The 57,035-nt window shown below is 66.0% G+C and carries 50 protein-coding genes and 3 pseudogenes (2 of these 53 only partly in view); 27 read left to right on the top strand and 26 right to left on the bottom strand.

Features of this window, described 5'->3' with window-relative positions; translation table 11 throughout:
• The 5 genes from E3O45_RS11800 to E3O45_RS11780 form a co-directional block, all read left to right on the top strand.
• A protein-coding gene (locus E3O45_RS11800) for an ABC transporter substrate-binding protein (protein WP_134443569.1) crosses the window boundary here: on the top strand, positions 1–688 show its 3' portion. The gene continues 587 nt to the left of window position 1, outside the view; only the last 688 of its 1,275 coding nucleotides appear in the window; its start codon lies beyond the left edge, outside the window; its stop codon occupies positions 686–688.
• A 133-nt stretch (positions 689–821) separates the two neighbouring features.
• The gene (locus E3O45_RS11795; RefSeq protein ID WP_134443568.1) at positions 822–1,814 is read left to right on the top strand and encodes a carbohydrate ABC transporter permease; all 993 of its coding nucleotides are present in this window, start codon (positions 822–824) and stop codon (positions 1,812–1,814) included.
• Positions 1,811–2,650: a carbohydrate ABC transporter permease gene (locus E3O45_RS11790; protein WP_134443567.1), complete on the top strand. Its 840-nt coding sequence runs from the start codon at positions 1,811–1,813 to the stop codon at positions 2,648–2,650. The genes E3O45_RS11795 and E3O45_RS11790 overlap by 4 nt, the downstream gene beginning before the upstream one ends.
• 46 nt (positions 2,651–2,696) lie before the next feature.
• Positions 2,697–4,121: a GH1 family beta-glucosidase gene (locus E3O45_RS11785; RefSeq protein WP_134443566.1), complete on the top strand. Its 1,425-nt coding sequence runs from the start codon at positions 2,697–2,699 to the stop codon at positions 4,119–4,121.
• On the top strand, positions 4,118–5,143 hold the full coding sequence (locus E3O45_RS11780) for a LacI family DNA-binding transcriptional regulator (protein ID WP_134443565.1): 1,026 nt from the start codon (positions 4,118–4,120) through the stop codon (positions 5,141–5,143). The genes E3O45_RS11785 and E3O45_RS11780 overlap by 4 nt, the downstream gene beginning before the upstream one ends.
• Before the next feature lie 199 nt (positions 5,144–5,342).
• Here the strand turns inward: E3O45_RS11780 and E3O45_RS11775 are convergent, their stop codons facing one another.
• Positions 5,343–7,133, bottom strand: a complete 1,791-nt coding sequence (locus E3O45_RS11775; RefSeq protein ID WP_134443564.1) for an NAD(P)/FAD-dependent oxidoreductase — start codon at positions 7,131–7,133, stop codon at positions 5,343–5,345.
• Positions 7,134–7,350: 217 nt separating this feature from the next.
• Between E3O45_RS11775 and E3O45_RS11770 the strand changes: the two genes are divergently transcribed.
• Both E3O45_RS11770 and E3O45_RS11765 read left to right on the top strand, forming a co-directional pair.
• A complete protein-coding gene (locus tag E3O45_RS11770; RefSeq protein WP_241985335.1) occupies positions 7,351–8,595 on the top strand; it encodes a transcriptional regulator in 1,245 nt (414 codons plus the stop codon).
• A gap of 89 nt (positions 8,596–8,684) precedes the next feature.
• Complete coding sequence (locus E3O45_RS11765; protein WP_134443562.1) at positions 8,685–9,176, top strand: DNA alkylation repair protein; 492 nt, start codon at positions 8,685–8,687, stop codon at positions 9,174–9,176.
• 206 nt (positions 9,177–9,382) lie between these two features.
• Here the strand turns inward: E3O45_RS11765 and E3O45_RS11760 are convergent.
• The 5 genes and pseudogenes from E3O45_RS11760 to E3O45_RS11740 all read right to left on the bottom strand — a co-directional run.
• Positions 9,383–9,679, bottom strand: a pseudogene (locus E3O45_RS11760) (SDR family NAD(P)-dependent oxidoreductase); the annotation flags it as partial.
• A 187-nt stretch (positions 9,680–9,866) separates the two neighbouring features.
• On the bottom strand, positions 9,867–10,880 hold the full coding sequence (locus tag E3O45_RS18070) for a GntR family transcriptional regulator (RefSeq protein ID WP_134443561.1): 1,014 nt from the start codon (positions 10,878–10,880) through the stop codon (positions 9,867–9,869).
• Positions 10,856–11,881 carry a 4-hydroxythreonine-4-phosphate dehydrogenase PdxA gene (pdxA, locus tag E3O45_RS11750; protein ID WP_134443560.1) on the bottom strand — a complete coding sequence of 342 codons (1,026 nt, stop codon included), beginning with the start codon at positions 11,879–11,881 and terminating at the stop codon, positions 10,856–10,858. Before pdxA ends, E3O45_RS18070 begins: the two co-directional genes overlap by 25 nt.
• Entirely contained in the window at positions 11,878–13,242 is a 1,365-nt protein-coding gene (locus tag E3O45_RS11745; RefSeq protein WP_134443559.1) for a four-carbon acid sugar kinase family protein, read from the bottom strand. The genes pdxA and E3O45_RS11745 overlap by 4 nt, the downstream gene beginning before the upstream one ends.
• Positions 13,239–14,276 carry a 2-keto-3-deoxygluconate permease gene (locus E3O45_RS11740; RefSeq protein WP_134443558.1) on the bottom strand — a complete coding sequence of 346 codons (1,038 nt, stop codon included), beginning with the start codon at positions 14,274–14,276 and terminating at the stop codon, positions 13,239–13,241. Before E3O45_RS11740 ends, E3O45_RS11745 begins: the two co-directional genes overlap by 4 nt.
• Positions 14,277–14,680: 404 nt before the next feature.
• On the opposite strand from E3O45_RS11740, the gene E3O45_RS11735 reads away from it, so the two are divergent.
• Positions 14,681–14,944 (top strand): hypothetical protein, encoded by a 264-nt coding sequence (locus E3O45_RS11735; protein WP_134443557.1) that lies wholly within the window; start codon positions 14,681–14,683, stop codon positions 14,942–14,944.
• 61 nt (positions 14,945–15,005) lie between these two features.
• Here E3O45_RS11735 and E3O45_RS11730 read toward each other — a convergent pair whose 3' ends face one another.
• A complete protein-coding gene (locus E3O45_RS11730) occupies positions 15,006–16,214 on the bottom strand; it encodes a CdaR family transcriptional regulator (RefSeq protein ID WP_134443556.1) in 1,209 nt (402 codons plus the stop codon).
• Between the two features lie 292 nt (positions 16,215–16,506).
• On the opposite strand from E3O45_RS11730, the gene ald reads away from it, so the two are divergent.
• The 3 genes from ald (at position 16,507) to E3O45_RS11715 (ending at position 19,812) form a co-directional block, all read left to right on the top strand.
• Entirely contained in the window at positions 16,507–17,643 is a 1,137-nt protein-coding gene (gene ald / locus E3O45_RS11725) for an alanine dehydrogenase (RefSeq protein WP_134443555.1), read from the top strand.
• A gap of 111 nt (positions 17,644–17,754) precedes the next feature.
• Positions 17,755–19,221 (top strand): D-serine/D-alanine/glycine transporter, encoded by a 1,467-nt coding sequence (gene cycA / locus E3O45_RS11720; RefSeq protein WP_134443554.1) that lies wholly within the window; start codon positions 17,755–17,757, stop codon positions 19,219–19,221.
• Between the two features lie 78 nt (positions 19,222–19,299).
• On the top strand, positions 19,300–19,812 hold the full coding sequence (locus tag E3O45_RS11715) for a hypothetical protein (protein ID WP_134443553.1): 513 nt from the start codon (positions 19,300–19,302) through the stop codon (positions 19,810–19,812).
• A gap of 12 nt (positions 19,813–19,824) precedes the next feature.
• Here the strand turns inward: E3O45_RS11715 and E3O45_RS11710 are convergent, their stop codons facing one another.
• Positions 19,825–20,040 (bottom strand): hypothetical protein, encoded by a 216-nt coding sequence (locus tag E3O45_RS11710; RefSeq protein ID WP_134443552.1) that lies wholly within the window; start codon positions 20,038–20,040, stop codon positions 19,825–19,827.
• Between the two features lie 155 nt (positions 20,041–20,195).
• On the opposite strand from E3O45_RS11710, the gene E3O45_RS11705 reads away from it, so the two are divergent.
• Positions 20,196–21,173, top strand: coding sequence for an NAD(P)H-quinone oxidoreductase (locus E3O45_RS11705; RefSeq protein WP_134443551.1), 978 nt, complete (start codon positions 20,196–20,198; stop codon positions 21,171–21,173).
• A gap of 113 nt (positions 21,174–21,286) precedes the next feature.
• Here the strand turns inward: E3O45_RS11705 and E3O45_RS11700 are convergent.
• Positions 21,287–22,051: pseudogene (locus tag E3O45_RS11700) on the bottom strand (NAD(P)/FAD-dependent oxidoreductase); the annotation flags it as partial.
• Between the two features lie 191 nt (positions 22,052–22,242).
• On the opposite strand from E3O45_RS11700, the gene E3O45_RS11695 reads away from it, so the two are divergent.
• Complete coding sequence (locus E3O45_RS11695) at positions 22,243–23,208, top strand: transcriptional regulator (RefSeq protein ID WP_174843084.1); 966 nt, start codon at positions 22,243–22,245, stop codon at positions 23,206–23,208.
• Between the two features lie 173 nt (positions 23,209–23,381).
• On the opposite strand, the gene E3O45_RS11690 is transcribed toward E3O45_RS11695, so the two are convergent.
• Positions 23,382–24,143, bottom strand: coding sequence for an IclR family transcriptional regulator (locus E3O45_RS11690; RefSeq protein ID WP_134443550.1), 762 nt, complete (start codon positions 24,141–24,143; stop codon positions 23,382–23,384).
• Between the two features lie 195 nt (positions 24,144–24,338).
• On the opposite strand from E3O45_RS11690, the gene E3O45_RS11685 reads away from it, so the two are divergent.
• From E3O45_RS11685 to E3O45_RS11670, 4 genes and pseudogenes are all read left to right on the top strand, one after another.
• Entirely contained in the window at positions 24,339–25,127 is a 789-nt protein-coding gene (locus tag E3O45_RS11685; RefSeq protein WP_134443549.1) for a hydroxypyruvate isomerase family protein, read from the top strand.
• 44 nt (positions 25,128–25,171) lie between these two features.
• The gene (locus E3O45_RS11680; protein ID WP_134443548.1) at positions 25,172–26,056 is read left to right on the top strand and encodes a 2-hydroxy-3-oxopropionate reductase; all 885 of its coding nucleotides are present in this window, start codon (positions 25,172–25,174) and stop codon (positions 26,054–26,056) included.
• Positions 26,057–26,087: 31 nt separating this feature from the next.
• Positions 26,088–27,878, top strand: a complete 1,791-nt coding sequence (gene gcl, locus E3O45_RS11675) for a glyoxylate carboligase (protein ID WP_134443547.1) — start codon at positions 26,088–26,090, stop codon at positions 27,876–27,878.
• 77 nt (positions 27,879–27,955) lie between these two features.
• Positions 27,956–30,818: pseudogene (locus E3O45_RS11670) on the top strand (FAD-binding and (Fe-S)-binding domain-containing protein).
• 161 nt (positions 30,819–30,979) lie between these two features.
• On the opposite strand, the gene E3O45_RS11665 reads toward E3O45_RS11670, so the two are convergent.
• Positions 30,980–32,770 (bottom strand): L-lactate permease, encoded by a 1,791-nt coding sequence (locus E3O45_RS11665; RefSeq protein WP_134443546.1) that lies wholly within the window; start codon positions 32,768–32,770, stop codon positions 30,980–30,982.
• 735 nt (positions 32,771–33,505) lie between these two features.
• Between E3O45_RS11665 and E3O45_RS11660 the strand changes: the two genes are divergently transcribed.
• Entirely contained in the window at positions 33,506–34,159 is a 654-nt protein-coding gene (locus tag E3O45_RS11660; RefSeq protein ID WP_134443545.1) for a hypothetical protein, read from the top strand.
• 13 nt (positions 34,160–34,172) lie between these two features.
• Here E3O45_RS11660 and E3O45_RS11655 read toward each other — a convergent pair whose 3' ends face one another.
• Positions 34,173–35,837 (bottom strand): alkaline phosphatase D family protein, encoded by a 1,665-nt coding sequence (locus tag E3O45_RS11655; RefSeq protein WP_134443544.1) that lies wholly within the window; start codon positions 35,835–35,837, stop codon positions 34,173–34,175.
• Between the two features lie 247 nt (positions 35,838–36,084).
• Between E3O45_RS11655 and E3O45_RS11650 the strand changes: the two genes are divergently transcribed.
• Together E3O45_RS11650 and E3O45_RS11645 are read left to right on the top strand one after the other, a co-directional pair.
• Complete coding sequence (locus E3O45_RS11650; protein WP_134443543.1) at positions 36,085–36,564, top strand: 2'-5' RNA ligase family protein; 480 nt, start codon at positions 36,085–36,087, stop codon at positions 36,562–36,564.
• 48 nt (positions 36,565–36,612) lie between these two features.
• Positions 36,613–37,275, top strand: coding sequence for a hypothetical protein (locus E3O45_RS11645; RefSeq protein WP_134443542.1), 663 nt, complete (start codon positions 36,613–36,615; stop codon positions 37,273–37,275).
• Between the two features lie 273 nt (positions 37,276–37,548).
• Here E3O45_RS11645 and E3O45_RS11640 read toward each other — a convergent pair whose 3' ends face one another.
• On the bottom strand, positions 37,549–38,454 hold the full coding sequence (locus tag E3O45_RS11640; RefSeq protein ID WP_134443541.1) for a nuclease-related domain-containing protein: 906 nt from the start codon (positions 38,452–38,454) through the stop codon (positions 37,549–37,551).
• 257 nt (positions 38,455–38,711) lie between these two features.
• Here E3O45_RS11640 and E3O45_RS11635 point away from each other — a divergent pair, with 257 nt between their 5' ends.
• Complete coding sequence (locus E3O45_RS11635) at positions 38,712–38,921, top strand: hypothetical protein (RefSeq protein WP_104133285.1); 210 nt, start codon at positions 38,712–38,714, stop codon at positions 38,919–38,921.
• On the opposite strand, the gene E3O45_RS11630 is transcribed toward E3O45_RS11635, so the two are convergent.
• On the bottom strand, positions 38,918–39,622 hold the full coding sequence (locus E3O45_RS11630; protein ID WP_134443540.1) for a hypothetical protein: 705 nt from the start codon (positions 39,620–39,622) through the stop codon (positions 38,918–38,920). The two genes, E3O45_RS11635 and E3O45_RS11630, sit on opposite strands and share 4 nt — an antisense overlap.
• 161 nt (positions 39,623–39,783) lie before the next feature.
• Between E3O45_RS11630 and E3O45_RS11625 the strand changes: the two genes are divergently transcribed.
• Positions 39,784–40,695: a DUF1524 domain-containing protein gene (locus E3O45_RS11625; RefSeq protein ID WP_134443539.1), complete on the top strand. Its 912-nt coding sequence runs from the start codon at positions 39,784–39,786 to the stop codon at positions 40,693–40,695.
• Between the two features lie 7 nt (positions 40,696–40,702).
• Here the strand turns inward: E3O45_RS11625 and E3O45_RS11620 are convergent, their stop codons facing one another.
• Complete coding sequence (locus tag E3O45_RS11620; RefSeq protein WP_134443538.1) at positions 40,703–42,130, bottom strand: cell wall metabolism sensor histidine kinase WalK; 1,428 nt, start codon at positions 42,128–42,130, stop codon at positions 40,703–40,705.
• A 77-nt stretch (positions 42,131–42,207) separates the two neighbouring features.
• A complete protein-coding gene (locus E3O45_RS11615) occupies positions 42,208–42,882 on the bottom strand; it encodes a response regulator transcription factor (RefSeq protein WP_134443537.1) in 675 nt (224 codons plus the stop codon).
• Positions 42,883–43,027: 145 nt separating this feature from the next.
• On the opposite strand from E3O45_RS11615, the gene E3O45_RS11610 reads away from it, so the two are divergent.
• Positions 43,028–43,975, top strand: coding sequence for a hypothetical protein (locus E3O45_RS11610; RefSeq protein ID WP_134443536.1), 948 nt, complete (start codon positions 43,028–43,030; stop codon positions 43,973–43,975).
• 240 nt (positions 43,976–44,215) lie between these two features.
• Positions 44,216–44,803 (top strand): PepSY domain-containing protein, encoded by a 588-nt coding sequence (locus E3O45_RS11605; RefSeq protein ID WP_166789478.1) that lies wholly within the window; start codon positions 44,216–44,218, stop codon positions 44,801–44,803.
• A 59-nt stretch (positions 44,804–44,862) separates the two neighbouring features.
• Here E3O45_RS11605 and rraA read toward each other — a convergent pair whose 3' ends face one another.
• From rraA to E3O45_RS11575, 6 genes are all read right to left on the bottom strand, one after another.
• A complete protein-coding gene (gene rraA, locus E3O45_RS11600) occupies positions 44,863–45,330 on the bottom strand; it encodes a ribonuclease E activity regulator RraA (RefSeq protein WP_092448877.1) in 468 nt (155 codons plus the stop codon).
• Positions 45,331–45,392: 62 nt separating this feature from the next.
• A complete protein-coding gene (locus tag E3O45_RS11595) occupies positions 45,393–46,199 on the bottom strand; it encodes an amino acid ABC transporter ATP-binding protein (RefSeq protein ID WP_206750279.1) in 807 nt (268 codons plus the stop codon).
• Positions 46,196–47,197, bottom strand: a complete 1,002-nt coding sequence (locus E3O45_RS11590) for an amino acid ABC transporter permease (RefSeq protein ID WP_134443534.1) — start codon at positions 47,195–47,197, stop codon at positions 46,196–46,198. Before E3O45_RS11590 ends, E3O45_RS11595 begins: the two co-directional genes overlap by 4 nt.
• Before the next feature lie 4 nt (positions 47,198–47,201).
• Positions 47,202–48,137: an ABC transporter substrate-binding protein gene (locus E3O45_RS11585; protein ID WP_134443533.1), complete on the bottom strand. Its 936-nt coding sequence runs from the start codon at positions 48,135–48,137 to the stop codon at positions 47,202–47,204.
• Positions 48,138–48,162: 25 nt separating this feature from the next.
• A complete protein-coding gene (gene menC / locus E3O45_RS11580) occupies positions 48,163–49,272 on the bottom strand; it encodes an o-succinylbenzoate synthase (RefSeq protein WP_134443532.1) in 1,110 nt (369 codons plus the stop codon).
• Positions 49,269–50,135 carry a chorismate synthase gene (locus E3O45_RS11575; RefSeq protein ID WP_134443531.1) on the bottom strand — a complete coding sequence of 289 codons (867 nt, stop codon included), beginning with the start codon at positions 50,133–50,135 and terminating at the stop codon, positions 49,269–49,271. The genes menC and E3O45_RS11575 overlap by 4 nt, the downstream gene beginning before the upstream one ends.
• Before the next feature lie 104 nt (positions 50,136–50,239).
• On the opposite strand from E3O45_RS11575, the gene E3O45_RS11570 reads away from it, so the two are divergent.
• From E3O45_RS11570 to E3O45_RS11560, 3 genes are all read left to right on the top strand, one after another.
• Positions 50,240–51,469 carry a CdaR family transcriptional regulator gene (locus E3O45_RS11570; protein ID WP_134443530.1) on the top strand — a complete coding sequence of 410 codons (1,230 nt, stop codon included), beginning with the start codon at positions 50,240–50,242 and terminating at the stop codon, positions 51,467–51,469.
• Positions 51,470–51,491: 22 nt separating this feature from the next.
• Positions 51,492–51,761: an acylphosphatase gene (locus E3O45_RS11565; protein WP_092448884.1), complete on the top strand. Its 270-nt coding sequence runs from the start codon at positions 51,492–51,494 to the stop codon at positions 51,759–51,761.
• 72 nt (positions 51,762–51,833) lie between these two features.
• On the top strand, positions 51,834–52,493 hold the full coding sequence (locus E3O45_RS11560) for a Pr6Pr family membrane protein (protein ID WP_134443529.1): 660 nt from the start codon (positions 51,834–51,836) through the stop codon (positions 52,491–52,493).
• A gap of 9 nt (positions 52,494–52,502) precedes the next feature.
• Here E3O45_RS11560 and E3O45_RS11555 read toward each other — a convergent pair whose 3' ends face one another.
• The 4 genes from E3O45_RS11555 to E3O45_RS11540 form a co-directional block, all read right to left on the bottom strand.
• Positions 52,503–53,933, bottom strand: coding sequence for a flavin monoamine oxidase family protein (locus E3O45_RS11555; RefSeq protein ID WP_134443528.1), 1,431 nt, complete (start codon positions 53,931–53,933; stop codon positions 52,503–52,505).
• A 124-nt stretch (positions 53,934–54,057) separates the two neighbouring features.
• On the bottom strand, positions 54,058–54,855 hold the full coding sequence (locus E3O45_RS11550) for an SDR family NAD(P)-dependent oxidoreductase (RefSeq protein WP_134443527.1): 798 nt from the start codon (positions 54,853–54,855) through the stop codon (positions 54,058–54,060).
• A gap of 116 nt (positions 54,856–54,971) precedes the next feature.
• A complete protein-coding gene (locus E3O45_RS11545; protein WP_134443526.1) occupies positions 54,972–56,534 on the bottom strand; it encodes a methyltransferase in 1,563 nt (520 codons plus the stop codon).
• A 112-nt stretch (positions 56,535–56,646) separates the two neighbouring features.
• Positions 56,647–57,035, bottom strand: the end of a protein-coding gene (locus E3O45_RS11540) for an NAD(P)/FAD-dependent oxidoreductase (RefSeq protein WP_134443525.1). The gene runs 736 nt beyond the window's last position; the window shows 389 of its 1,125 coding nt (coding positions 737–1,125); its start codon lies beyond the right edge, outside the window — the gene reads right to left on this strand; its stop codon occupies positions 56,647–56,649.

Genomic DNA, 57,035 nt, shown 5'->3' with positions numbered 1-57,035 from the left:
GCCCTGGTTCGACTCCGCCGGGGCTACCTGGCAGGGCGTCGTGAACCAGATCGAAAATCCTTACGAAGACTCCGACGGCACCGTGATCGCCACGGAGAACCCCGAAATTAAGGCGGCCTACGCGAGCGTTCTCGGAGCCAGCACCGACCTGTCCGCGCACCTGGCGCAGTGGAGCAGCGACTGGACGTCCAGCTTCCAGGACAACGGCTTCGCCACCATGCTGTGCCCGGGCTGGATGCTCGGCGTGATCGAGGGCAACGCCGACGGCGTCACCGGCTGGGACATTGCCGATACCTTCCCCGGCGGCGGCGGCAACTGGGGCGGTTCCTACCTCACCGTGCCCACGCAGTCCGCGCACCCGCAGGAAGCCCAGAAGCTCGCCGCCTGGCTCACCGCGCCCGAGCAGCAGCTCTCCGCCTTCGCTTCCAAGGGCACCTTCCCGAGCCAGGTCGAGGCCCTCGACAGCCCTGCCTTGCTGGAGAGCACCGATGCCTTCTTCAACAACGCCCCCACGGGACAGATTCTCGCCAACCGCGCCGCCGCTGTCGAGGTGACGCCGTTCAAGGGCGAGAAGTACTTCGCCATCAACGACGCCATGCAGCAGGCGCTCACCCGCGTCGAAGACGGCCTGATGACGCCCGATGAGAGCTGGGACAAGTGGGTCTCCGACGTGAACGCACTGGGCTGATCGACCTGCGCTGATCGACCTGACAAGGGCTTAGCGGCCGGAAGTCCAACCGCGCCGTCCCGCCCTCCGCCGGGTGCAGCACCGCTGCACCCGGCACCCCTTTTCCATGCACCATCGGCCGCGAGGAACCCGAATGTCCATTGCGATCAGAGCGGATGCCCGCAGCATCCGTCGTATTGCCTTCAGCCACACCCTCAGCCGGTGGGACGTGCGCTTTTCGCCCTACCTCTACATCTCCCCCTTCTTCATCGTGTTCGCGCTGGTGGGCCTGTTTCCCCTCGGCTACACCGCATGGGTCTCCCTGCACGACTGGAACCTGATCGGCGGTCAGGGCGACTTCGTGGGTCTGGAGAACTACGGCACCGTGCTCTCCCAGCCGTACTTCTGGACCTCGCTGCGCAACACGTTCAGCATTTTTCTGCTCTCCGCCATCCCGCAGATGGTGCTCGCACTGGCCATCGCCGCGTTTCTTGACAGCAACCTGCGTGCCAAGACGTTCTGGCGCATGGGCGTGCTGCTGCCCTACGTGGTGGCTCCGGTGGCGGTCGCACTCATCTTCAGCGACCTGTTCGGCGACCGGTACGGACTGATCAACGACGTGATCATCGCCCTCGGGGGCGAGCCCGTGCGCTGGCACGTCGACGTGATTCCCAGCCACATCGCGATCGCGACCATGGTGAACTTTCGCTGGACCGGCTACACGGCCCTGATCTTCCTGGCTGCCATGCAGGCCGTTCCGCGCGACTACTACGAGGCCGCCACCCTCGACGGCGCCGGCCGGCTGCGCACCTTCTGGTCGATCACCGTTCCGCTGCTGCGCCCCGTCATCATCTTCGTGGTGATCACCTCCACCATCGGCGGACTGCAGATCTTCGACGAGCCGCGCATGTTCGACCAGGCCGGCCAGGGCGGCGCCAACCGACAATGGCAGACCCTCACCCTCTACATCTACGAGCTGGGCTGGGGCCAACGCGACTTCGGCCGCGCATCCGCTGTGGCCTGGCTGCTGTTCCTAATCATCGTGCTGATCGCCCTCATCAACTTTCTGGTGAGCCGGCGCATCGCCGCGACCACCGAACGCATCGCCAGGATCGCTCCTGTCACACCTACGAAGGGCACCCGATGAGCCGCAACGTCGGCGGCTATGACCGCCCACCCCGACTGTGGGTCTACGGGGCGCTTCTCGCCGTGCTCGGTGCCTCGTTCTTTCCCATCTGGTGGTCGTTCCTGATCGGCAGCCAGGACGCCTCCGCCCTCAACCAGCCCGGCTGGCTCTGGCTCCCCGGCGGCAACTTCGTGGCCAACGCTTTGCGCGTGATCGACACGATCCCGTTCTGGACGGCCCTGATGAACAGCATCATCGTCTCCTCGGCCGTGGCCGTGAGTGTGGTGATGTTCTCCACCCTCGCCGGGTACGCCTTCGCGAAACTCAAGTTCCGCGGCCGGGAGGGATTGCTCATCTTCGTGATCGCGACGATGGCCATCCCCACCCAGCTGGGCGTCGTGCCGCTGTTCATCGTGATGAGCCGGCTCGGCTGGACCGGCAGCCTGTGGGCCGTGATCGTGCCCGGCATGGTGACCGCCTTCGGGGTGTTCTGGATGACGCAGTACCTGCGCGATGCCCTGCCCGACGAACTCATCGAGGCCGTGCGCATGGACGGCGCCAGCATGCTCGGCAGCTTCTGGCATGTCGGCCTGCCTGCTGCCCGCCCGGCCGCCGCCATGCTCGCCCTGTTCACATTCGTGGGCACCTGGACGAACTTCTTCTGGCCGTTCATCGTGCTCGACCCGGGCAACCCCACCCTGCCGGTGGCCCTGCAACAACTGCAGGCGGCCTTCTTCGTGGACTACTCGCTCGTGCTGGCCGGCGTCGTGTTGTCGATCATTCCGCTGATCCTCGTCTTCATCTTCCTGGGCAAGCAACTCGTCACCGGCATCATGCAGGGCGCCGTCAAAGGCTGATCCGCTACCTCGTTCCCGCCGCATTCCTTTCACGTTTAGGACCCCCATGACCTCTGCACGTCCCTTCCCCCGCGACTTTCTTTTCGGAGCCGCCACCGCCGCTTACCAGATCGAAGGCGCCGCCCACGAGGACGGCCGCACCGACTCGATCTGGGATACCTTCAGCCGAGTACCCGGCGCCGTGATCAACGGCGACAACGGTGATGTCGCCTGCGATCACTACCACCGCTACCGCGACGACGTTGCCCTCATGGGTGAACTCGGCCTGCAGACCTACCGCTTCTCCACTTCTTGGGCGCGCGTGCAACCCGACGGCGGCGCGTTCAACCCGCTCGGCCTCGACTTCTACTCCCGGCTCGTCGACGAGCTCGTCGCGGCGAACATCAAGCCGTGGCTCACGCTCTACCACTGGGACCTGCCGCAGACCCTCGAAGACCAGGGCGGCTGGACTAACCGCGACACCGCCGAACGCTTCCGCGACTACGCCCTCGCCGTGCACGACGCCCTCGGCGACCGCGTAGACATCTGGACCACCCTCAACGAACCGTGGTGCTCCTCGTTCCTCAGCTACACGGCCGGGGCGCACGCTCCCGGCCGCCAGAGCAAAGAGGCCGGCCTCGCCGCCGGCCACCACCTCTTGCTGGGGCACGGGCTCGCCGTTCAGGCGCTGCGGGAGCGCGACCCGAACCTCAATCTGGGCATCACCCTGAACCTCACCGTGGCCAAGCCGGTCGACCCGACCCGCCCCGGGGATGTCGACGCCGCCCGTCGCATCGACGGTCAATTCAACCGGTTCTTCCTCGACCCGATCTTTCGCGGCGAGTACCCGGCCGACGTTCTCCACGACGTGGCCGGGCTGGGACTCGACTCGGTGATTCACGACGGCGACCTGGCTCAGATCAGGCAGCCGATCGACGCCCTGGGCGTGAACTATTACCACGGTGAGCTGGTGAGCGATCGGGCGGCGCAGCATCCGCTACCCGGCGAAGCGCCCACCACGCGGGTCGTTCATTCCCCGTTCCCCGCCGCTGACGGTGTCTTTCACCACCCGCAGGGGCTAAACCTCACCGCGATGAACTGGGAGGTACAGCCGGCCGGGCTCACCGAGCTGCTGCAGCGAGTCGACCGGGAGTACACCGGCGCGTCGACAACCAGCCTGTACGTCACCGAAAACGGCGCGGCGTACGACGACGTGGTCAGCGATGACGGCCGGGTAGCGGATGCCGACCGGGCCGATTTTCTCACCGCCCACCTCGGCGCCGTGCTCGACGCCATCGACTCCGGAGTCGACGTGAAGGGCTACTTCTACTGGTCGTTGCTCGACAACTATGAGTGGGCGTGGGGCTACGCTAAGCGGTTTGGGATCGTGCGCGTGGACTACGGAACCCAGCAGCGCACGGTGAAAGACAGCGGGCACGCCTACGCGGCAATCATTCGGAATCGATCGCTTGTACCTATGCTGACAGAATGACGACCGATCTCGCTTCCGCCTCACGACTGCCCACCCTGGAAATGGTGGCCGCAGCGGCGGGGGTCTCGCGGGCGACCGTGAGCCGGGTGGTCAACGGCTCAACCAAGGTGCGTCCCGACGTGCAGGCGGTGGTGCAATCCGCCATCGATCAGCTGCACTACGTGCCCAATCGGGCAGCTCGATCCCTCGTCAACCGCAAAACGCAGGTCATCGCGCTCGTGGTGCCCGAAAATTTGGCCATGTTTTTCGGGGATCCCTATTTCGCCGCCATCGTTCAGGGCATCACTCGGCGCCTGGACGCGAGCGACTACACGCTGAATCTGCTCGTCGCCGCGAGCGACCCCGGCAACAAGACCATGAGGTATCTGCGCTCGGGCAACGTCGACGGGGCCCTGATCGTGTCGCACCACACCGGCGATGCCTTCCTTGCCGGCATCGTGGGCGCACTGCCGCTGGTCTTCGGCGGACGACCTTCGATCGAGGCCGCCGCCGACGTCTACTTCGTTGACGTGGACAACACGGCAGGGGCCGCCGATGCGACCAGATATCTCGTCGACGCCGGCCACCACCGGATCGGCACCATCACCGGGCCGCTGGACATGCCCGCCGGGCTTGACCGCTTCGCCGGCTTCACGAGCGTGATGGCCGAGGCCGGTCGTGAAGCGGATGCCGTGGAACACGCGGACTTCACGGCCGCCGGGGCCGCCGCGGCCACGAATCGGCTGCTCGATCGCGTCCCCGACATCGACGCCCTGTTCGTGGCGAGCGACCTGATGGCCACGGGAGCGCTCGAGGTGCTGCGCGCTCGGGGACGCGCCGTCCCCGAGGATGTGGCCGTGGTCGGCTTCGACGATAGCCCCTCTGCCGTGTCGGCGAGCGTTCCCCTCACGACCGTTCGCCAGCCATCCGAGGAGGCGGGCTACCTGATGGCCGACGGCCTGTTGCGCCTGCTCAACGGTGATTCCACCGTCACCCGGCGCACCATCCTGCCGACAACCTTCGTGCGACGCGCCTCCGCATAGGAGCCAGCACGTCAACTTGCGCCGCAGTGACGGCTGGCACGACGGCCGCCGAGGCGCAGCACCCGGAGAAGAACCTTCCCATGGCAATCAACCCTTCCGGCGCTGAGCGACGCGCGGCGGAAAACTGCTGGTGCTGTCACGGGCTGCCCGCGCGACCGGCAGACCGGGCACGCGGGCAGTTGTGGGGCGCGCGAGCAACTCAGCGGGTGTAGTGCGACTCCTGCAGCTCGTACACCGGAGTGTCGAGTCCCTCCATGCGGGCTTTGATCTGCAGCGCGAGGTAGTTCGAGTAATGCCGGCTCTGGTGCAGGTTGCCGCCGTGAATCCACAGCTGCGGAACGTTCGTGGGCTTCCACATGTTGCGCAGTTCACCCTCCCAGGGCCCCGGATCCTTCGGGGTGTCGGACCCGTACCCCCAACAGCGACCCACCTGATCGGCAACTTCCGGCGAGACCAGGTCGGCCAGCCATCCGTTCATGGAGCCATATCCGGTGGCGTACACGATCAGGTCCGCGTCAAGCTCGGTACCGTCGGCGAGCACGACGGAGTGGGGAGTGATGCGGTCGAGCTGACCGGATTTCACGGCGACCCGACCGTCAATGAGCAACTGTGAGGCGCCCACGTCAATGTAGTAGCCCGATCCGCGGCGCAGATATTTCAGGAACAGACCCGAGCCATCCGTTCCAAAATCCAGATCGAAGCCGACATCGCTGAGCTTGGAGTAGAAGTCGGCATCACGCTCGGCCATCTGCTGGAAGACCGGAATCTGCGCGGAAGGCAGAATTCGGTATGGCAACGATGCGAAGAGCAGGTCGGCCTTCTCGGTGGTCACCCCGTTCGCCAGCGCCTGCTCGGAATAGAGCCCGCCAAGCGCGAGGTCCATGAGCGAGTCGCTGCGCGAGATGTGCGTCGAGGAGCGCTGCACCATGGTGACGTCGGCACCGTGCTCCCATAAGTCGGCGCAGATGTCGTGGGCCGAGTTGTTCGACCCGATCACGACTGCTTTCTTGCCGGTGTAGTCACCCCCGCCTGGGTGCTTCGAGGAATGGTGTTGCTCACCTTCGAAAGACTCAGCGCCGGCAAAGACCGGAGTATTCGGGTAACCCGAGACGCCAAGCGCAAAAACCAACTGCTTGGGTCGCAGGGTGACCGGAGTGCCGTTTCGCACAACCTGCACGACCCACTCCTGGGCGTCCTCGTCGAACGCCGCCTTCGTGCATTCGGTGCTCGACCAATAGTTGAGCTCCATGATGCTCGTGTAGTGCTCGAGCCAGTCGCCGATCTTGTCTTTCGAGGCGAACACCGGCCAGTCCTCGGGAAACTTCAGGTACGGCAGGTGGTCGTACCATACCGGATCGTGCAGGTGCAGCGACTTGTAGCGGTTGCGCCACGAATCCCCGGCCCTGGCATTTTTCTCGATCACAATCGTGGGAACGCCGAGGCGGCGCATGCGGGCAGCCAGGCCAATGCCGCCCTGCCCACCACCCACGATGACGCAGTAGGGCTGCTCTTCGTAGCCGAGGCGCGCCTCCTGCGCGGTCTTATTCTCGAGCCAGGATGTGCGGCCCTTTGTGATTTTGTGGGAGACGCCCTGGTCGCGGTTTCGGCCTTTCTTCTCTTCAAAGCCCTTGAGCTCCTGCATCGTGGTGAGCAGGGTGTAGCACAGGCCTTCGTTGAGGCGCAGGTGTGCGTAGCCGCGGGCCTGGCCGGTTTCAAAGGTCACCCACGCTTCGACGGCGCCCGCCGCATCGGTCGCCGGTTCGGCGAGCGCCCAGCTGTGCGGGTGCACCTCGTCGAGGGTGGCGGCGAGCATCCGTTCTATGTCGGCCTTGCCCTCGAAAGTTTTCAGATTCCAGGTGAACGACACGAAATCGCGCCAGTAGCAGTCATCGGCGAACAGTGCCAGGGCACCGTCGATATCGCGGTCTTGCAAAGCCGTGTCGAACCGGGCGAGCCAGTTTTCGACCACGGCGGTCGGTGAGTCGGGCATGTCACTCCTTTGTGAGCCAGCGGAAAGCCTGCCCGTTGTCGGACGCGACCTGTATGTTCAAGTACACGGCCGCAGGGGTTACACAGGCGTTACACCCGGTGTTTCTGCTCGGCGTCATGGTCGCATCCAACGGAGGAGAAGGCGCATGCTCGACCGGCCGAACGCTAGCGTTCCCGTTGCTGACCTGCGATTTTCCTCTCCACAAGACTATGAGCGGATGCTGCGGACCGCCCACGACCTCACCCTCGCCGGCGCGCACCCGCTCGCGGTCACCACCCAGGTGTGGGAATCCTGGCAGCGCTCCCTGGCTGCTGGCATCAATCCCGACCAGCACCTTCCCCGGCATTTACACGAGGTGTCCGACGTTGTGGCGCTGCGCCGCGGGCATGTCCTAAAGATTGTGATGCCCGCGCTCAGCGAGCTTCTGGCCGATGAGAGCTCGGATGGACGGCACCTGCTCGTACTCGCCGAAGCGAATGGCGAGGTGCTGTGGCGGGTGGGCAGCCGCACGACGTTGCGACAGGCCGACGGATTGGAGTTCGTGGAGGGCGCCGATTGGTCCGAGGGCGGGGTTGGTACGAACGCGATCAGCGAGGTGGTGCTGAGCGGGCGCGCATCACAGTTGTTCTCAGCCGAACACCTCGTGCGCACGCACCACACCTGGGCATGCACGGCATCGCCCATTCGGGACCCGGATAGTGGCGCGGTGATCGGAATTCTGAACGTATCGGGGCCGCTCAACACAGTCACGGCCGACAGTCTACGCATGGTCAAGTGCGGCGTTCGGCTTGCCGAAGAATTGCTGCGAGCAGCCCGACGAGAACCGGCACGGAAGGCCGGTTCGGCGACTGGCGAACGCTCATTCGCGGATTCGTCTCCCGTGGCGATAGAGCTACTCGGTGAACGCCCCGCGGTGCTTGGCGCCGACGGTCGTCGAACACCGCTGTCACTGCGCCGCGCGGAGATTCTGGCTCTGCTGGAGTCGCGGGATCGGGGTTGGAGCGCCGATGAACTCGCCTACGCCGTGCATGGGGAAACCGGCTCTGCCGCGGCTATCCGCATTGAGATGCACCGTATTCGCCAGGTGCTTGGGAATGCGCTGGAGTCCGCGCCGTATCGCCTCGCGCCCTCTCTGCGCGGCTCGACCGACGTGGCGCGGGTGTTGCGCTTGGTACGCGAAGGGCAGGTGACTGCAGCCCTCGCGGCATACACCGCCCCGTTGCTGGATCGGTCGACCTGTCCGGCAGTCGAACCGCTGCGCGCCGAGCTGACGAGCGCGGTGGGGGCATCCGTTCGCGCCAGTTCGAACGTTGCGCTGCTACGCCGCTGGTGCGCGACCGAGATGGGGTGCGATGACCGCGAGGCTGTGCGACACCTCGGGCGCCTGGCCGGTTTCGACGATGCCGGGTACCTGGCATCGTCGGCCCGCCTCAGCCGCATCGACCAGGAGCTTGGCTGTTAGGGCTTCGAGATAGCACCTGGCTGCGTCGCGCCGCCGAGCGCAGCCTGCGGCATCCGCTTAAGGGGGCGCGGGCGGGGCAGAATAGACGGATGAGCGACGCCGGCGACTTCGTGGATCGCACGCTGCAGTACGAGGCCACCTGGGAACGGGCTGCCGAGGCGCAGGCTCGGTTCGGAAACGAGCTCGAGTTCTACGGCGCCTCAGTCGGTGCCGTGCGCGGCACCATCCGCGATCTGGCCCGCCGGTACAAGAACATGACGCACGACGACGTAACGGCGCTGAGCTCTGAACTTTGGAAGGTTCCGGTCTTCGAGCGCCGCCTCGCCGCGATCGTGCTGCTGCAAGCCAACGTGACCCGGCTCGACAACACCGACCTCACCCGCATCGAGGGGTTTCTACGCGGCGCGGTCCTGCGGGAGCTGGTCGATCCGCTCACCAACGACGTCGTGCTCCCGCTCGTGCAGGGGCTGAGCGGGACGAGTCGTTTGAGAGCGGATGCCGCCCTCGCGCGTTGGGCGCACGACGGCGACCCCTGGCTCCGCCGCGCCGCCGACGGCGTTGCCGCGAGAATCACACCATAGGTGCAAGCCGGGTGCACGGAGTCCCAAGGCATCGAGGGCGATGGAACAGCGCACTTCGGCATCCACCGGCGTCGATTTCATGATTTAGGGGCGAGAATCATAATCTGCCTCGGGCATTCCATGCTTCCCCGAAGTCTTCTCGTGAAGTGCAGCAGGCTAACAACGGATGCCGCGACTTACTGACGGCATCCGGCTGATGAATGCGCTTAGTGCGCGGAGTACCCGCCGTCGACCAGGTGGTAGCTGCCGGTGATGAACGACGCGGCGTCGCTCAGCAGGAACAGAAGAAGCGCGGCAACCTGGGCGCTGGTGCCGAGGCGGCCCGTCGCGTGCTGGGCTTAGAGAGCCGTGATCGCCTCGGCGTTGAGCGAGGAACGCACCAAAGGAGTGTCGATGAAACCAGGGCCGACGGCGTTAGCGCGCACGTTTCGGGCCGAATATTTGAGGGCCGCCACCTTGGTCAGGCCGACGAGCGCGTGCTTGCTGGCCACATAGGCCGCATTGTCTCACGCCGAAGCGTGGTGCGTGCGCGTGAACCACGCGGCGGTGGGAAACTATCTCGCCATCAAGAGAGTCCACGCGTGTTCTATGCGTTTGTATGCATTCGAGCGACTTCTCCGACGCCGCTGTCACCTACACGCTTCCAGAGCGGGAGGCAGCAGGCGTTAGCGTCGCGTGCAACACCCCTGATCAATCGTTCAGAGCCAGTTCCGCAGCAAGTTCGCCGAGTTCGCGGGCCAGTTGAGCGGCCCTCGCAACGAGCTGGGCGTGGGTGCGCTGGTTGCCAGTTACCTCCGACATCGGCGCCGAGTCCGGCGAGGCATCCCGTTCCAGGTCGGGGTTCTGCAGCTCGGTACCGACGACGTCGAGGTCGAAAACCACGCGGTCGGCACGGTGCCACGTCGAGAACATCTCGATCGGAAGCCCGTTCTCGTCCAGGCTCGTGCCTTCGAGCAGCAACAACGGCTCCCCCACGCTGATCTCCAACAGCCGCGCTAGACCTGTGGTGGCAGCCACAGCGCGCACCTGACGGCGCCCGGAGACGATCGACACGCCCAGGCGAGAGCGAAGGACCGCGTGCAACGAGGCATCCGTCAGCTCGGAGATAGTGAGGTCGGCACCGATCGAAAGCGGCAGCCAGGTGTGAATGACAGCGAGGGGGCCGGTGCCGGCGGATCTCAGGCGCCGTATACCGACAACGGTCGACCCGCCGAGCGCCGCCGATGCTGCGGCGTTCTGCTCGGGGCCGAGCGCGAGCACGGCGGTGAACACGTCGGCACCCTCGGCCGAAATCTGGGTCGACAATCCCGACATGCGCTGTACGAGCCGATGGTGTTCGCCGCGCGGCGACACCACGCTGCCACGCCCGCGACCGCGTTGCACGAGACCTTCGGCGCTGAGGGCGGCCAGCGCTTGGCGCACGACCGAACGGGAAACGGAGAATCGCTCCTGAAGTTCCGCCTCGGTCGGCAGCTGCGACCCGGGCGGCAATGCGCCATCCACGATGTGGGAACGAATGACCGCCCCCACCTGGCTGTGCAGCGGTGTTCCGTTCGCGGAATCGACCGCGCTGGCGGGCACCTCATCTAGCCACATCACCCCATCGTAGGCCGGGGCGCGCCGGGCCCCGGCCAGCGCGACGGGCGAAGCAGCAGCAGCCGCTTGCCCGAGCACGACACTCAGGCCGCTTGCGCGGTCCGCCATACGTGGTCCCACCCGGGTGCGAGTGTCGCGGCACGCTCGAGCGAGAGTACGAGGCTGGCTTCGCGGGCGATTCCTTGCCCGGCGATGTCGAAGGCGGTACCGTGGTCGACCGAGACGCGCACGACCGGCAGCCCCACCGTGATGTTCACGCCGTCATCGCCGTAGACGGCTTTGAATGGTGCGTGACCTTGGTCGTGGTAGCAGACCACGGCGAGATTATACTTGCCGCGCACGGCCGCCGGGATCAGCGCATCGCCGGGCAGCGGGCCCACGACGTTCAGTCCACGGGCTCGGGCCGCAGCCACGGCCGGGGCCAGGATATCGGCGTCTTCATCTCCGAAGAGGCGATTTTCGCCCGCATGCGGGTTGAGACCGGCAAGTCCGATCAGTTCATCGGGCTTACCCATGGACTTAGCGAAGGCGCCGGCCAGTTCGAGTACGTTCAGGGTGCGCTCGACCGTAATGTTCTCGATCGCCTGGCGCATGGATACGTGCGTCGTGAGGTGAAAGAAATAGAGGTCGCCAGCCGAGAGCACCAGGGAGAAGTTCTTCACACCGAACTCGTGGGCGAGCAACTCGGTGTGGCCGGGCCAGTTGTGCCCGCCGGCGTGCATCGCGGCCTTGTTCAGCGGCGCCGTCACGATTCCCTGCACCTCGCCGGCGCGAGCGAGCCGGCAGGCCTCCACCACGAAGCGGTAGGACGCGTCGCCGGCCGCCGCGCTCAGCACGCCCTGCTCTACGTGGTCAAGTGACGGGCCGGTCTGCAGCAGCTCGATCGTTCCGGGCTCGTTGCGGGCGTCGGCCACACTCGTGATCACGCGAATCGCCGCCGGGTCGCCGCCCACGTCGAGCACACCCCGGCGCATCGCCGCCTCGTCACCGATTACGACGGGCACGCAACGGGTGCGTACGTCATCGTGACCGAGCAGCGACTTCGCCGTGATCTCGGGGCCAATTCCGGCCACGTCTCCAATGGTGACGGCAAGGATGGGAAGGGTCATAGGTCTACTCCTGTGTTCGGGTTGGCTGAGCGGCGGAGCGCCTGGTCCGCCAAGAGTTCGGGAAGAATGTCGGATATCGACGAGGTGACTCCGAAGCCGCCGGCCTTCGTGACAACAGTGAGACCGTCGGCGGAGCCGCCTTCGATCAGGCCCACCGGGATACCCTCGCGAATCGCATCCGTCACCAGGATGGCGCTGGCGCCGAATCGATTCAGCACGGCACGCGCCCCCTCGCCGCCCATGAGCACCAGGGCGCCCACGGAACGGTGCGCAAATAGAGCGGCAGTGATGGTCGCCAACCCGTCGGCGATTGTCTCGGCCGCGGTCTCGGTCTGCGGTCCTGTATGGGCAGCGGATGCGGGTGGTCGCTCCGACGGAGTCGCAACGATAACGACAGCGGGAAGGTCCGGTTGCGCAGCGATCTGCTCGGCGATCCAGCCACCGATCGCGCCGGGCTCCATCAGCATGTCAAGGCTCGGAGCGAACGTGCGCACGTGCGTGGACAAGGTGCCGTCGACGAGGTGGTCGTATTGGGACCGGGACATATCGTGCAAAGAACTGACCACGACGATCACGCGTTCAGCTCGCACCAGGTTTAATTCGGTGGAGATGTCCTGGTCGCTGCGCCAGACGTGGGACAGCGCGACAGCGAGGCCAGCGCTCCCGGCAGGGACGGCCTCGGCTCCGAGTTGAGCCACAGCTTGGGCGAGTGCCAGCAAATCGGCATCCGTGGAGGCATCGACGGTGACCACGCGGGTTGAGTTTTGGGCGGCGCTGCGCAACTGTTCTACGTGCTCAGCAGTACTCCCATTTCTAAGCGTGACGTGCCTACTTCCGGGCACGAGCTCAGCAAGCAGATTCGTCGTGATGGGCGTAACCGGGTCGATACCCACGGCCGTTGTCTCGACTCCCTGCCCATTGACGAGCACGCGCCCGCTCTGTACCGTGCGCCCCATCGCCGGATAGGCGGGACAAACCACGGCGAAGGCCGAGGGATGCCAGCGCCTCCAGGCCTCGAGCGCGCCGAGAATCTGCGCGTGGGCTGAGCCGCGCATCGTCGAGTCGATCTTGAGCAGCAACCGGTTCACGCCGGCGTCGCCGAGCGCGGCGACGGCCTGGGCCGTGCTCGTGCGGGCCAGCGAATCGGGCTGGGCGCGGGCGTCGGAGACCACGGCGAGAACGGATGCGTGGCTGAGGGTTTCGTTGTCGGGCGCTGTCAGCGTAAGCCGGGTGCGCCATCCGTCGCGCGCGAATTGCACAGCGGAGTCACCGCCACCGGTGAGATCATCTGCCACGATACCGACGGCGATGTGGCCCTCGGATGTGGCCGTGGCCTGCTGGTGCGGCACAATGACGGTCACGAGTGCTCGACCGCGCGCACCGGAACATTATCGTTGGCCGACTCGGTATCCGGCTCCTTGGCGACCAGGCCGCCTTCCCGCTTGAGCACCCAGGTGGCCAGCAGTGGCGCAAACACTGCCGTCACCAGAACGGCCGAGGCAATCTGGGCGGTGGCAACCTCGACGTAGGGCGCGAAGGTGGGGTCGGCGAGGGCGATGATGGCGGGGGTGGCGATGGCATTTCCGGCGGTAGTTGCCGAGGCGATGCCGATGCCGGACTTGTTGCCGCGGCGCAAAATAAAGCGGTAGCCGAGGTAGGCGAGCGTGCCGGTGAAGAGTGTGGCGACGATCCCCACAATGATGCCGGACAGTCCGCCAGAGAGCACATTCTGCAGGTTGATACCGGTGCCGAGCGCGAAGGCGAAGAAGGGGATGATCATGTTGGGGATCGGGCGCATGACCTCGGTCCACTTTTGGTCGAGGTTACCCACTAAAATACCGATCAACAGCGGGATGATGGCGGCAAGAAGCAGCTGGAAGGGAATGTTGGCCAGGCCAGCGACGCCGAGAAAGAGCATTGAGAAGAAGGGGCCATCGTTGATAGCGGAGGCCATGTACGCGCCACGGTCGCGGGCGTCACCATAGCGACCGGTGAATGCAAGCCAGAGTCCGCCGTTGCTGTTGTCCATGGTTACCAGCAGGGCCAGGATCGAGACTCCGAGAATTCCGTCGAGGCCCACGATCTGGGCCAGGATCACGACAACCGTGGCCGGGAGGATTGATTTGCACAGCAGCAGTACGCCGGCTGTGGCCAGCACCGGACCGGAAGTCTTAAGGGTGATCTGCATGCCCGTCGCGAAGATGAGCAGGCCGATCAGCGGAAGCGCGCTGGCCTGGAAGAGTGCTGTGGTGAAGTTGCCCAGCCCGAGGAAGCCGGGGAAGAAAGTGCCCACGACGGAGCCAAGAATGAGGGGAATGAGCATCAGCCCACCGGGAATGCGGTTCATGCCGTCGAACAGGGGCACTCGGCTGACAATTTTGAATTCGGCTACCATGGCGAATTTCCTTAGCTAGGGGCGACGATGCCCGCGGATAATGTGTACGTACACAATGTACCTACTCTATCCCGCGAGGATGCGATGTCAAGGCTCCATCTCCGCCAGCCGGCAGCCGCTCTGGCCCGCGGACGGATCATCGGTACGTTTGAACCATGGGCTACACCCAGAAGAGCCAACCGTGCCGCGCCGGCGTGGCTGCAGCTGCGGGTTTCGCGGCCGTGGCGTTTTACGCGATCATCGGGGCGCTGTAGATTCTGGTGCAGAACCCGCTGGCGGCTGTGCCGGGCGCAACGCTCGCGCAGATCCGGGCGGATATGGCCCGCGCCGATGAATCGCTCTCCGCAGACTGTGTTCTCACTTAGGGTGCGATTGGGATACTGCTGGCCGTCGTGGTTCTGCTCGTGGCTATCGTTCGGCAGACCAGTCAGGTCGGTCCGGTGGTCGCGACCGACCTCGCACTGCTGGTATTCGCGGCTCCCGGACACCTGGTCGTGGCCTTCGAACCCGGCATGTCAATCGCAGACACGTTCATGGTTTCGGGCGGAGATCACGCCCTGTGGGGCGTCGCCCTCTACCTGGTCAGTGCCGCAGCCCTGGTCGCCCTGATCGTGCTGATCATTCGGGCCGCGCGTGGCGCTGCCGCCCGCACGGTAAAGACCGGTTGATTCGGGCCAGCCTTCAAGCGGATGCCGGCTGCGGCCGATTGCTGCGACGGCATCCCCATCGTTACAGGCGGGGTCGGCCAGCCCAGCGGGCGGCTTTGAGAGCCAGGTGCAGCTCGAGACGAGCATGCCCACCCAGTGGGTCGACACCCAGCAGAGAACGGATGCGCCCCAGCCTGTTGTACACACTGGTTCGATGCAGGTGCAGGTGCTCGGCGACCTCGGCCACGGAACCGTCCTTGTCGTAGAGCAGCTCGAGCACGGGCAGCAGTTCCCCGTTCCGGTCGAGGTCCCGCAACTCGGAGAACAGCGATGACTCGAACGCCGACACCTCTCGACCCACAACGGCCAGAAATTGGTAGACCCCCAGAGCGCGAAACGAGACGACCCTGCCGAGTTGGGCATCCACCCGAGCCGCCTGCACGGCGCTCCGCGCCTCGGCGTAGGCGCCCGGCAGCCCGCGCAGGTCGGTGAAGGGTTCGCTCAGCCCAAGCAGAGCGGGCGCCGCCACCTGGCCCCCACGGCGCGCGACTTCGAGCTCGAACCGTCTCAGAACCTCGGACTGGTCGAAGCCGTCGATCTCGTCGTGCAGCAGCAGCACGGCATGCGTTTCGGTGCCGGCTGAGAACAGCACGGTGTCAATGCCGAGAGTGGAGTGAAGTGCGGAGAGCCGGTGCAGCAGACCACTCTCGGCAGGGTTGCGCTGAACGTTGTCACCGCGCTCCAGCAGCGTGGCGAGACGCCAGGGTCCTCGCCCGTGCAAGAATGGCCAACCGCCCACCGCCACCACGGCGTCGCGGTCGCCCAAACAGGCGGCGAGAAATTGCCCTTCGCTGGCGAGACGCCCGTTAGAATCCGCGCTCGAGCGGTTGAGAAGCATCTCCGCGAGGGCATCCAGCTCCGGGCGAATGATGCCCAACTCACGCAGAATGGACTCCGGCGTCTGCTCGTCGTCGAGCTGGAGGACCCACAGATAGCCCACCCGGAATCCACGCGCCAGCAGCGGCACGCACACGCGGCCCAACATTCCGAGATCGGCATTGGCCGGAACGGGAACCGGTTTTACCGCCGTTGCGATACCGTGGCTCAGCTGCCAGGCGCTGACGTCGGGCGGAACCAGCTTGCTCAGCAGAAAATTCGTGCGCACGCGGTCAGCCGTAGGCCGATGCGCACTATACGCAAGCAGCCCGCCGTCGAGGTCTTCGAGCGAGAGAGCACGGCCCAGATGGGCAGCGATAATAACTACCGCCTGGTCGATATCGGCCGCTGTCATAGCTTCAATCCTACGGAGCCGTGTGGACGCCTGGCGACAATCAACGAGCCGTGACGCTACAAATGTCGAGTCGGCCGCGGGGCGTCTGCCGAGTGGGACACATCGGACCCCGGCGTCGACAGCGAAGAACCCCTGTAAAGGCGGCAAATTTGGAGTGGTGAGGCGTGCGTGGGCCAGCCCACGGCATCCGCTGCCCGGCCGCCCCGCCGGGAGAGCCGCGAAAACCCGGGCTTATCGTTCTTACGCCGACCAAAGTCGATCGGCCTGCGTCTACCAGGAACAGGAGTTCCCCATGATCATTGGTGTTCCCACCGAAGTTAAGAACAACGAATTCCGTGTGGCCATCACCGCCGCCGGAGTGCACGAAGCCAAGCTCCACGGCCACACCGTGCTGGTGCAGGCTGGCGCCGGTATCGCCTCCGGCTTCGCCGACGCCGACTACATGGCTGCCGGTGCCGTGATCGCCCCGAGCGCCTTCGAGGTGTGGGCAAGCGCCGACATGATCCTCAAGGTGAAAGAGCCGGTCACCGCCGAGTACGCGTATTTTCGTGAGGGCCTGATCCTCTTCACTTACCTGCACCTCGCCGCCGAGCCCGCCCTCGCCGCCGCCCTGCTCGAGGCGGGCGTCACCGCCATCGCCTACGAGACCGTGCAGAAGGCCGACCGCACGCTGCCCCTGCTCGCCCCGATGAGCGAGGTCGCCGGACGCCTGGCCGTTCAGGTCGGCGCCGCATCGATGACCCGCCCCGGCGGCGGCCCCGGCATGCTGATGGGCGGCGTACCCGGAGTGCGCTCCGCCAAGGTGACCGTCATCGGCGCCGGAGTCGCAGGCTCCAACGCCGCTGCCATGGCCCTCGGCATGGGCGCGGACGTCACCATCCTCGACATCAACATCGACCGCCTGCGCGAACTCGACGCCCTGTACGCCGGACGTCTCAAGACCATCGCCTCCAACGCCTACGAGATCGACCGCTCGCTGACCGAGGCCGACCTCGTAATCGGCTCCGTGCTGATCCCGGGCGCCAAGGCCCCAAAGCTCGTCACCAACGAGCTCGTGTCGCGCATGAAGCGGGGCTCGGTGCTCGTCGACATTGCGGTGGACCAGGGCGGCTGCTTCGAAGGCACCCACGCCACCACCCACGAGGACCCCACGTTCCCCGTGCACGGCTCGATCTTCTATTGCGTCGCCAACATGCCCGGCGCCGTTCCGCAGACCTCGACCCTTGCACTCACGAACGTCACCCTGCCCTACGCTCTGTCAATCGCCGACCGGGGCGTGCGCGCCGCGTTCGAGCGGGACGCCGCCCTCGCCGGCGGTCTGAACATCGCCGCCGGAAAGATCACGAACCGCTCGGTGAGCGTCGCCCTCGACCTGCCGCTCGCGGACTGGACCGACCTCATCGTCGAGACCGACCTCGCCCTCGTCTAGTAACGCCGGGTAACGGATGCCGAGGGCCAGCTGACTACGCCAGCTCCCGGCATCAGTTTCCCGCGTTCTACTACGTCGCCAATCGCTCTGGACTACAAGGAAGTAACTCCGATGTCGCAATTGAAAACCAGCACCCGCCCAGCGCCGAACGCGCAGCCACACCTGGCCCGATCGCTCTCGAACCGTCATATCCAGCTGATCGCCATCGGCGGCGCGATCGGAACGGGCCTGTTCATGGGCTCCGGCAAGACCATCTCCCTCGCGGGGCCGTCCGTGATCTTCGTCTATATGATCATCGGCTTCATGCTGTTCTTCGTCATGCGGGCCATGGGCGAGTTGTTGCTCTCCAACCTCGATTACAAGTCATTCAGCGACTTCGCTGGTGACCTGCTCGGGCCGTGGGCTGGCTTCTTCACGAGCTGGACGTACTGGCTTTGCTGGATCGTGACCGCCATCGCCGAGCTGATCGCGATCGCGTTGTATACGAGCTTCTGGTGGCCCGATCTGCCGCTGTGGATTCCGGCGCTCGCAGCGGTTTTGGTCCTGCTGGGCTTCAACCTCACGAGTGTCAAGGCGTTCGGCGAGACCGAGTTCTGGTTCGCGCTGATCAAGATCGTCGCGATCGTCACGCTCATCATCGTGGGGCTCGTGATGGTGTTCACGAAGTTCCAGTCCCCCGGCGGCTCCCCGGCAAGCCTCACGAATCTGTGGAACGACGGCGGGATGTTTCCGACCGGCCCGATGGGGTTCATCGCCGGCTTCCAGCTCTCCGTGTTTGCGTTCCTTGGGGTCGAGCTCGTGGGCACGACGGCCGCCGAAGCGCAGCACCCGGAGAAGAACCTTCCCAAGGCCATCAACTCGATCCCCATTCGCATCATGCTGTTCTACGTGCTGGCCCTGATCGTAATCATGGCGGTCACTCCGTGGCGTGAGGTCACCGCCGATGTGAGCCCGTTCGTGGCGATGTTCGCCCTCGCGGGGCTCGGCGCGGCCGCAGCCGTGATCAATTTCGTCGTGCTCACGAGCGCGACATCCTCCGCGAATTCCGGGCTGTATTCCACATCGAGAATGCTCTTCGGGCTGTCGGTCGAGGGTACGGCACCGGGGCGTTTTCAACGCCTGAGCCGCCACCGGGTGCCAGCCAACGCGCTGTTGTTCTCCTGCATGTTTTTGCTCGTATCCGCTGTTCTGCTGTATGCGAGCTCGTCGATCATCGCCGTGTTCACCGTGGTGACGACCATGGCATCGGTACTGTTCATCTTCGTGTGGTCCATCATCGTGGTGAGCTACATCGTGTTCCGCAAGCGTCGCCCGGCACTGCACGCGGCCTCCAAGTTCAAAATGCCCGGCGGCGTCTACATGTGTTATGTCCTGCTCGCGTTCTTCGTCTTCCTGATCTGGGCGCTCACCCAGAAGGCCGATACCCTGCAGGCGCTGCTCGTGACGCCGGTGTGGTTCATCGGGCTCGGCGTCGTCTGGCTGATTATTCGCCGTCGCCCCGAACTGGCCGGCCATCAGGAACTTCACCGGGCAAATGTGCAGGCCGATCGGGCCGCGGCACTCGCCTTCCGGCGCTGATCCGGCCAAAGCAGCGTCACCGTTCGTCACCGACTTCGGAGGGTCGGGCCGCGCCCGAATGATCGGTACGCTGGCGGCATGGAGAACACCGAGAAACCGCAACCGCGCCGCGCCGTCGTGGCGGCTGCCGCGGGCTTCGCGGCCGTGGCCGCCTACGCGATTGTGGGCGCCCTGCAGATTCTGGTGTGGAATCCGTTGGCGGCAGTTCCGGGCGCCACGCTCGGGCAGATCCGCGCTGAGATGGCGCGCGCGGATGAGTCGCTCACCGCGAACTGGGTTCTCGCCTGGGGCGGGATCGGAATCGTGCTCGCCACCGTCGTTCTGCTGGTGACGATCGTACGGATGAACAGCCGGGTCGAGCCGGTGGTCGCGGCCTACCTCGTGCTGCTGATCTTCGCGGCTCCCGGACACTTTTTCGCGGGCTTCGGGCCTGGCATGTCGCTCGCTGACACCTTTTTAGTCTCGGGCGCGGACCACGCGCCCTGGGGCATGCTCCTCTACGTCGTCAGCGCCGCCAGCCTGCTCGCTTTGATCGTGCTGATCATTCGGGCTGGGCGCGCCGCCACCGCTCGCGCAGCGAGGCACGGGTAGTTCGAGTCTTCGTCAGTCGACGACTTCGATCTGGGTGCGAATGTATTCCTTCTCACGATCGGAGAGGGCGGCCGGGCCTGGCTCGATAGTCGCGTCACACAAGCGGGCCACTTCGGCCAACGCCTCCGTGCTCAAGGGGGCATCCAGGTTCGCCAGGATCTCGTGCTTGAAGTCGATGTCAAGGTGCGGCCACCAGCGGTCAATGGGGGGCAGAACGGTCGCACTCATGAGGATCTCCTGTTCAGCGGTCAGAGTCGTGAGCCGCAATTCCATGATGCGCCGAGTTCTGCCGTCCCGATAGGGGCGAAGCATCGGTGAAGCGGATGCCCGCCCGACACCTCTGCGCCGTTGGTCGTGTCGTACCCCACGCGTAGGCTGCGAGCATGCGCGCAATTATCGTGAACTCTCCCGGTGGTCCTGAAGCTCTCACCCTGACGACGGTGCCCGATCTCGTTGTCGGGGCCCACGACATCCGTTTGGCTGTGGCTGCGGCAGGTGTGAACCGTGCGGATATCGTGCAACGGCAGGGCCACTACCCCTCGCCGGCCGACGCGCCGCAGTGGCCGGGGCTGGAGGTGTCTGGTCTGGTCATCGAGGTGGGCGAGGACGTGACCCGGTTCGGCGTCGGCGACCGGGTGTGCGCGCTTCTCGCCGGCGGCGGGTATGCCACCGAAGCCGTGGTGCACGAAGATCTGGCACTGCTGGTTCCACTGTCGATGGACCTCATCGACGCCGCGGCCCTGCCGGAAGCCCTCGCCACGGTCTGGTCGAACGTGTTCATGAGCGCTGAACTCGCGCCCGGCGAGACGCTGCTCGTGCACGGCGGCGGGAGCGGAATCGGCACGACCGCCATCCAGCTCGCCCGCCTCATGGACGCCCGTGTGGCCGTGACGGCCGGATCCGCCGAGAAACTCGCCGCGTGCGCGAGCCTCGGCGCACAGATTCTGATCAACTACCACGAGCAGGATTTCGTCGCCGAGATCAACACCGCCACCGACGGGCACGGCGCCGACGTGATCCTCGACATCATGGGCGGTGCCTATGCGGCGCGCAATATTGAGGCGGTCGCGGTGAACGGGCGCATCATGGTGCTCGCCAACCAGAGCGGCCAACCGGCCACGTTCGACCCGTTTCGCCTCATGCAGAAGCGCGCCCGCTATTGGGGCACCACCTTGCGGTCGCGGCCGCTGGCCGAAAAAGTCGCCATTCTGCGTTCCCTGGAGTCGGCGGTCTGGCCGTGGATCGCATCGGGCGAGTTCCGACCGGTGATCGACGGCCGGTTTTCGTTTGCGAGTGCAGCGGATGCGCACCGTCGGCTGGAAGCATCCACTCACGTCGGCAAGATCGTGCTGGTGCCGTAGCCTGCGCTTACCGGCCGGCTGGCGGCATCCGTTATTGGGATCAGTCGTGCGGTCGAAAGCTGCTCGCGCAGCCGGCCTGCCGGGGGCGCGAGCAGCTTTCGGGCACAGCCCGTTCAGCGGATGTAGTGCAACTCCTGCAGCTCGTACACCGGAGTGTCGAGCCCCTCCATGCGCGCCTTGATCTGCAGCGCGGGGTAGTTCGAGTAGTGCCGACTCTGGTGCAGGTTTCCGCCGTGAATCCACAGCTGAGGAACGTTTGTGGGCTTCCACATGTTGCGCAGCTCACCCTCCCCGGGCCCCGGATCCTTCGGCGTATCGGACCCGTAACCCCAGCAGCGGCCCACCTGATCGGCAACCTCTGTCGAGACCAGATCGGCTAGCCATCCGTTCATGGAGCCATACCCGGTGGCATACACGATCAGGTCAGCATCCAGCTCGGTGCCGTCCGCGAGCACCACGGACTTGGGCGTAATGTGGTCGAGTTAGTCCGATTTCACAGCGACGCGACCGTCAATGAGCAACTGCGATGCCCCCACATTGATGTAGTAGCCCGACCCACGGCGCAGGTATTTCAGGAACAGGCCCGAGCCATCCGTTCCAAAATCCAAATCGAACCCGACTTCGCTGAGCTGGGCATAGAAGTCGGCATCGCGCTCGGCCATCTGCGCGAAGACCGGAATCTGCGCGGACGGCAATATTCGGTAGGGCAGTGACGCGAAAAGCAGGTCGGCTTTTTCCGTGGTCACCGCGTTCGCCAGCACCTGCTCGGAGTGCAGGCCGCCGAGCGCAAGGTCCATGAGCGAGTCGCTGCGGGAGATGTGCGTCGACGAGCGCTGCACTATGGTGACGTCGGCACCGTGCTTCCAGAGGTCGGCACACGAACGGATGCTGCGCGCGGCCCATGAGGTGACTGGCCGGTTCGCCCCCGCTCGGGATCAGCACCGAGGTTTGGGAATCCTGGCAGCGTTCGCTGGCCGCGGGCATCGACCCCGACCGGCACCTGCCCCGGCATCTGCACGAGGTTGCCGACGTCGTTGCGCTGCGCCGCGGCCATGCGCTAGAGGCCGTGATGCCAGCCCTCAGCGAGCTTCTCTCTGATGAGAGCGCTAATGGGCAGCATCTGCTCGTACTCGCCGACGCGAGTGGAGAGGTGCTGTGGCGGGTCGGCAGCCGCGCGGCGTTGCGGCAGGCCGACGGGCTCGAGTTCGTCGAGGGCGCTGACTGGTCCGAGGCCGGGGTAGGACCGAACGCGATCAGCGAAGTCGTCCTGAGCGGGCGCGCCGCACAGATATTCTCGGCCGAACACCTCGTGCGCACTCACCACGACTGGGCGTGCACAGCTTCACCGATTCGGGACGCGGACAGCGGCGCGGTCATCGGCGTCTTGAATGTATCCGGGCCACTCAACACGGTTACGGCCGACAGCATGCGCATGGTCAAGTGCGGGGTGCAGCTCGCCGAGGAGTTGTTGCGGGCGGCGCGACGAGAACTCGGGCGCGGGTCGCAGTTGATGACTGCTGGGCGCTCAGCGGCGGTCTTGTCGGTGGCCTCGTCTGCGCTCACCTCCGTGGCATCGCTCGCTCTGCTCGGTGACAGCCCAGGGGCGGTCGGCGGCGATGGACGCCGAGTGCCGCTCTCGCTGCGCCGCGCGGAGATTCTGGCCTTGCTCGACTCACGGGATCGCGGCTGGAGCGCCGACGAACTCGCCTACGCCATTCACGGGGAAACAGGCTTAGCCGCCACCATCCGCATCGAGATGCACCGTATTCGCCACGTGCTCGGCGAGGCACTGGAGTCCACGCCGTATCGCCTCGGCCCCACGCTGCGAGGCTCGTCCGACGTGGGGCGGGTACTGCGGCTCGTGCGCGAGGGCCAGGTTGTCGCGGCCCTCGCGGCGCACTCTGCCCCACTGTTGGTGAGGTCGACCGCCGGGGCCATCGAACCGCTGCGCGCCGAACTCACAAGCGCGGTCGGAGCATCCGTTCGTGCAAGCGGAGACGCCGAGCTGGTGCGCGACCGAGATGGGGAGCAATGATCGCGAGGCGGTGCAGGCCCTTGGCAGCTTGGCTGGCATCGACGATGCCGGCTGCCTGGCATCGCTCGCGCGCCTCAGCTGCATCGACCGCGAACTCGGCTGTCAGTTCTGTGGAGGTGACCAACGCTGTCTCAACTCAGGACCCATGTCCGAACCCTGACCCACAAATAAATCTAGGCAACCAGGTTTAGGTCCTGGGAAATGGACTCCACTGCGGCGCGCAGCGCGGGAATGGCGAGTTCTGCAAACGCATCATCGACCCGGGACACCGGCCCGGAGACGCTGACGGCGGTCGGCGTCGGCGCATCCGGAACCGCCATCGCGAAGCAGCGCACACCAATTTCCTGCTCACCATCGTCGACGGAGTAGCCGCGTTCCCGGATTCGGGCCAGGTCAGCCAGGAGATCGTTCACGCTGCCGATGCTCATCGTCGTGGGAGTGGGCATGCCAGCCCTGGCCACAATGGCGCGAACGGCGTCATCGCTCAGCTGCGCCAGAATCGCTTTGCCGACTCCGGTGGCATGAGTATGCGCGCGTCGGCCGACCTCCGTGAACATGCGCATGGAGTGTTTGGATGGAGCCTGGGCGATGTAAAGCGCCATGTCGGCATCGAGAACGGCCATGTTCGCCGTCTCCCCCAGTTGGTCGACAAGGGCCTGGAGTTGGGCCCCAGCCAGGGCGCCGAGCTGCTTACTGGCTGCCGTTCCGAGGCGAATGAGACCTGGGCCCAGCGCGTAACGCCGATTGGCGAGCTGACGAATGTATCCCTTCGCCACCAGCGTGCGCAGCAGCCGATGAATGGTCGGCAGGGGCAGCTCGGTGGAGGCCGCGAGCTCGCTCAGCATCACCTGCCCGCCAGCGGCCGTGATCAGCTCGAGGAGTTCAAAAACCCGCTCCACGGATTGCACACCGCTGCCAGCCGTGCGTTCTGCCATCTTTATGCCTCCAGGCCGTACGTGGCAACGGATATCCGCATTGTGGAAATATCGCCAGGTTACCCAGATTACACAGAAGTTGACGCCGGGCCGCACTGACCGTAGTCTTTCCATAGAACAGAAACTAACTTCCACAATACGAAACTTGGTGGAATCAAGTCGCATAATCATCAATTCGAGGAGCAAGGACGCCCCATGCTGTACACCGTAAACTGCTCCATCCTGCTGACCGAACTGCCGTTGCTCCAGCGCCCAGCCGCGGCCAAAGCCGCCGGATTCGACGCGGTCGAGTTCTGGTGGCCCTTTGCCGCCGCCGTTCCCACCGAAACGCAGATTGCCGACTTTGAGAACGCAATCACGGATGCCGACGTTCGACTGACCGGTTTGAACTTTGCGGCCGGCGACATGCCGGCCGGGGATCGAGGTCTGGTGTCCTGGCCAGCCCGATCCGACGAGTTTCGCGACAATCTGGCCGTCGCCGCTGGCATCGGCGGGCACCTCGGCTGCACGTCCTTCAACGCCCTCTACGGAAACCGTATCGACGGCGTTGCCCCAGAGGAACAAGATGAGCTCGCTATCGAAAATCTCTCCCTCGCCGCACGATCCGTCGCCCCGATCGGTGGCACCGTGTTGCTGGAGCCGGTGAGCGGGGCACCGAAGTATCCCCTGCGCACGGCGGCCGACGTGCTGGCCGTGATCGAACGGGTGAGCATCCAGAGCGGCGACACGAACATCAAACTACTCGCCGATTTTTACCACCTGGCCGTCAACGGCGACGATGTCGAGGCCGTGATCTCCGAGCACGCGCACCGATTCGGACACATCCAGATTGCCGACGCACCCGGGCGCGGCGAACCAGGAACGGGCACGCTACCCATTCACGAGTGGCTCGCGCACAGTCACGGTCTCGGCTATGACGGCCCCATCGGGCTGGAATACAAGACGGTCGCAACAAATCCGTTTGCCTGGCTTGAAACCGCCTAACCGACCGCTGCGCTTCCAACACCCTTGAGAAAAGGACAAATAAAATGAATAATGTCGCCGTCATCGGCCTGGGAATAATGGGCTTGCCCATGGCAATCAATCTCGTGAAGGCCGGCCACAACGTCGTCGGTTTCAACCGCAGTTCGGCACGAATTGACGAGCTGGTCGCCGCGGGCGGTCGAGGCGCGGCGAGTATCCCCGACGCCGTGCGGGATGCCAACGTCGTGATCACGATGCTGCCAGACTCGCCCGATGTCGAAGACGTCGTCGGCGGCCCGGACGGTGTCTTCGCCCATACGCCGGCCGGCGCCTACTGGATTGACGCCAGCACCATCCGGCCCGACGTTGCCGTTCGCCTGGCCGGAGCCGCGAGGGACGCCGGGCTCAAGCCCGTCGACGCCCCGGTCTCCGGCGGCGAAGCCGGCGCAATCGAGGGCACCCTGTCGATCATGGTCGGCGGGGAGGTCGCCGACGTCGAGGCCATCCGTGGCGTACTCGACGCTATGGGCAGCACCGTGGTCCACGTCGGTCCGGCTGGATCCGGCCAAACGGTCAAGGCCGCCAACCAGCTCATCGTCGCCGGCACCATCCAGCTCGTCGCCGAGGCGCTCGTGTTTCTGGAGGCGCACTCGGTCGATACCGAAGCATCCGTCAAGGTTCTGGCTGGCGGGCTGGCCGGCAATCGCATCCTGGACCGCAAGGCCGCAGGTATGGTGGCGCGCACGTTCGAACCAGGTTTCCGGGTCGACCTGCACCACAAGGACCTCGGCATAGTCACCGCAGCGGCCCGCGCGGCCGGCGTCGCCATTCCGCTTGGTTCGATGGTGGCCCAGCTAATGGGCACCCTGCGCGCCGAAGGCCACGGCTCGCTCGACCACTCCGCATTGCTGCTGTTGGTCGAGCAGATGTCCGGCCGCTCGCACGCCTGAACACCAACTTTTCAGATTCAAGGAGAATCACATGTCTAAAATGCGCGCAGTAGACGTTGCCGTCGCCATCCTCGAAAAGGAGGGGGCCACCCAGACCTTCGGTGTACCGGGGGCTGCCATCAACCCGTTCTACTCGGCCATGCGCGCCCACGGCGGCATCGACCACATCCTCGCCCGCCACGTCGAGGGTGCCTCGCACATGGCCGAGGGATTCACGCGCACGAAGGCCGGAAACATCGGCGTGTGTATCGGTACCTCCGGACCGGCCGGCACCGATATGCTGACCGGCCTCTACTCCGCGTGGGCCGATTCCACGCCCATTCTCTGTATCACCGGCCAGGCTCCGGTGAGCAAGCTGCACAAGGAAGATTTTCAGGGCGTCGACATCGCCTCCATCGCGGCCCCCGTCACGAAGATGGCCGTTACAGTGCTCGAGGCCGGGCAGGTTCCCGGCGTCTTCCAGAAGGCGTTTTATCTGATGCGCTCCGGCCGCCCTGGCCCGGTGTTGATCGATCTGCCGATCGATGTGCAACTTACCGAGATCGAATTCGACATCGACACTTATGAGCCGCTTTCGGTAGCCAAGCCCGCAGCATCCGTTGCCCAGCTCGAAAAGGCGCTCGACATGCTGCTGCTCGCGAAGCGCCCGGTGATCATCGCCGGCGGCGGCGTAATAAACGCGGACGCCTCGGCGGAGCTGGTCGAGCTGGCCGAGGTGCTGAACATCCCGGTGATTCCCACGCTGATGGGCTGGGGCAGCATTCCCGACGACCACCGGCTCGCGGCCGGCATGGTGGGGCTGATGACGTCGCACCGCTACGGCAATGCAACCATGCTCGAATCGGATTTCGTACTCGGCATCGGTAACCGTTGGGCCAACCGGCACACCGGCGGCCTCGACACATACACGAAGGGCCGCACATTCGTCCACATCGACATTGAACCCACCCAGATTGGGCGGATTTTCTCGCCGGACTTTGGCATCGTCTCCGACGCCGGTGCAGCACTGCGCGGTCTGGTTGAGCTCGCACGCGAACGCAAGGCCGCCAACGCCCTCCCCGATTGGGAGAGCTGGGTTAAGGACTGCGCGCACCGCAAGGCCACGCTTCAGCGCAAGACGCACTTCGAGAACGTGCCGATGAAACCGCAGCGCGTGTATGAGGAGATGAATCGGGCATTCGGCACCGAAACCCGCTACGTGACCACGATCGGGCTGTCGCAGATTGCGGGAGCACAATTTCTGAACGTCTTCCACCCGCGGCACTGGATCAATTGCGGCCAGGCCGGGCCACTCGGCTGGACGCTTCCCGCCGCCCTCGGCGTGGCCGTGGCCGACCCGTCGAAAACGGTCGTGGGGCTCAGCGGCGACTACGACTTTCAGTTCATGATCGAAGAACTCGCGGTGGGTGCCCAGTTCCACATCCCGTATATACATGTCGTCGTGAACAATTCCTATCTCGGCCTGATCCGTCAGGCGCAGCGCCGCTTCGATATGGATTACCAGGTGTCGCTCGCGTTCGAGAACATCAATTCGCCCGAACTTGAGGGCTATGGCGTCGACCACCTCAAGGTGGCCGAGGGCCTCGGCTGCAAGGCCATCCGGGTGCGCGAAGCCGACGATTTGCAGGCAGCGTTCGCGCAGGCCCAGGCGTGGATGGTCGAGTTCAGGGTTCCCGTTGTCGTCGAAATTATCCTCGAGCGGGTCACAAATATCTCGATGGCCGCCGCCGAGATCGACGCCGTAACCGAGTTCGAAGACCTGGCCGTGACAGCGGCCGATGCGCCCACCTCGCTCTCGATCATTGTCAGCGCCACCGAATAGTCTGTTTGCACGTGCACGTCGAAAACAAGGGAGTTTTTGTGAGTACAACAACCGTTAGCTCCGAGGCTGGCACCGCGATGTTCGGCGCGCTGCGTGCCGCCGTTGGCGACCCGGCTCGGGTGAAAACTCGGGCACTCGACCTCCACGCGAACGCCCACGATGCCTCACACTTTCTGCTTATTCCCCAGGCCGTGGTGGTGGCCACGGATGCCGCGGAGGTCGGCGCCTTGTTGCGCGCCGGCGCCGCGCAGGGCGTGCACCTCACGTTTCGCTCGGGCGGAACCAGCCTGAGCGGCCAGGCCATCACCGACGGTGTGCTGGTCGACGTGCGCCGGAACTTCAAGAACATCGACGTACTCGACGACGGCCTGCGCGTGCGCGTGCAGCCGGGCGTCACGGTGCGGGCGCTCAACACCCGCCTCGCCAAGTACGGGCGCAAGTTCGGACCCGACCCGGCGAGCGAATCCGCCGCCACCATCGGCGGCGTCGTGGCGAATAATTCCTCCGGTATGGCCTGCGGCACCGTGGACAACACCTACCAGACGCTCGAATCGGTCACCGTGGTGCTGCCAAGCGGCACGGTCATCGACACCGGGGCAGCGGATGCCGATGAGCAGTTGCTGAAGCACGAGCCGGTTTTATACAACGGCCTGCTCGAACTCGCGCGGCGCACCCGCGATAACGAGGCATCCGTCGCCACCATTCGTCAGCAATTCTCCATGAAGAACACCATGGGTTACGGCGTGAACTCGCTGCTCGACTTCGACCGTGCCGTGGACATGCTCGCGCACCTGATCGTGGGCAGCGAGGGCACGTTGGGATTCGTGGCCGAGGCGATATTTCGGACGGTTCCCAAACTGCCGCACGTCACCACCGCCCTGCTCGTGTTTCCCGGGCTCGAGGCAGCCACCGCCGCTCTGCCCGCCTTGGTAGCGACCGGTGCGGCCACCCTGGAACTCATGGACGCGCTCTCGCTCATTGTGGGGCAGAAGATGCCGGGGGCGCCCGCGATCGTGGTCGATCTCATGGTGGACCAGCACGCCGCCCTGCTCGTGGAGTACCACGCCGAGTCACCAGAGAAACTGGCGCAGATGCTCGCGACCGGCATGCAGACCGTCAACACGCTCGGTCTCACCCTGCCAGCCGATTTTACGACCGATGCCGGCATCCGCGGCCAGCTGTGGTACCTGCGCAAGGGGATTATTCCGGCTGTGGGCGGTACCCGGCCGCAGGGCACGAACGCCCTGCTCGAAGACATCGTGGTTCCGGTGCCAGCGCTCGCCCGCACCTGCATGGAGCTCATTCGGCTGTTCGCCAAGTACGAGTATGAGAACTCTATGATTTTCGGTCATGCCAAAGACGGCAACGTGCACTTCATGCTCACCGACGATTTCGGCAGTGCCGTGGGTCTCGAGCGGTTCAGCCGGTTCACCGAAGATCTCGTCGACCTCGTGCTCGCCGAAGGCGGTTCGCTCAAGGCCGAGCATGGCACCGGGCGCGTAATGGCGCCGTATGTGCAGCGCCAGTTCGGCGACGAGCTCTATGACGTGATGCGCCGCATCAAGGTGCTCTTCGACCCGGCTGGCATGCTCAACCCCGGCGTACTCATCAACGACGACCCGAACGCCCACTTGAAAGATCTCAAGGCCATCCCGGCCGTGGCGAAAGAGGTCGACCGCTGCACCGAGTGCGGCTGGTGCGAGCCGGTGTGCCCGAGCCGCAACGTGACGCTCACGCCGCGGCAGCGCATCGTATCGTTGCGTGCAATCGAACAGGCCAGGCTCGACGGCAATCTCGCTCTCGTGGCCGAGATGGAGAAAGACTACGAGTACGACGCCGTGCAGACCTGCGCCGCCGACGGCATGTGTCAAACGGCCTGCCCGGTCAACATCAACACCGGCGACCTCATGAAGAGGCTGCGCCACGACGAGGCGAATCCACTGGAAAGCGCGCTGTGGAATGTGGCCGCCAACAACTGGGGCACGGTCACTCGGGGCGCGGGGCTCGCTCTCAAGGCGATCGCCTCGGTTCCGGTGCCGCTCGTACTCGGCCCCAACCGCCTCGCGCGCACCGTGCTCGGCACCGACACCGTGCCCCTCTACTCGCCCGACCTGCCCGGCGGGGGCCGACCCCGCCACGCCCACTCCGGTCAATCCCAGAAGGAGAATCACCATGGTTGATGCAGTAGTTGCCACCGAGCGGATGCGCCCTGCCCCGCGCCAGGCGCCGGCTGCCGTCTACTTTCCCGCCTGCGTGCAAACGATGTTCGGTCCGGCCGTTGCCGGAACTCCCGGCACGCAATACAGTTTCGAGCAGCTCTGCGAGCGCGCCGGCGTGACCCTACTCGTGCCCGACGGCATCGACGCGCTCTGTTGCGGTACCCCGTGGGCCTCCAAGGGTATGACCCGCGGACTCGCCACGATCGCGGCGAAGACCCTGGCCGCCCTGCGCACCGCGACCCGCGACGGCGAGCTGCCGGTGATCTGTGATGCTTCCTCGTGCACCGAGGGGCTGCGGCACATCATCGAGGGTGACCGGAGCGAGCATCCGCTGACGGTCATAGACGCGGTCGAGTTCGCCGCCACGAGCATTCTGCCCGGCCTGCCCGAATATGTGAAGATCGAGTCACTCGCGCTGCACCCCACGTGCTCGTCAACACGGATGGGCGCCAACGCTGCCCTACAGACTGTGGCTTCCAGCGTGGCCGAGCACGTTGAGATACCCGAGAACTGGGGCTGCTGTGCCTTTGCCGGCGACCGCGGCATGCTGCACCCGGAGCTCACCAAATCGGCTACGAAGGCTCAGGCCACTGACGTGCTCGCCATGGACGCCGTGGCGCACGCTTCGTGCAATCGCACCTGCGAGCTCGGCATGACCCGTGCCACCGGCAAGCCGTACCGGCACGTGCTCGAACTGCTCGAAGAGGTCACTCGACCGTAACTTCCAGGGCGCACAACCGGAGTAGCTGCACGCAGCTACTCCGGTTTTTCGTGTGCTGGGGTCTGCCGCGCGCGGGTCCACAAGCCGTCGTCTGTTTCACCTGGCACGACAAAGCGGGCGACAACGGTGTCTCCGCTGCCGCCCGCTCTCGCGTGACTGACTTAGACGCGCTCAGGTTCGGGCGCCAGCACGGCCGCCTTCTGGCGCAGCATCCACCGCACGATGAATCCGAGCGTGCTCATCAGCAGCACGAGCATGATCGTGCCGAGGTTGAAGCCGAGCCCGTAGATAAAGATGAATGAGATCGCTCCCCCGGCGATGCAGTAGTACAGCGTGACGAGAATTGTCTTGCGCAGCAGGTCGCCCTCGCGCCCGAGCAGCCCCACCGTGGCTGACGCGGCCACAATGTTGTGGATGGCGATCGGATTACCGCCAGCGCCGCCGACGGCCTGGGCAGCCACCACCTGCTCCGGGTTCACCCCGATGGCATTGCCCGTGGAGAACTGGAACTGCGAGAACGTAAGGTTGGACACCGTGTTGGAACCGGCGACGAAGGCTCCGAGCGCACCGATAAATGGGGCGATGAACGGCCACGAGCTGCCCGAGATGGCGGCAGCGCCCTCAGCGAGCGTCACCGGCATGCTCGAGAGACCGGATGCGTTGAGCTCCGGCCCCGACTGGATCAGCACGCGCACGAGCGGCACGGCAAAAAGCAGGGCCACGGCCGTTCCAGCGAGTTGCCTGCCCGAAACCTTCCACGTCTCGCGAATCTGTTGGCCATTCATGCGATGAAGTCCATACGCGAACAGCGATGCCAGAATGAGCAGGAAGGCTGGCGAGTAGAACGGCTGCACGGCGGTGGAGATGTCGGTGCCGAGAATGTTGTTGAACGGGATGGCGATACCGGTGAGGAATTCCGTGACCGGTGTAATTACCCGGCTGCCGACCAGCAATACGGCCATCAGCACGTAGGGTGACCAGGCGCTCACGATGCCGATGCGGCGAACGGATGCGGCGGGTTCCGCCGGTTCTATTGTGCCCATCCAACGCGGGCTCCAACTGGCTCGTGGGCCGAAATCGAAGGTTTTCTTCGGCATCAGGAAGCCCCTGCTTGACGTGAACATCACGACGATCAGTCCGAAGAGGCCGCCGAACAACGAGGGAAATTCCGGGCCGAGAAAGCGGGCCACGAGCACGGAGGGAATCGTCATAGCGACCGAGGCGTAGAGCGCGAATGGCCAGATGGCCAGTCCGTCGCGGAAGCGCCGCTCTGGACCGAAGAACCCGGTGAGCATGCACACCAGAATCAACGGGATGAGCAGGCCAACGATCGCGTGGATCGAGGCCACCTGAAAGCCGATCGACGCTACGAACTCGGGCATCGTCACTCCCAGCAGGGAGATGCGCTCGGCGACGGCCGGATCACCGCCGAGCCCACCGCCGACACCCACGATGATCGGCGTGCCCACCGCTCCAAAGCTCACCGGTGTGCTCTGGATAATGAGGCCCACCATCACGGCGGCCATCGCTGGAAAGCCCATCGCCAGCAGCAGTGGGGCGACGACCGCGGCTGGCGTGCCGAAGCCAGATGCTCCCTCGATGAAGCTTCCGAATAGCCAGCCGATGATGACCGCCTGAATGCGCCGGTCGGGCGAGATATTGTTGAATCCGCCGCGGATGGTGGCCATTGCTCCACCGACGGTCAACGTTGACAGCAGCAGAAGCGCCCCGAACACGATGTACAGCAGGGTTGCGGCCGTGATGACACCTTCGAGGGAGGCCGCGATGACTCCCCGAAAGTCCATCTTCCACACCGCGAGGGCCACGATTACCGCGGCGATATAGCCCAGTGGCATGGCGTATTTGGCAGGCCACCGGAATCCGGCGAGCAGTACGCCCACCACAAGAATTGGTGCCAACGCCAGAAGGCTGAGCACAGCAAGATTATCCACGATTAGGTCCTCTCTGACCAATTTTCGCATGGTGAAATTTTATTATTGTGTGGTGGATATCATCGTAGGCGTAACCGCTCTCGGGGTCAACGAATGTGCTCGCTTCGCCACTCCTACCGATTCGCCCCAGCGCATCACGATGTTCCCAATGCGCCCGGACGCATGGAGTCCAACCGCCTGCTGCACCTGACCGTGGATGCGGCCAATTCGTCGATTTGTGCCCCAGGTCGTCATCGATGTGTAAGTTGCTTTCCGTGACCATAATTCGTCGCCCAGGGAGTTCTGGGCGCATTCGACCGCAGCCGGAGCCGCGTTTCAGAACGAGCGGTGCCGCCGTTCACGGGCACGGCACACGTTCCCTGGCGGGCTCCCGCCGAGTTCCTCGTCGGCGGCCTGCGGAATTGATGATTCCCAGCTGAGCCTTGCTGCCGGGGATCTCGCAGCGCCGGCGCCCACAGCCACCCTTGAGCTGGGCCCGCACTCTTGCTAGCCCTCGTCGTGGGCATGCTCGCGCTGGTTTGGGCCACCGTGGAGAACGTGGTGGCCGCGGCGCGGCGGGCGGTCGCGCGCAGCATCCGCTTGTAGACGCGGCCGGATCTGCGCGGCCGAAATTTGCTAGCGCACGCGGCTGGCCTGCCGCGCGCTCGAGCAGCTTTCGAGCGCACGCGCTCTCGGAGGCCACCAGAAAAGGGCTTAGCTGGTGCGGGTTGCGCCACGACCCCTACGATCGAAGCTATGGCACTTCTCTACGACGCCGTCCTGCGGCCCTCCAAGTCTGAGCTCATCGCCGCGTGGGCTCCGACGCAAACGTGGTTTGTGGGCGACGTTGGGGCCGAGGTGGAGCGCGTCGCATCCTTCCGCTTCGACGATCCTGATGGAGGGGTCGGTATCGAAACCATCCTGGTGCGCTTTGGTACCGGGCCGCTGCTGCAGATTCCGCTGACCTATCGCGGCGCGCCACTCGAGGGCGGCGAGAATGAGCTCGTCGGCACCATGTCCCACTCCGTGCTCGGTGACCGCTGGGTCTACGACGCCACCGGCGACCCGGTCTATCTGGCGGCGGTCGCTGCCGCAGCCCTGACCGGCGGGCAGCAGGCCGACCAATTCACGCAAGGGAACGGTGAACTCATTCCGGTCGCACCGACCGCTACCGTGCGCGGCAGCGGCACCCCCGGAACCCCCGTTCCGGAGCGTGCTCCGACCATCGACACCGTCTCGACAGCGGGCACCACGATCGCAACGGCAGGCGCCCTGCGCGTGACCGTCGTGCGGGTACTCGACGGCACATCTGCGAGGGCCCTCGCAACGGATGCCGCCACGGTATTGGGTACTTGGGTCGAGCAGTCCCAGCCCCAGTTGCTCCTGACAGTCGGGGTATCGCCGGACTAAGACGCGGGCCGTCTCACTGCATCCGGGGTTCCAGGACGATTGTTGCCACGTTCTCCACCAGCGGATGCCAATGGTCGCCGGCCCGGATGACTCCCTTCTCCCACCGAATGGTGAGGCCGGCGGAGGTGTCGTCGAGGCTCGCCAGACAGTTGTCGAACCAGGGCCCCTTGATACCCGCCCAGCGGAACGGCGGCGACGCGACTCCAGCGGAACGAGCCAGCCGGGCACTCAGTCGCGTGGCGATGCCGTAGGCGAGTACGGCGGAGAACGATCGCATGGCCATGGGGAGCGGATTACGAATCGGCGAGCAGACGGCCTGCACGATGCGGCTCCCCGAGGTTCGCCCGACCTCGGAGACGGTGGAGTAGTGCACATCGCCCGATAGAAACGTCACCGTATCGGGCGCCATCCCGCGTTGGCCGTCGGCCACCTCGGTGGCCATCCGTGCCACCTCGCGGAAGCTGCGCTGGAAGGCGCCCCAATGCTCCAGGTCGACCAGCTGACGCAGCCGTTCGCCGACCCGCGCGGCCGGCTTGCCCCAGGCTCCTTCGGAAATGGCTTCGTCCCAGGATTCCAGGTGGTGGAGGCCGGGCGGAAGCAGAAACGGCAGCGAGGTGCCGATCAAAAGGTGGCGGAAGCCGCCTCGCATCCGCTCATCGAGCCAGGCGATCTCGTCTTCGTCCAGAAGCGCCCGCCGGGCCGGGTCGAGTTCGCGGGCTGCGCGGGAGTCCACCACGATCAGCCGAACATCGCTGATGTCTCGGCAATAACTCCATCGGTAGCTGGTGGGCTGCTGGTCACACCGTTCGGCAAATGCGTCGAGCGCGACGCTCAGGTCGAGTTCATCCGGGCCATCGTGGGCAGCGATCAGGCGCCAGATGTCATCGTCGGCTCGTTCGGCGGGTGACATATTGCCGAGATGCTGATACACCCAGTAGGAGGCCAGCCCCGCGATGATCCTGCCCCGCCACCACGACGTCGCCTCCATCTGGCGCTTCCAGCTCTGCGAGGTATTCCAGTCGTCGCGAATGTCGTGGTCGTCGAAAATCATCGCGGTCGGCACTGTGGAGAGCAGCCAGCGGTTGGCTTCGTCCGACCAGGCCAGGCGATAGAGGTGCGCGTATTCCTCATAATCGGCCAGCTCTTTGCCGGGAGGCTTCGTGATATCACGCCGCGCCCTGATGAACTTTTGCATCTCCTCGGTGGTCAGGTCGGCATAAACCTGATCGCCCAGAAAGAGGATCAGATCTGGGCGCGGCACGTCGTTGTCGGGCGAGGCAAGGCGCAGAGCACAGGCCCGCAGAGCGTCAACGCCGTGCGTTCGGTTGCCGTCCTCGTCATGGGGAACACTGGTGCGGCAGGATCCAAACGACATCCGAAGCGGATGCCCGCCGCCGAGCGTCGCGATGACCGCCGCCGGAAACGAGGACTTCGAATCGGGCCAGACCGGACGTCCGTCGAACTCCACCGTGTACGGCAGAGTCGTATTGGGGTGCAGGCCGTCGACGTGCACGAGGGCGTAGTGGTGTGCATGCACGGCGAAGGTACGCGCCGCCCAGGAACGACCAGCCGCGGTGACCACGATCCGACCGGCATCCCGAGTCTCGAACCAGATGCTCGCCGAGACATTATCGACGTAGCGCATCATCGGTCCCAGAATCAGAGGTGAACTCGTCATGATTCAGTTGTACCGCTCCAGGAGCGGGTCGGCTACGCCCTGCGGCGGGTCGCGCGATATTGCCGACTCGTCGGGGCCGGTGATACGCGGATTCGTGGGGCGTCGCGGCGGTTGTACATGGGGCCTGCACGGCTGCGGAGAATATTGGCCTCAGTGCCGACAGCTGGCATCTTAAGTCGATTCTGACGAAATTCTCCGCTGTGCTGCACAGCAGGTCGGGCAGTCCGGCGCCGTCTAGACTCGGCGCATGCCCCGCCTCGTTGTCGTTCTGCCGCTGACGCCGCTGCAGACCGGCGAGAGCTTCACCGTCGAGAGTTGGCCGCTGCACATTACCGTGCTCGCTCCCTTCAAAACGGATGCTGCGCCCAGCGCGATTGCGCAGATCATTGCCGCGACGATGGCCGGGTTCCCGGCGCTGACGGTGTCCGTCGGGCCGGACGCCCTGTTTGGCCGCCGACACGATATTCCGGTGACACTCATTGACGACAACGCTTCGCTGACGAGACTGCACGACCGGCTGGTCGAAGCGCTGCTCCCGTTGGCCACAGCCCCGAACGAGCTGGCCTTCTCAGGACCGGAGTTTCGGGCGCACGTCACGGTCAAGCAGCATCGGCGCGTGCACGCGGGCGATGAGCTCGTGCTGGCCCAGATCGCGCTCGTGGACATGGCGCCGCGCGCGGCAGCGAGCGGACGCACGGTGCTCGCGACATTGGCCCTGGCTGACTGAACTAGTCGGACGACCCGAGGCGGCACGGGCGGCGAGTACTCTCGAACTGTGCTGTCCCGCGATCTGATCCGTCTGTACCCCGAGCTCTACCACGTGGCGGCCGATGGCAGTTGGCCAGCCATCGAGCGCCACGGGCTGCTCAGTCCGGCCGCGCTCGTGACCCGCTGGGGAGTCAAACAGGGCGCGCCGCAGGTGGCAATTCTGGGCAAGCGGCGCGGTGAGTCACGCGTGCTCGAGCATGCGGAATTCGGGACCGCGGTCATCCGTCATCAAAAGGCGATTCACGAGCCGTCGCTGGAGGATGCCCTCGACGATATGACGCTCGCCGAGTGGTACGCCGCGCTGAACGACCGGGTGTTCTTTCACCTGCAGCCACGCTTTCTGCAGGAACTTCTGCAGGCCCGGTCGTATGGGGATGATGCCCACACCGTGATCACCCTGAGCACCAAGAGCCTGGTCGCGGCGCACGAAGACGAGATGGAGCTGAGCGCGATCAACTCCGGCTTCGCTCAGCGCCACAGCAAAGAGCCGCGCGGGCGCGACACCTTTCGGTCGATCGCGGACTATCCGCATCCGACCCGGTCGCACGCCGCGACCAAGGGGCAGGATGTCGCCGAACTCGCGATCCCGCGCGGCGTGCGCGACCTGCGTGACCACGTCGTGCGCGTCGAACGGATGCGCGAGGGCACCGTTCTCGAGCGCCTCGCCTAAATCTTGCGCCGTCATGGTGGCTAAATCAGGATCTCTGGGTCGATCAAGCAGGCGGTGGCCCGAAAACACCGGACACCAGGCTGCCGGTGGTCCCGATTTGCTGATCTAGCCACCAGCGCACCCTGCCTTAGGTCACAACTTCTGCAATTTGGAGGAGCGGCAGAAAAGTTGGGCGGAATTCGGCGCATCCGCTTGCGGCCGACCACAATTTGCAGGAGTTATGCCGTCCGCGGCGCCAGCAGGGCCAGCCGCGGACGGCGCGCGGCATTCGGGTTAGGGGGCGGCGAGGTACTCGACGACGGAGACGATGACGGGCAGCGTCACGATCGCCAGCAGGCTGGCGCCCAAGGCGGCGGCGAGAACCGTGAACGTAGTGCGCCGGATGCCGGCCGCCGAAACCTCCTGTTCGAGCGCGGTGAAGCGTGCGTGCAGGTGGTCCGGCGCGCTCGTTCGCACCGGCGTGTGCCACGTGGTCGGGTCGTCAATGACCGCGGTCAGGGTCGCCTGCTGCTCCGCGCTAAATTGCCGCGGGCGCCCCACCAGCCACCGGCGCAGCCTGGGCGAATCGATGACGGTCACGACGTCGGGCTTGCGATTGAGCCGAATTTTGTGCGGGTTGACCAGCACGATCATCGGCTGAACCACGGCCGTTGCCGGCATTGCCCCGGCCAGCAGTGCCGTGATCTGAGTCGACTCGAACCGCGCATCGCGCAGGTAGGGCATGGTGTGATCACCGATCGGAATCGTGCGCACCGACCCGGTCAGGTCGTGATCCCAGCGGGTTTTGGAACTCAGCGCGAAAATTCCGCCGGGCCCGACGACGAGGTGATCCACCCAGAACGCCGTATTGCGAATGGGCAGCGAGTGGAAGACGCTGTAGCCCTCTGGCAGCCGGGCGAGAATGTCGCCCACCACCATCTCGGCCTGCGCCGCGCGCAACCAGGCCAGGCCATTGGCATCGAGCGGGGAGAGACCGAGGGTGCTGGCCAGCCGGGAACGCGGAGCGCGATCCTCCTGTTGCCGCAACAATTCTTCCACGAGGGATTGCCCGGCGAACCGCCCGGTGGCCGGTGACGGGTCAGAACCGGGCAGCATCGACACGGCTGGCGCCGCCAAAACCACTGGCGCCGGCTCGCTGTCGCCGGCGTGCACACCATTGCCCAGCGTTGCGTTGATCACGTTCTCGCCTCACCTCGGGCTTTCGCCCGAAACCATTCTGTTGCCGCGGAGTCCCCGTTCAGGGATAACAGTCGGCCGGCGCGCGACATTGGTTAGCAAATCGGAGTAATTCTCAGACCGGTTGAGGAAGTGGCGCGCGAGGCTGGCGCGGAGCATCCGCTTGTCAATATAGGGGTACGGCCCCGACCGGCGCCTCCCCCACTAAATAGGCCAAGGTCGGCTAGCCTGACAGTCACCCCACCGATTGGATTTGCCCCGTGAAACACCTGACTTTCAACGTTTGCGCCATCGCGGGCCTCGGTTTCAGCGGGCTGGCCGTGCTGCTGCTGGTGGGCAACCTGATTTCGGGCAATCAGTTCGTCGACTTCATTTTGCCGGCGGCCGTCGTTTCGCTCGTGATCGGCGGCGCGTTCTCGGTGCGGGCGCGCCTGCTCTCCGCGAAGGGGAACGGGCCCAAAAAGCGCTAATTCCGCACGGTACCGGGCCGCGGCAGGATAGACGGACGGATGCCCCAGGTCAGCGGGTTGTCGATGGCGGCGGCCAGTTCCATGCGTTCGATCGGACGCAGCACCTGCGGCCGGGAAGCCAGCCAGTCGCCCAGAGCGCGCGCCCCGAGAACCGCCACCGGAGCAGGACGACCCGGCGCCGCCCAACTCTGCCCAGTTTGGCCCGGGGCCCAGAGCGCGCGGGCGCCGAGCACGACAACGACGGGCTGCACCGCGGTGCGCAGCGGTACCCGCCCGCGCAGCAGCGTGGTGAGTCGTTGCGCGCCAGCCTCGGCGGTGGCCAGGTCGGGGGCCCGACGCCCCGCGACGTGCACGGTCTGGCGATACACCCAGGCGATCCGCCCGTCGCAGAGCTGCGCGTGCAGCGCAAAAACGCCGCCGGGGCCGACGATGAGCCGCGCCGCGCTTGGGCCGTCGCCGGTCAGGGCAGGCGAGGTGAATGCCGCCCAATGTTCGGGCAGCGTCTCCAGAAAGGTGTCGACGGCCAGCTCGCTGCGGGCTCGCGCCAGCGCCAGGTCGGTGGGCGTCGGTTCGGGTCCGCGCGGGGCGCGATCGAGCAGCCAGGCCAGGCCGGGTGTTGATCGAAGCGCTCCGGTGCGATTCGATTCGGGCAATTCCGGGGGCGTCGCGAGACGCCGCCGCGTGGAGAGTATGTGAGTCATGAGTGCTCCTCGCCGGGTTCTATATCCTGCCAGTGCGGCCCCCGAAAGAAGACCCCCAGAATGGGTGTCTTTTCATCAAGCGGATGCCGCGGCCTGACCCGACGGCCGCAGCGCACGCCGTATATTCGAGGGGTCGTGCCTTTGCGGCCAGAAGGAGCACCATGGCCGTCCGCCGCCCGAAGAAGACTTTCGTGATCACGGCGGTGATCGTGGCCGCCCTCGCGGCGATTCTGGTGGGAACGTCGCTCGCGGGGACATCCGTTTCACCGGATCTGGCCGACACCGGAAGTTCCGCAAGTGCGACGCCATCAACGCATGCCACTGCGGAACCGGCCACCGCACAGCCAGCGCCCACGTCCGACTCCGCAGCCCTCGCCGTGCTCGCAACCCTGCCGGTAAAGGGTCGCGCGCCGAAAACCGGCTATGACCGCACGGAAAGCTTCGGATCGGCCTGGCAAGACGTCGACCAGAACGGATGCGACACCCGCAACGACGTCCTAGCCCGCGACCTGACCGTGCTCGTCATTGCGGGCGGCTGCGAGGTGCAGAGCGGCACCCTGGTCGGGCCGTTCACGGGCCTGACCATCGATTTTGTGCGGGGCCAGGCGACCTCCTCGCTCGTGCAGATCGACCACCTCGTTGCCCTGTCGAATGCTTGGCAGACCGGGGCTCAGCAACTGTCGCAGGAGCAGCGGGTGGCGTTGGCGAACGATCCGCTCAATCTGCTCGCCGTCGACGGCGTGACCAATTCGCGCAAGGGAGACGGCGACGCGGCCACCTGGCTGCCGCCGCTGAAAAGCTACCGGTGCACCTACGTCGCCCGGCAGATCTCGGTGAAGGCGACCTACGCGCTGTGGGTGACCGCGGCCGAGCGCGACGCGATGACGCGCATCCTCTCGGATTGCCCCGACGAGCTCGCGAGTACCGGTGAGCCTGCAGTCGTCACGCCGGTCGAGGTTTATTTTCAGAACTGCACCGCAGCTCGGGAGGCCGGCGCGGCGCGGGTGCACTCCGGCGAACCCGGCTATGGCAGCCACCTCGACCGCGACGGTGACGGAACCGGCTGCGAATAGTCTCGGGCTAGGCGCGTGCCAGGGGCAGCGTCAAGGCGAAGCGCGCACCCGTCGCGACCGGTTCGAGGCACTCGAGCGTACCGCCGTGCGCACGGGCGAGGGCCCGGGCGATCGACAGGCCGAGGCCGGATCCGCCGCGATTGCTGGCCCGTGACGGGTCGAGGCGCACGAACCGTTCGAAGATGCGCTCGCGGTCTGGCGCGGGAACGCCGGCGCCGGAGTCGTTAACCTCCAGCCGGGCGGTGCCATCAACGATTGCCAGGCTGGTGCGGATACTGCCACCCGGCGCGGTCGCAGTGCGCGCGTTCCCGAGCAGGTTGGTCACGATCTGCGCCAGGCGCTGGGCGTCACCGCTCACCCAAACCTCGGCCGCGACCGCTAGGTCGAATTCGCGGCTGGCCCCGAGCATCCGCTGCTCGGCAACGACGTCGCGGGTGAGCGCGGACAGGTCGACCGGTTCGAAGGCCGCGCCCTCATCGCCCTGGTCCAGCCGGGTCATCAGCAGCAGGTCATCGACCAGTCGGGCAGCCCGCTGGGTCTGCTGAATCATGCCGACCGTGAGGCTCTCGCGCTCAGCGCGGGCCGGATTGTCGCGCAGCAGCGTTTCAGCGCTGGCCTGCAGGCCGGCCACCGGGGTGCGCAGTTCGTGCGAGACATCGGCGAGAAGCCGGCGCATCCGTTCCTCGGCGGCAGCCGCGACCTGCGCGGCATCACGGGCCGTGATTTCTGCGGCCTGCGCATCGGCCGCGGCCTGGCGAGAGGTGTTTTCGGCGGTTTCGAGCGCCTGCAGCATGTCGTCGAAGGCGCCGGCGGTGCGCCCGATCTCGCTGCGCGGATTACTCGGGCGCAGCCGGCCACCGCGCCCGCCCTGGGTGATGGCGAGCGCGAGCTCGGTCATGCGGGTCAGTGGTCGCAGCGCCACCCCGACCACACCGGTCAGTAGCAGCCCGGTGACGACAATCGTGAGCGCACCGGCGACGACCTCGATCGTGCGCAGCTGGGCCAGGGCCGCGTCGATGCCGGCCTCACTCGAGCTGAGGGTGAGGGTTCCGCCGGCCACGGTCTGGGTGACCGAGAGACGGTCACCACTCTGGGTGACGACGGCGCCGGGCACGGTCTCGGCGTGCGGCGGAGCGCCAGGGCCGCGGTCGCCGCGGGGAGTGGGATCGGTGCGGCCATAGACGGTGTCGCCGCCGACCGAGTAGGTCACGGTGACGTCATCGCCGGTCAGCCGGTTGGCCAGGCTCTGCGCCGCCAGACCTTCCTCGGCCAGAATCTGCGCGTAGCCGGCCCGGTCGATCAGGCGCTGCTGCAGGTCGGCCCGCAGCTGGCCGCCGAGCACGACGTTGATCAGAATACCGACCGTGACCAGCACAATTGTGAGCATCGCCAGAACAGCGGCGACGACTCGCAATCGTAGGGACGTGGTCCGCATGAGGGGTGCTTTCTAATGGGAGCGGGAGATAAACGGATGTCGCGAGCAAACGGCATCCGCTGGCCGAGACGAGCCGGTCAGCCCGTGAGGCGGTAGCCGATTCCGCGCACGGTGTGGATGAGGCGCGGACCGTTGGCGTCGAGTTTGCGGCGCAGGGTACTCACGTAGGCCTCGACCAGGTTGGGGTCGTAGTCGTCGTAGCCCCAGACCTGGGTGAGGATCTGGGTTTTGGAGAGGGTGCGGCCGCGGTTGTGCACGAGGTAGGTGAGCAGGCGTCGTTCGGTCGCGGTGAGGTCGATCAGCTGGCCTGCCCGGGTGGCTGTGGCGGCCTCCTCATCGACGACGAGGTCGGCGACCTGCATGGTCGGTGAGACCAGGCGGCCGGTGCGGCGGAGCACGGCGGTGACGCGGGCAACAAGCTCGGCCAGCACGAACGGTTTCATGATGTAGTCGTCGGCACCGGCCTCAAAGGCGGCGAGCCGGTCATCGACCGCGTCGCGGGCGGTCACGAACAACACCGGGGTGTTGCCGGCCGCCCGTAGCCGCTGGGCCAGGTGCAGGCCGTTTTCACCGGGCAGCATAATGTCGAGCACCGCGGCATCCGGTCGAAAACGGGCAATGCGTTCGGCGAAATTCGTGCCGTCCGGCGCGGTATCGACCACAAACCCGGCGTGAGTGAGGGCCTGGCCGATCGCGCTGCGCAGCACGTCTTCATCTTCGACGACGAGGACGCGGGCAGGTTCAGTGGGCACGGTCTAACAGTGCGGGGCCAAGCTGGGCGTTTGCTATGCGCCCGCTGACCGTTTGGCGGCGTCGGGCGAGATTCAGTTCGTCTTCAGATTCGCGCCAGAAGCTGAAAACAGATCCCCCACTCACTTCAGTTCGTCAGGAGACAGCATGACCCGCACCAACGATTCCCAGCCCATCGATCCCGCCGACGGTGCCGACGACACCGTCGAGCCCCGCACCACGCCCGACGCCTTGGACACCAGCGCGGACACGACAGACACTAAGAAGACAGACACTGCCCAGTCCAGCACCGATACCGCCGCGACCGAGGCCTTCGACGCGCAGTCGGACCTGCCGTACGACGCGCAGCAGACCCTGCCCTTTGACTCCAACGCGACCGTTCCCCTAACGGGAACGCCGGTCGACGCGAACGCGACGGTTCCGTTCGCGGCAGCCTCAACCGGTTACGCCACCCCGAGCGTGCCCTTCGATCCCGCCGCGCCGAAGCCCCGCGCCTGGTACCGCAAGCCGGTCGCTATCGGCGGAATCGCTGCCGCGGTCATCATCCTCGGTGGCGCCGGAATCGGCTTCGGCATTGCCGCGAATTCCGGTTCGAACGCCGAGCTTGCGTCGAACAATTCCAGCATTTCCGATGGCCCCGGCCACGGTGGCTCCGACTCTGACGGCGGCCCGGGGTCGTCCACCGGAAGGGCCGCCCTCGGCGCTTCCGGTCCGAGCATCTCGGGCACCGTGCTGACCGTGTCGGGCGACACCATCACGATCACCGACAACGACGGGTTCGTGCGCACGATCAACGTTACCGACGACACCGAGTACGGCGACGGGCTTGCGGCCGACCTCGAAGATGGCACCGAAATTCGCGCCACCGGAACGGTCAATAACGATGACACGAGCCTCGATGCGACGTCGATCACCACGGCCTCGGCGGGCCATGGCATCGACGGCGGTATGGGTGATCCCGGCATCGGTGGTCCCGGCATGGGCGGCGGTCACGGCGGCCCCCGGGGAGCGGATGCCGGCACCAGCGTCACCCCGCCGACCGACGGCACCGCACCCGTCGCCCCGACCGACACCCCGAGCACGCCCGCCGCGTAACCGCTCACCGATTTGCGCCGCTCGGCGGCCCTCTACCGGGCCGCTGAGCGGTTTCTATTGGCGCCGGGCGGGCAGCTTCAGCCAGGGAATTGGGCCTCCTGACCGGCGACCAGTGAATAGGCCATGGCTTGCCCCCTCACATTAGGGGGTGTACATTGCTTCGCTTATGCTGAACCCAGCAACTTGGGCACGGCCGTTCGGTCTCCGGCTTCTGGGGGCACCGACGTAAGGCACTGCACCATGAACAAGAAGAATATTCTCATCGCCACCGCCGCTGGCGTGGTTCTGCTCCTCGGCGGCGCTGGCATTGCCCTCGCCGTGAGCGACAACGACAACGACGGCCCCCTCACCGGTGAGACCCTCGACCGCGCCAGCAACGCCGCTCTGGCCGAGGTCGGCCCCGGCACCGTGACGAACGCCGACCGCAACGACGATGGCGGAAGCGCCTACGACCTCGAGGTGCGTCTGGACGACGGCACAACCGTCGACGTTGAGCTCAATGACGCCTTCGACGTGGTTTGGGTCGGCGATTACGACACCGACGACAGCAACTCATCCCCGTCGAGCGCCGCCCCGAGCGCTTCCGCAAGCGCCACTCCGAGCGCCACGGCCGACACCAGCTCCGCCGACCAGGCCGCCAGCGACCGTGCCAGCGCGGAGGCCGCAGCCCTCGCCGCGATCGGCAGCGGTCGCGTCACCGACTTCGACCGCGATGACGACTGGGACCACCTCTACGAGGTTGAGGTCACCCTCGACAACGGCGATGACCGCGACGTCGACCTCGACGCCAACTTCGTCGTCGTGAGCATCGACGACGTTCTGCAGTAATTCCCTTTTTTCCGCGCAGCGTTGAGCGATTTCGCTCAGCGCTGCACGCGTTTAAGGGGTCAGCGCTCGACCAGAATGCCGTCCTCGTCGCAGTACACCGTGCGCCCGGGGGTGAAGACGACGCCGGCGATCTCGACGACGGCATCCGCTACCCCCGAGCCGGTCTTGGAACTCTTGCGGGGGTTGCTGCCGAGGGCCTTGACTCCGAGGTCGAGGGCTCCGATGGCGACCCGGTCGCGCACGGCGCCGTTAATGATCGCGCCAGACCAGCCGTTCGCCACGGCGAGGTCGGCGATCATGTCGCCCATGAGCGCTGAGCCCAGCGAACCACCCCCGTCGATGACGAGCACGGCGCCGTCGCCCGGCGTGGACAGAATCGACTTGAGCAGCGCATTGTCCTCGAAGCAGGTGACCGTGCGAATCGGGCCGCTGAACCGGGCCCGCCCGCCGATCGTCTGAAACTGCAGGGGTACGGATTGCAGCTCGTCGCCACGTTCGTCGTACAAATCGGCGGTCAACACGGTCATTGTTCCTCCAGGGTTTCGTTGCTTACAGAGTAGGCCCCGGTCGGGCGTGCGCGTCCGCCGAGCTACATGACGCTGTCGAGGAATGCCTTGGTGCGCGGATTCTGCGGATGGTCGAGCACGCTCGCTGGCGGCCCGCTCTCCACGACGACCCCGCCGTCCATGAAGACGACCTCGTCGGCGGCACCGCGGGCGAAGCCGATCTCGTGGGTGACCACGACCATCGTCATGCCATCGGCGGCGAGCGCCCGCATCACATCGAGCACATCACCGACCAGCTCCGGGTCGAGCGCGCTCGTCGGCTCATCGAACAGCAACAGCTTCGGATCCATGGCCAGGGCGCGGGCGATCGCGACGCGCTGCTGCTGCCCGCCTGAGAGTTGCGCGGGGTACGACTGCGCCAGGTCGGCGAGTCCGACCCGGTCGAGCAGCTCCCGGCCGCGAGCCAGGGCGGCCGGCTTGGCCAGCCCGCGCACCCCGATCGGCGCCGCCGTGATGTTCTCGAGGGCGGTCATGTGCGGGAACAGGTTGAATCGTTGGAACACCATGCCGATGCCGCCGCGCTGCTTGGCGACCTCGCGGCGGTTCATCTCGAAGATGCGGCCGTGTCTGGCCGCATAGCCGATGAGTTCGCCGTCGACGGAGATGCGGCCGCCGTCGATGCGCTCGAGATGGTTGATGCAGCGCAGAAACGTGCTCTTGCCGGAGCCCGATGGCCCGAGCAGGCACATCACCTGCCCGGCCGCGACCTCGAGCGAGATGCCCTTGAGTACCTCGACACCACCGAAACTCTTGCGAACCTTGCGCGCGCTCAACAAGGGTGCAGAAACGGATGCCGTCGGTGCGGCTGTTGGGACGCGCGTATCGGTCATGGGGCATCCGCTCTCGGTGTGGTCGGGCGGGGCGTTGGGCGCAGGACCGCCCAGACCCGTCCGAGTGGGGTCGGCGGCAGCGTGCGGGCGTTGCCGCGGCCGTAGTGGCGTTCCAGGTAGTACTGCGGAATCGACAGCACCGAGGTGAGAAACAGATACCAGCAGCTGACGACCACGAGCAGTTCGACCTGGCGCAGGTTCTGCGAGGAGATCTGGGTGGCGACCGTGTACACCTCGAGTACCGCGATCACCGAGAGCAGCGAGGTGTTCTTGAGCATCGAGATGGTCTCGTTGCCCATCGGCGGAATAATCACCCGCATCGCCTGTGGCAGCACAACCTTGAACAGGGTGAAGGTGGGGCTCATACCGACCGAGTAGGCGGCCTCGTACTGGCCTTCGTCGACCGAGAGCATTCCGGCACGCACGATTTCGGCCGAGTACGCGGCCTGGTTAAGGGTGAGCGCGAGGAGCCCCGCGACAAAGGCCGGAATCAGCGTGTTCGTATCGACCGAGAACAGGCTGAAGTCGGTGAACGGAATTCCGAGCGTAATCTGCGCATAGAGCAGCCCGAGGTAGCCCCAGAATACGATCTGAATCAACAGCGGCGTGCCGCGAAAAGCCCAGACGTACAGCCAGGACAGCGCGTTCATCACCGGGTTGTTGGAGAGCCGCATGACGGCCAGCAGCACGGCGAGCACCGTCGACACGACCATCGACACGACGGTGAGCACGAGCGTGAGTACGACGCCGTCGAGAATGCGCCGGTCGAAGATGAACTCGTTGATGGTCGGATGGTTCACATTGTCGTTCTGCCACAGCGACACGGCGATTCCGGCGAACGCGAGCAGGAGCAGCACCGCGATGACCCAACGCCACGGATGCCGCAGTGGCACCGCGTCGATGTCGTCAGGGTCGCGCGCCACTGGGGCTCGCGGGTTGCGCGGGTCCGGATCGCGAGAGTCTCTTTCGCGGGTGGCCACGGCGCGTGGGTTCGGCATCAGGTCACGACCCGAGGTTGAAGCCGGCCTCGTCGAGCCCGTAGTTGGTGAGGTCGTACTTGGCCAGAATCTCGGCGTAGGTGCCGTCGGCGATGGTCGCGACCAGGGCGAGACGGATGGCCTCGCTGAGTTCGCTGTTCTCCTTGAGAATGCCGATTCCGCTGTAGACCGGGCTGTACCCGTTCGGGTTGGCCTCGTCGGTGACGACCTCGAACATCTCACCGTCACCGGCGGTTTGCGCGGTGTAGGCGGCGACGGCGGAGTCGACGACCTCGGCAACGGCCCGGCCGGACCGCACTGCGGTTTGCACTTCAGTCTCGCCGGGCAATTCGGAGATGATCACCGGGCCGGGGCCGGCCGCGGTGCACTCGTCGTCGTAGCCGCGCAGAATATCCGCCTGCACGGTGGCCTTGGGCACCGCGACCTCCTTGCCGCACAGATCGAGCACCCCGGTGATGTTCTCGGGGTTGCCGGCGAGCACGAGAATCGAGAATCCGGCGTGGAAGTAGTCGACAAAGTCGAGGGTGCCCTGCCGTTCCTTGGTGTCGTTCATGCCCGACATGATCACGTCGTTCTTGCCGGCCTGCAGCGACGGAATCGCGGTCGCGAAGGCCTGCTTCTGCAGTTCGAACCGCACGCCGAGCTTCACTCCGAGGGCGGCCGCGAGGTCATGGTCGAAACCGGTGATGTTCTGCTCGGCGTCGTACATTTCCATCGGTGGGTAGGGAATGTCGGAGGCCGCCCTGATGATTCCGGCCGATTTGATCGATTCGGGCAGGGCGGCCGCGGCAGCCGGGTCGACGTCGCCGGTCACGGCGGCGGGTTCGGTATTGTCGACGGTGGCGGAGCATCCGCTCAGGGCCAGGCCCAGGGCCAGGCCGAGCACCGGCCAGGCCAGTCGGCGCGAGATGCGGGTTTCGAGCTTCACGTGCAGGGTCATGACGGTCTCCTGTTGTTGGTTAAGGCTAGAAACGGATGCTGTCGGTGCTGGCGGTGACGCTGGCCAGCACGTCGGGCAATACCTCAACGCCGATGCCGGGCCCGGTGGGCACCCGCAGGTGCCCGTTCTCGAGCTCGAACGGCGCGGTGAGATCCTGCGCGAAGTACCGGTTCGAGGCCGAGGTGTCCCCCGGCAGCACGAAGTTCGGCAGCGCAGCGAGGGCCACGTTCGCAGCCCGACCGACGCCGGTTTCGAGCATGCCGCCACACCAGACCGGCACGCCGTGGGCCGCGGCGACATCGTGAATGCGCCGAGCTTCAAGGTAGCCGCCTACCCGGGCCGGTTTCACGTTGATAATGCTGCAGGCACCGAGGGTGATCGCCGTTGCGGCGTCTCTGGCCGATTCGATCGACTCGTCGAGGCAGATCGGCGTGGAGATGAGCTTGGCCAGATTGGCGTGGCCGAGCATGTCGTCCTCCTTCATCGGCTGTTCCATCAGCAGCAGGTCGAAGGGGTCGAGCAGGGCGAGGTGGCGGGCATCGGCGAGGGTGTACGCGGTGTTGGCGTCGACCTGCAGCAGAATGTCTGGCCCGAAGCGTTCGCGCACCGCGCGCACCGGAGCGAGGTCCCAACCCGGTTCGATTTTGAGTTTGATGCGCAGGTAGCCTTCGGCGAGGTAACCGGCGACCGCGTCAAGCAGCTCGGGGATTGAGTCCATGATGCCGACGGAGACGCCGGCCGGCACGGTGTCCCGTACGGCGCCGAGGTAGCCGCCGAAGGACACCCCGGTGGTCTTGAGCTGCGCGTCGAGAATGGCCGTTTCGAGGACGGCCTTGCTCATCATGTGCCCCTTGACCGGTTCGAGTGCCGTGGCAACCAATTCGGCTGTGAGCCGGTTGCCGAGCGCCTGCAGCCGGGGCACAAGGTGGTCGCGAATGACCAGGTCGCTCGCGTCCAGAAATTCGGAGCTGTAGAGGGGGTGGGCGTCGGCGGCGCACTCGGCCCAGCCCTCGGCATCCGCTGTGATGACACGTACCAGCGTCACTTCACGCTCGGTCGACGTGCCGAACGAGGTACGGAACGGCCGCACCAGCGGCAGGTGTACGCGGCGTAGCTCGATGGTCTCGATTTTCATGCTGTTCCTCCTGGTGCGAGTCGGTACCAGCCGTCACGGCTGACCCCACGGGCTATATGCCCCGAAGCGAATACGTCGGTAAAGATAGAACGGATGCTGCGCCGCCACTCGGCCGCGAGCTGCGGGTTTTGCGCGCGCAGTGCCACAATGTCGGTCGGAACCCGGCACCACAGGGCGCCGGCTGCCATTACGAGCACGGGGTCGCCGTCGGGTCCTACTCCGAGCACATCGCTCGGGCTGTAGGAGGGGCCGTCGATCGGGGCCTGGCGGTTCTCGCTGCAGGCAGTCGATTGCGCGCTCGTGAGCGGCCAGACCGCGACCAGGCGGTCACTCTCGTCGTTCGCGTTCATCTCGCCCTGCATCGGGCCGTAAAAGTCGACGGCGTACTCGCTCGCCGAGGCGCCGAGTTTGGTGAGGTTGAAGCGCGCGTTGCGGCTGACCAGGGGGTCGAAGGTCCAGGTCATTTCGGTCAGGTCGCGCGCCAGGCCCCAGGCCCGCTGGTGCTGCTTCAGGGCGAAACCGACGCCGCGGTCGCTGATTCCGGGCAGAACCCCGGCAATCAGGGAGTACATCGACGCGGACTTCGGACTAACGATGGCTGCAGCGGCGCCCACGAGGCGGCCGGTCTGGTCGCGGGCCGCCGTGACGTTGCAGCCGGCGTGGCTAATGCTGCGTAAGAGTTCGGAGGGGATGGCGCTCTCGCCGGGCGGCAGCAGCCAGACCGTATTGAACAGCTGCTCGACCTCGAGAAAGCCAGCCAGGCTGGCCTCGTCACTCACCCGTACCCCGGCCGATTCGGCGGCGACCCGGGCCGCCTGCTGGGCCTGGTCCGTGAGTGCGGCGAGGGGCCGGTGCGGGGACATCTGCCTAGTGTGGTCGGGTCGCAGCCTCCGATCTTTAGCGGGCAGCACCAAGAAAGAGCATAGTTATGGTCGTGCAGCACAAAGCGGATGGGTATGGTGAACGAATGACTACCCTGGGATTGCCGGTCGGTGACCTGTTCGCGCTGGCAAATGCGATCGCCGCGATGGTCGGCGGCGCGACCGCGATCGAAGATCTGCAGACTCGGGTCCTCGCGTATTCCACGCTGCCAGACCAGCCGATCGATGACACCAGGCGCGACGGAATTCTGGGCCGTCAGGTGCCCGACCTACCCGATAACGCAGAGGCCTACGCCGCACTGTTTCGGGCGTCCGGCGCGGTTCGGCTACCCGGGGCGATGACACCGAGCCTGCCCGGCGAACCAGCCGTGCCGGTGGGGCTGGCCCGACTGGCGGTCGCCGTGCGGGCCGGCGCCGAGCCCCTTGGGTCGATCTGGGTCGTCGACGTCAGCGGTTCGCTCGACGATGCTGCTGCCACCGAGCTTGAACGCGCCGCAGCCATCGCGGCGCTGCATATTCTGCGCGCCCGCAGCGCGGCCGACCTGGCTCGGGCGCAACGCGCTGTGCTCCTGCGCCGGCTGCTCGACGGCGATGCGGATGCCCGACTCGTCGCCGCTCAGCTCGGCCTCGACTTGGCCGGCCCGTTCGTGGCTCTGGCTTTTCAACCGCAGTTCGGCCCCGCGGGCGACGAGCTGCGCCTGAACCGGCTGGTTGATCTGGTGGCCATGGCCTGCGAAGCGCACCAGAGCGGCACGGAGTGTGTGGCCATCGGCACCACGGTCTATGCCCTTTTTTTCGGCGGTCAGCTCGACGACACGCAACTGATCGGCATCGAGGCGATAGCAGCACGGTTGGTGACCCGGGCTACGGGAGCGATGCGGATCGTGCTGCGGGCATCCGTTGGGTCGCGGGTGACCGGTGTCGACACGATCAGCCGGTCGCGGCGGGACGCAGATTTGGTCCTTCTGTTGACGGACCATTCAGCCGATACCGGCCAGGTCGTCAGCGCGCGGAACGTCGGCAGCCGATTGAGTCTGCTCGAACTCGGGCAGGTTCTTCGGGATACCCCGCGGCTCTTTTCGGCACAGGCGCAGGCGGTGCTCAACCTCGATGCTCGCTCCGGCACCGAGTATGCCGCAACCCTGCGCAGCTACCTCGACTGCGGGCGAGACTCGGCCAGAACGGCCACCTTGCTGTCGGTGCACCAGAACACGCTGCGCTACCGACTGCGGCGGGTGCAGGAACTGTTCGGCATCGACCTCGACAACGCCGACGACACACTCATGCTGTGGCTGAGCCTGCGGGTGGGCGACTAGCTCGGCGGAGCAGAATAGTCCCGTGATACGTAAACGAGTGCTGGCCCACGGCGAAGTTCAGGGCGTCGGATTTCGGTACCACGCTACTGCCCAGGCCCGGCATCTGGGACTCGTCGGATATTGCCGCAACCGCCCGGACGGAACGGTGGAACTCGAGATAGAGGGCCGGGAGGCATCCGTTTCGCGCATGCTGCGCTGGCTCGAAACCGGCCCGCGATATGCCGTCGTCACGGCGCTCGACGTGAGCGACATCGCCGCGACCGGCGCAAGCGACTTTCAGATCACCGACTAGGGTCAAAACGCCCCCAACGCTGGCGTAGCGTTGCATTATGACCGCGCGCGAAAGCCCCGCCGGGGGACGCCAATGACGACGCGCACAGCGTTCGCTCTGGCGCGCCTCGGCCTGGCCGCCGCCGGAATATTCGCTCTGAGCGGCTATTTCTACTACACACTCGGTGTCGCAACCTTTGCCATCGCGAATTTCTTCAGCTATTTCACCGTGCAAAGCGCCATCGCAGCGGTCGCCGTGATCGTCACGGCAGCCATCGTGGCCCTGCGGCGACCGACCGACCCGGCCTGGGTCGACATGCTGCGCGCCATGGTAACGACCTACATTCTGGTCTCCGGAGTGGTCTACGGAATCATCGTCTGGCAGTCTTCCAGCGCCAATTATTCAATCGAGGTGCCGTGGTCGAGCCAGCTGCTGCACTTCGTCATTCCGGCCTGCGCCCTGATCGACTGGATGGTCGACCCGTTCAAGGCTCGCCTGCCGTGGAAATATCTCGGCTGGGCCATCGTGTTTCCGGTGTTCTGGCTGGTGTTCACGCTCATTCGCGGGCCGATCGTCGGCTGGTATCCCTACTTCTTCCTCGACGCCCGGCAGGTCAGCGGCCCCGGTGAGACCGTGTTCTACTGTCTGATCATCGTGGCGATCATCACCGGAATCGCAGCGTTGCTCACCTGGATCACCCGATTGAAGCGGATGCCGCGGCACCTGCTGCCGCCGTGGGGTTCGTCCCTCTGAGCCGCGCGCCTATTCGTCAGAAACTGCCGCGTCGGGAACGGCCAGGAACGGCTCGAGCGCGGTGAGCGCCGCGGAGAGAAACTCGTCGTCATCGAGCTCGGACAGCCGAGTGGCGTTCTCGGCGGCCACGACCCCCATGAGAATGGGCTCCCCGGTGAGCGGCATCATGTTCACCCAGACCGGAAAATCGGCGTCTTCGCCGACGATGGTCCAGAGCCGGGCCTCGGTGTCCCAGAACGGCTCGTCGAAGCGCAGCCAGACCTTGTCCAGTACCCCCATTCCCAGGGCAGCAATGGCACCGCGATGCGCGAAGGGCAGCGCCGGCGAAAATTCGATCGCGGCAGTCTGCAACACGCCAAGCGGCACGGTGAGAATGACCCGGTCGGCCGAGAGCGACTCGCCGGTGCCGAGGCGCAGACTCACGCCACCGTCGTCGTGGGCGACCCGGTTGACCACGCTCGATAGCAATAGCTCCAGACCGTCGGCGTCACTTTTCAGCAGAGTGGAATAGCCGCCGATCACGATCTGGTCGTCGTCGGCGCTGCCGATGTCGGTGGTGTACCAGGCGGATTGCTGACTCGGTGTTGCCCCGGTTTCAACCTTGAGTTTCGTGGCGATCTCGTACTCGAGCCAGTCGGCATCCGACAGGCCGTCGGCGTTGCGCGTGCTCGAAAGTTTCGCTTCACCCGAATCGATCAGGGCACGTTCAACCGAGACATCCTGCTGCTGATCCGCTGCCCAGTCGAGGGCACCGGCGACAGCCTCAGCGCCCAGCGTCGATACCTCGACGACGGCCCCGGCCCGGGTGCGCACCTCCGGGGTACGCACGAACGGCAGCAGGCTGACCCCGAGCGTGGTCAGTTCATCGTCGAGAAAATTGTCAGAAGTGCGATGCACAAAGGAGGGCCCACGTTCGATCGGAAAGGGCCAGTCGCTGCTGACGGTGTCGATGCGCCCGCCAATGCGGTCGCGCGCCTCGATCACGACGACGTCGTAGCCGGCATTGACGAGTTGGCGGGCCGCTGTGATGCCGGCAATCCCGGCGCCGACGATGGTGATGCGTTCGCCGGGAGCCGCGACATCCTGCACCCGTCCGGCCGCCAGCAGACCAGAAGCGCGGGCGCCCTGCACAGTGCCGGGCTCGTCCACTGCTGTGGCTTCACCGGCGAAAAACACCCGGGCATCGACGGCCTGACCGAGCGCAACGCGGTGTTCCGGGGTGGCCCCAACGGCGGCGTAGCTGAAGGATCCGCGCGAGAAGGGGTCGGTCGACCAGTTGGTGCGGGAGACGGCGAGGGGCTGCGGAACCAGCGAGGGGGTGAGTGTGGTTGGCGCCGGGGATGTCGTCGGCACCGGCGTCTGCTCCGGCTCCACGCACGCCGCAAGCGCCAGGACTGAAAACCCCGACGCCGTGCCGAGCAGAAAAGTGCGCCGCTTCACGATCGGTCTGCTTTAGAACGGCGGATCCCGGGCGCGCGCCCGCAGAGCTTCAGTACGGCGCCAGTCATGAGTCCAAACTACCGCAGACCGTGCCGCTTGACATTTTCTTCTCGAGAGCCGCTGGTTACCGGCGCTCCTCGGCCACGGAGTTACCGCCGTCGACGACGATCACCTGCCCGGTGACGTAGGCGGCTCCTGGCGAGGCAAGAAACGCGATGACGGATGCGACCTCCTCCGGAGTGCCGCTTCGGCCGGCCGGAACCAGCGCACCCTCCAGAGCCTCGCTCGTGAGCTGGGAGCCGGTCGAGATCCAGCCGGGCGCGACGGCGTTCGCCGTGATGCCCACTTCGGCCTCGTCCACTGCGAGCGCCCGCACCAGCCCGACCAGCCCGGCCTTCGCTGCGGCGTAGGCGACATCATTGCGGCTGGCCATGATCGACCCGCTCACGCTCGACACCATCACGATACGACCCCATCCGGCCGCGCGCATGAACCGGATCACCGTGCGAGTGGCATGAAATGCTGTGGACAGGTTTATGGCGAGGCCGTGTTCCCACTCGGCCGGACTGGTCAGGATATCTCCGTGGCCCATCTCGGCGTCGCCGACCGCGACCATGCCCGCGTTGTTCACGAGAATCGTCGGCTCGCTCCCGGTCGCGGCGAGCGCCACCCGCAGTCCCTCGGCACCGTCGACCGAGTCGAGGGAACAGACGATTCCGCTCGCATCGAGTCCGTGTGCCGTCAGTTCGCGCGCCCGGTCGTGCACCCGCGCCGTCGTGCCGGTGAGGATCACCCGGCAACCGAGTTCACCCAGCATCCGTGCTGCGGCGAAGCCGATACCGGTGGCGCTGCCCGCCCCGGTGATGAGTGCGGTGTGCCCGCCGAGGTCGAAGGCGGCCGGGAGCGCGGGTGCGGGAGTCATGGCGTCAGGTTAGTGCCCTCTCACCGCAGACCGTGCCGATTGACATTTTCCCCTTGACGTAGTTAGTTGCAGAGTTATGCCGGGTGGCCGAGCGTACCCGGGGGCTGGGGGCCGAGTTAGACGGGATCAGGGAATGTCAGGAAGCCGTCGACGAGCAGGGCGCGCACCTTGGGCAGCAGTTCGGCGGCAAGCGCTGGCTCGTCGGCGTCGAGCAGCTGGGCGAGCGCGCCGATAATGGCACCGACCGCGAGGTCACCGTCGCAGGCACCGACCAATCCGGCCAGGGCGGTGTCGAGCGGCACCGAGCGGCCGAATCCGCTGCCCTGGTGCAGGGTCATGAGCGTCGGATCCGACTGGCCGGGCCAGTAGTGACGCTCTTCGGTGACGTCGGAGGCCACGGTGAGGTTCGTGCGCAATAGGCGCACATCATCCGTTGCCGCCTGCCAGTCGTGCGCGGCGAGACACTCGGCGAGGTGCGCGCCGAGCCCGGCCGGGTTATGGCCGAGGGCTTCGGGCAGCCGTTCGAGGCGGCGCAGGCCGGGAGCGGTGCCCCGGGTGGATGCAGCATCGGGCAGGCGCAGCAGCAGGTAGCCGAAGCCGACCCGGCCCACTCCGCGCGCCTCGAAGTCGTTCAGCCAGGCGTTGTACAGCCGGTCGAAATCGGGACCGGGGCGGGTGCCGCCGTCGCGGATCCAGGTCTCGGCATACTCGCCCGGCGTCTGCACCTCGCGCTCGATGATCCACGCGTCGAGGGCACCCGGCGTGAGCCAGCGCTCGAGCCGTTCGAAGGCATCCGTTTCATCGTGGTATTCCCAGTTGCCGAGCAGCTGCACGACGCCGCCGGGGGTGAGATGGTCTGCGGCCCCGCGCACGACGGCCTCGACCAGGGCGTCGCCGACCATTCCGCCGTCCCGATACTCGTAGCTCGGCACCCCCTCGGCGCGCGGCGTGATCACGAAGGGCGGGTTCGAGATAATGTGATCGAACCGCTCCCCCGCCACCGGCTCGAACAGGCTGCCAAAGCGAAACTCGATATTGTCGATCTCGTTGAGCTCGGCGTTCAGCGCCGCAAGCTCGAGCGCCCGCACCGAAATGTCGGTCGCGACGACCTGCTCGGCGTGCCGCGAGGCGTGCATGGCCTGGATTCCGCAGCCGGTTCCGATGTCGAGCGCCCGCTCCACCGCCGTCGGCATCATGAGTCCGCTGAGGGTGCGCGAGGCTCCGCCGATGCCGAGAACGTGCGTTTCGCCGAGCGGATGCCCGAGCGCCAGCTCCCCCAGATCGCTCACGATCCACCAGCTGCCGGCGCCGTGCGCGTCGATGAAGCTGTACGGGCGCAGGTCGACGAGCGGGCATACGTCGGCCGAACCGTCCGCCGCCACGAGCCCGAGCTCCGTGGCGCCGACCGCCCCGAGCGTCGGAAGCGCGGCGTCGAGGTCGGCTCGCGGCACTGCGTCACCGAGCAGGAACAACCGGGCGAGGGTCGCGGCGGGCTCGTTCCGGCCGAGCTTCGCGGCGAGCGCGGCGAGCGCGGCGAGCGCCCGCTGGGCCGGAACCCGCTGATTGCGGCGGAGGGCGGCGTCCGCTTCAATGCCCCACAATCCGGTCAGGCCGGGAACCGAGAAGTGGGCGGCGGCGAGGTCGGTGCGGAGGCGGGGAACGAGATTTGCAGAAGTCACCCGTCTATTCAACTCGATCTGCGGCCCCCGCCCGAACGTCAGGCCGGTGAATCTGCGCCCCGCTGAGCGGAGCCGGCGTGTCTTACGTTAGCCCGGCGACCTACCCGTCAGGTCACAGCCAGCGCATCGTGAACGCGCGGGCGACGAGTTCGTTGGCCGGCGGCAGGGTGAGCGAACGCACGAAGGCGTTGCGGGCACCGAGCCGCAGGCCATGGGCTGGCCGGCCCATATTCATGTTGAATCCGGCCTGCACGGCCGCGCGGTGAGCGGCACTCCGGCGGGACCGGTCATAACCACCCAGAACGGATGCCGCCGCCGCCGGCTCGAGCAGCGCCCGCTGCAGCGCCGGCGCGAGCGCAACGGCGTCGAGCCAGCCCAGGTTCATGCCCTGCCCGCCGATCGGACTAATCTGATGTGCGGCATCGCCGACCAGCACGATGCGGCCCGCCCTCATGCGTCCTGCAAGCCGCTGCTGCACTCCGAAGGCGCTTGCTGCCCCGA

Origin of the sequence: Cryobacterium sp. TMS1-20-1, assembly GCF_004402355.1 — a bacterium.
GTDB classification, from domain to species: Bacteria; Actinomycetota; Actinomycetes; order Actinomycetales; family Microbacteriaceae; genus Cryobacterium; species Cryobacterium levicorallinum.
This window is presented reverse-complemented; position numbering and strand designations above follow the sequence as displayed.

Bases quoted from the DNA above. Each gene is read 5' to 3' on its own strand.
- E3O45_RS11790 (WP_134443567.1), top strand. From the start codon at position 1,811: ATGAGCCGCAACGTCGGCGGCTATGACCGCCCACCCCGACTGTGGGTC.
- E3O45_RS11575 (WP_134443531.1), bottom strand. From the start codon at position 50,135: ATGTCCCCGCACCGGCCCCTCGCCGCACTCACGGACCAGGCCCAGCAG.
- E3O45_RS11710 (WP_134443552.1), bottom strand. From the start codon at position 20,040: ATGAGTGCGACCGTTCTGCCCCCCATTGACCGCTGGTGGCCGCACCTT.
- E3O45_RS11605 (WP_166789478.1), top strand. From the start codon at position 44,216: ATGAACAAGAAGAATATTCTCATCGCCACCGCCGCTGGCGTGGTTCTG.
- E3O45_RS11570 (WP_134443530.1), top strand. From the start codon at position 50,240: ATGACTACCCTGGGATTGCCGGTCGGTGACCTGTTCGCGCTGGCAAAT.
- E3O45_RS11595 (WP_206750279.1), bottom strand. From the start codon at position 46,199: ATGACCGATACGCGCGTCCCAACAGCCGCACCGACGGCATCCGTTTCT.
- E3O45_RS11795 (WP_134443568.1), top strand. From the start codon at position 822: ATGTCCATTGCGATCAGAGCGGATGCCCGCAGCATCCGTCGTATTGCC.
- E3O45_RS11690 (WP_134443550.1), bottom strand. From the start codon at position 24,143: ATGGCAGAACGCACGGCTGGCAGCGGTGTGCAATCCGTGGAGCGGGTT.
- E3O45_RS11685 (WP_134443549.1), top strand. From the start codon at position 24,339: ATGCTGTACACCGTAAACTGCTCCATCCTGCTGACCGAACTGCCGTTG.
- E3O45_RS11770 (WP_241985335.1), top strand. From the start codon at position 7,351: ATGCTGCGGACCGCCCACGACCTCACCCTCGCCGGCGCGCACCCGCTC.
- E3O45_RS11765 (WP_134443562.1), top strand. From the start codon at position 8,685: ATGAGCGACGCCGGCGACTTCGTGGATCGCACGCTGCAGTACGAGGCC.
- pdxA (WP_134443560.1), bottom strand. From the start codon at position 11,881: ATGACCCTTCCCATCCTTGCCGTCACCATTGGAGACGTGGCCGGAATT.
- E3O45_RS18070 (WP_134443561.1), bottom strand. From the start codon at position 10,880: ATGGCGGACCGCGCAAGCGGCCTGAGTGTCGTGCTCGGGCAAGCGGCT.
- E3O45_RS11625 (WP_134443539.1), top strand. From the start codon at position 39,784: ATGGCCGTCCGCCGCCCGAAGAAGACTTTCGTGATCACGGCGGTGATC.
- E3O45_RS11740 (WP_134443558.1), bottom strand. From the start codon at position 14,276: ATGGTAGCCGAATTCAAAATTGTCAGCCGAGTGCCCCTGTTCGACGGC.
- E3O45_RS11705 (WP_134443551.1), top strand. From the start codon at position 20,196: ATGCGCGCAATTATCGTGAACTCTCCCGGTGGTCCTGAAGCTCTCACC.
- E3O45_RS11660 (WP_134443545.1), top strand. From the start codon at position 33,506: ATGGCACTTCTCTACGACGCCGTCCTGCGGCCCTCCAAGTCTGAGCTC.
- E3O45_RS11715 (WP_134443553.1), top strand. From the start codon at position 19,300: ATGGAGAACACCGAGAAACCGCAACCGCGCCGCGCCGTCGTGGCGGCT.
- E3O45_RS11610 (WP_134443536.1), top strand. From the start codon at position 43,028: ATGACCCGCACCAACGATTCCCAGCCCATCGATCCCGCCGACGGTGCC.
- rraA (WP_092448877.1), bottom strand. From the start codon at position 45,330: ATGACCGTGTTGACCGCCGATTTGTACGACGAACGTGGCGACGAGCTG.
- E3O45_RS11785 (WP_134443566.1), top strand. From the start codon at position 2,697: ATGACCTCTGCACGTCCCTTCCCCCGCGACTTTCTTTTCGGAGCCGCC.
- E3O45_RS11680 (WP_134443548.1), top strand. From the start codon at position 25,172: ATGAATAATGTCGCCGTCATCGGCCTGGGAATAATGGGCTTGCCCATG.
- E3O45_RS11560 (WP_134443529.1), top strand. From the start codon at position 51,834: ATGACGACGCGCACAGCGTTCGCTCTGGCGCGCCTCGGCCTGGCCGCC.
- gcl (WP_134443547.1), top strand. From the start codon at position 26,088: ATGTCTAAAATGCGCGCAGTAGACGTTGCCGTCGCCATCCTCGAAAAG.
- E3O45_RS11730 (WP_134443556.1), bottom strand. From the start codon at position 16,214: ATGACAGCGGCCGATATCGACCAGGCGGTAGTTATTATCGCTGCCCAT.
- E3O45_RS11695 (WP_174843084.1), top strand. From the start codon at position 22,243: ATGCCAGCCCTCAGCGAGCTTCTCTCTGATGAGAGCGCTAATGGGCAG.
- E3O45_RS11585 (WP_134443533.1), bottom strand. From the start codon at position 48,137: ATGACCCTGCACGTGAAGCTCGAAACCCGCATCTCGCGCCGACTGGCC.
- E3O45_RS11590 (WP_134443534.1), bottom strand. From the start codon at position 47,197: ATGCCGAACCCACGCGCCGTGGCCACCCGCGAAAGAGACTCTCGCGAT.
- cycA (WP_134443554.1), top strand. From the start codon at position 17,755: ATGTCGCAATTGAAAACCAGCACCCGCCCAGCGCCGAACGCGCAGCCA.
- E3O45_RS11650 (WP_134443543.1), top strand. From the start codon at position 36,085: ATGCCCCGCCTCGTTGTCGTTCTGCCGCTGACGCCGCTGCAGACCGGC.
- E3O45_RS11620 (WP_134443538.1), bottom strand. From the start codon at position 42,130: ATGCGGACCACGTCCCTACGATTGCGAGTCGTCGCCGCTGTTCTGGCG.
- menC (WP_134443532.1), bottom strand. From the start codon at position 49,272: ATGAAAATCGAGACCATCGAGCTACGCCGCGTACACCTGCCGCTGGTG.
- E3O45_RS11780 (WP_134443565.1), top strand. From the start codon at position 4,118: ATGACGACCGATCTCGCTTCCGCCTCACGACTGCCCACCCTGGAAATG.
- E3O45_RS11630 (WP_134443540.1), bottom strand. From the start codon at position 39,622: ATGACTCACATACTCTCCACGCGGCGGCGTCTCGCGACGCCCCCGGAA.
- E3O45_RS11550 (WP_134443527.1), bottom strand. From the start codon at position 54,855: ATGACTCCCGCACCCGCGCTCCCGGCCGCCTTCGACCTCGGCGGGCAC.
- E3O45_RS11655 (WP_134443544.1), bottom strand. From the start codon at position 35,837: ATGACGAGTTCACCTCTGATTCTGGGACCGATGATGCGCTACGTCGAT.
- E3O45_RS11775 (WP_134443564.1), bottom strand. From the start codon at position 7,133: ATGCCCGACTCACCGACCGCCGTGGTCGAAAACTGGCTCGCCCGGTTC.
- ald (WP_134443555.1), top strand. From the start codon at position 16,507: ATGATCATTGGTGTTCCCACCGAAGTTAAGAACAACGAATTCCGTGTG.